Consider the following 57,671-nt stretch of genomic DNA (forward strand, 5'->3'; position numbering starts at 1 on the left):
ATTACTGAGAAAGTACGCATTCGATACCTATTAAGGGTTTCTGTCGGAGCAACATTTGGTAAATATGTAAACTCGGCAGTGGCAATGTCGCCACCTGAAGGTCAAACATCAGGGGCGTTGGAAGAAAAGTCCAACACCGCGACAGCCACCGTTGAAGTACTGCCGGACAAAGTGTTCGATACCGCATCAATCATAGGTAAGGTTTTTGAAGACCATAACCAAGATGGATTCCAAGCTGATGCGACTGCGTTTGATGTGATTGTGACAGCAAATATCTCACATAAAGATTATATCGGTGGTACCACGGTTGTGATTCAAGATGGTAGAGAGGTTCGTCTTACTGACACTGATCACGTGGAAACGAAAGAAGAAGCAGAGCTGTATCAACACAACTATTCCCACGATAGTCGTTCGAATAGAAAACAGAAGCAATATGATTCTGCTTTAGTGAAAGGGTACGAGATAGATAAGCTATTTGGCCTGTCGCAAAACCGCACGCTACCAAAGAGCAACAAGGCCGTGTTCCAGTTTGAAACGCGCAGTGACAAGGGCTTTACCTTTAGCGTAGTAACCGATTCTGGTACGCGAATCATGTTTGATCGAAGTGGTAAAATTACCAGCCATTATGTGGATGACAAGAAAGATGGGCTGTCGGCTGAAAACCTAGATGTTACGCGCAACCTATATAGAGATGGTGACCATTATCTGTGGGAGATCGTGATTGAAAACAAAGGTGTTTATGAAGATGGTATTCCTGGCGTTCGATTATTGACTGTTGAAGGTATTGTTATCGAAACGGATCAATATGGGCGTTACCACGTACCGGATCAGTGGGTACTGGATAAGAAAGGTAAGAACTTCTTAGTGAAAGTCGATACCGACTCTTTGCCGACGGGAATGAAGGTCATCAGTGAAAACCCACGTGTTCAACGAATTTCACCTAACAAACTAACGAAATTCAACTTTAGTGTTGCGACAGAGGAAGAGTAATTCATGCTAAATCAGACAAGTACAATGAGTGAACCAGTATGAAGGCGCTAAAGTTGAGTCGTATTGCTATCTGCGTTGCTGCTGCTATTCCTGTAATAGTTGCTGCAAAAGATACCAGTAAACTAGAAAAGCTTGATACTGACACAACGGGTATCGAAGTCGAGTTACATCAGCAAGAAGACAGTTCGCGAATTTATCTCAAAGAAGGTGCGATTTGGGCGAGTCGTGATATCACACGTTTTGAGCCAGTTCTAGATGTGAGTGTTGGTGATGAGCTAGAAGTAGACCAAGGGAAGCTTGCCGATAGCGTTAACTTTACCATTAGCTCGAACTACAGCTACTACATGGATCGTTACCAGATCGAAATTTACCGTGGACGCGATCGCTCATTGTCACAGCCTTTAAAAGTTCTCACTGGCACAGAAGTCGCCAATGATATCGATATTGAATGGGACGGTACAACGGATGTTGATTACCAGTTTAATGTCGGTGAACAGCTTCAGTTCCGCTTTAAAGCGTGGGATAAAGACGGCAACATGGATGTCACTACGATCGGTGTTATGGATCTGGTGACACAAGATTCCGAAATTGAACTTGATCGTAACGACAGCGAAGACGACCTATCGCGCAGTTTTGGCCGTGCGAAACTGATGCGCCATAACATCCCAACCAACTCTGGTTTGGCTAAGTTTATTGGTACTGGGCTAAAAGGTGTCGACAAAGTTGTTATTGGTGAAGATGAGTTTGATATCGAAGATGGCGAGCTGTATGCAGAACAGTTCTTGCCAGCGGATGCGTATATCTTCCCAACCAAAGTGGTGTTTGATAACGGTGATGAGCGCCGCTATCAACTTTATGTACGTATTCCGGATACCTATTACGCTCAAGCAGGTCTGGCGGATATGTATATTGGCAAGAACCGAGTAACGGGTGACACCGGTGCACTTGGTGTTAACGACCAATATCAAGATGATGTCTACAACCAAGGGCGCATCGCCTATTTCAGCCAAGGCAAGTTTGGTGACAAGCTGCGCCTAACCACACACTTTGATAGTAAAGATGGTCAAATCAAAGACATCTTTAAACATCCTTTTGCGGCTGACGATTCTGATGTATTCGATATTCTAGAGGATGACGACGAACTCTATTACGGTGACTATGGTGATGGGGCGAATATTCATAAAGTGGTCAACACCAAAGGTAAAGTCTACTTCGATCTTGAATACGATAAGTCTCAAGCGCTTTGGGGTAACTACAATACCGGAATTACGGGCACTGATAACAACGATTACAACCGAAGCTTGTATGGCTTTAAGGGTGACTATCGTACCCGTTCAACCACCAAGTTTGGTGATGATAGATTAAACGTTGTCGGTTTTGCAGCCTCTGCTGATTCATCATTTGCTCACGATGAGTTCCTTGGCACAGGCGGTTCACTTTACTTCCTTCGCCACGGTGAAGTGGTTCCAGGCAGTGACAAAGTCTATGTCAAAGTGGTCAACAAAGATTCCGGTATTTCTGAAAAAGAGGTACCGCTTCAATCAGGTCGAGACTATGAGATTGACCCTTACCAAGGTCGAATTATCTTAACTCGTCCGCTAAATAACATTATCTCTGATAGCTTCGGATCGGTGATTGATGATACACCAACTGACGGCTACGAAAATTACTTAGCGGTTGATTATGAATACGTCCCTCAGGGTTCTGATATTAAAGACTCTATGACATACGGTGGTCGTATTAAAGGTTGGGCCAACGATTATATTGGTATTGGCGCCAACTACGTATCGGAAGAAAAAGACGGCCAAGACTATGAAGCCTATGGTACGGATCTAACCTTGAGAGCAACCGAAGGTACCTACATCAAGGCGGAATTTGCGCAAAGTGAAGGTCGTCAGACGGATTCGAACTTCGTTTCCTTCGATGGTGGTTTAACCTTTACTCCGATTGGCACCGACCTAGATGAACGCAAGGGTAACTCGATCCAAGTGAAAGGTGTCGCGAACCTTTATGATATTGCACCGAACATTTTCGGCGTTGTCGGTAACGACATTAAAGCTTGGTATAAAGAGAAAGATGCAGGCTACAGCTATGCGAGTCAAAGTGATGACCTAGAACAGCTATCATATGGCTCAGAGCTTCGTTTGCAAGCAACTGACCGCTTGAGTTTCGCTACACGTTATACCTCGATAGAGGAGACGGAAATTGATGGCACCAAGCAAACCGATACTCAGCAAGCGGAGTTAGAAGCCCAGTTCAAAGTGACTGACCACATCAAAGTATCGGCTGCGGGCAAGCAAGTAGACGAACTTAACCGAGAAAATGAAAAAGGTAAGGGGACACTGGCAGGTCTAAGAGCCGATTATATCTGGGATAGTGACAACAGTGTTTACGTGAAGGGTCAAACGACCGTCGATAAAACAGATCAGTATGACGACAACGACAGTGTATCTGTTGGTGCAGAATTTAGAGTTTTAGAAGATCTTACACTTGGCGCTGAATACACCACAGGTGATCGCGGCGATGCAACCGAAGCGACGGCAAGTTATGACATTACCGATAGTTACACGACTTATGTCACCTACACCGACGACAACTATGAAGGTGAGAACAACGTTATTGTTGGCCAACGTGCTGATTTAACGTCTAACGTCGATTTCTACCAAGAAAACCAGTTTGTTGATGAGAACAACGGTAAAGGTCGTATAGATTCGTTTGGCTTTGGCTACGACATGACTGACGATATTGATTTTGGTATCGGTTATCAGCAGGGTGAGATAGAGAAAAAGAACGAACTCGATCCAACTATCTTGGAAGTAACAGAGCGTAAAGCCGCGACCTTCACCGCCAATATCGATATCGATGATGTGAGCCTAAAACACAAACTGGAGTATCGTGTCGATAAAGGTAACGAAAATGTCGATCCAAGCCGTCGTCGAGTTGACCAGTTTGTCACAACCAACCGCTATACTCAGAACCTGACGGAAGAGTACACCCTGTTTGGTAAGTACAATTATTCGAAGTCTATTAGTAAAGACACCGATGAAACGTTAGCACGTTTTGTTGAGGCTACTGGTGGGTTGGCATATCGCCCAATTTACAACGACCGCTTGAACTTGTTGAGCCGCTATACCTACATTGCAGATAAAGACAATTTAGATCGTGACGTAGACTACTCAGACGAAGAATCGCATATCGTTGAAGTTGAAGGGATCTACTCTGTGAATGCCAAAGTGGATGTGGGCGCGAAATACGGCCATAAAGACAAAAAAGAGACTTTCGAGCGCGCCTCTGGTAACAACGAAATTGTAGAGAGCAACATTAACTTATACGGTTTGAGTGCTTCATATCATGTAATCAAAGAGTGGGATGTGACGGGTGAATACCATTGGAAAACAGACACTCTCAATGATGAGCTTGAACACGGTGCCTTGATATCAGTAAATAAACATCTGTCTGATAACTTCAAAGTGGGGATTGGTTATAACTTCTCTGGCTTTGACAGTAACTTAGCTAATGATGATGACTATGATGCCAATGGCGTCTTCATCAATCTTATCGGTAAGATCTAAAGGAATAACATGAGAAATAGATTCAGCGCGTTGGCGACAATCGCAGTGACCTTAGCAGTATCGGCGTGTTCAACGGATACCTATGTTAGCAAGGAAAACATCGATAAGTTTGGTGATCCGCTGGTGGAGAAGTTCTTAATTCGAGAATGTATCGTCCCTGAAAGGGATATTCGTATCGCGATGGCTTCTCACTTTGATTTTGATAAGGCTGAGCTGAATGAGCAAGATAAGCAGAGTATTGACCACCTTATTAGCGGTATTCGTAAGTTGCATGGTCAGATTTCGATTGTTGGCCACACCGATTATCAAGGCAGTGATGACTACAACATCAAGTTGTCACTACGTCGTGCTGAAGCGGTGAAAGCCTATATGCAATCACAGCTTGATGCGAACCGGTACGACTGGGAAGTGAAGTATTACGGCGAATCTAAGCCGTTAGTTGAAGGTCAGTCCAAACAAGCGAATGCAGAAAACCGCCGAGCGTATGTGGTGTTTGAACAAACTCAAACCCAACAAGAAAACGAGTTTTGTGCGCCGCCAGAACCTAAACGTAAAGTTTTTGTCGCAATGACCTCTCACTTTGATTTCGACAAAGCAGAGCTTAAGCAAGTTGATGAAGCGAGCTTAGATGAGTTTGCTAGCCAGTTGAGTGGTCTTAATGGTCGCGTATTGATTGCAGGTCATACAGACTACCAAGGATCAATCAGTTACAATGAAAAACTTGCTGAGCAAAGAGCTGAATCCGTATTGCAATATTTGCAAACCAAACTAGACCCTAATCAATTTGTGTGGGAAGTTAAGTCATTCGGGGAGCTAAACCCAGTAACGCAAGAGCAAGATTTGGACGCCAACGCGCTTAACCGCCGAGCCTTTATTGTTTTTAAGGAAGGCGATTTGCCAGATCTCAGCAGCGAGAGTAATGAGTAGAACCAATGGGGGCGATTAACGCCCCTTTTTAATAGCAGGAGCCGTACGTGGAGAAAGTACAAGCAGCCATCGATTTTCTTCTATCCCATAAACTTGTCTTTACCGCACTGATTATCGTCCTTATCGCGATAATACGTCGTGTGATCTTATCCATGATTCGTGGTGATGTGGCTTTTGTCTCCGAAGAGCAGCGAAATTGGATGTCTCGGACCAAAAACGGTACCTTCATCATTACGGTGCTAGTGCTGTTTATTCTGTGGCAATCAGAGATTAATGAATTTGCGCTGTCGGTGACCGCGATTGCCGTTGCAATCGTTGTAGCGTCGAAAGAAATCATTTTATGTTTCACTGGCTCTATTCAGCGTGCAAGCTCTCGCTCATTTCGCATTGGTGATTGGATTGAAGTGGGCAAAATCTGTGGCGAGGTGATCGAGCACAATATGATGGCTACCGTCATCCAAGAGATTGATTTGTACCACGGCCAGTATCACTACACAGGTAAGACGGCCACATTGCCTAATAGCATGTTCTTCACTTACCCAGTGAAAAATCTCAATTTCATGAAGCGCTATGTTTACCATGACTTCGCTATCATCGTACCTAAGTTCGTCAACCTGTATCCTCTGGTGCCACTCATGTTAGAAAAGATTGATGAACACACTAATTACTTCAATGAAGTAGCCAAACGCTACAATGCAATGATTGAGAAGCATGCTGGTGTCGATTTACCAGGCGCTGAACCTCATATCCATATCACGAGCGGTGGTACGGGTGAGCAAGTCGTGCACTTTATGCTGTTCTGCCCAACGGATAAGGCAACCCATCTAGAGCAAGAAATTCGTGCCGATTTCATGGCACTTTATGAGGAACGCTTTCCGTGTGAAGAGAAATCAAACTAAGGGATAAGTATGATTAACAAAATCGGTGAAACGGATATCAATCTTAAACACAAAGCGACTTGCCATTGCGGAGCGGTAGAGCTAGAGCTGACGTTACCCAATGGTATCGAAAATCCTCGCCGATGTGACTGTTCTATATGTCGTCGTAAAGGGGCCATCGTTGCTTCGGTAAAGCTTGATGGCATCCGGATTGTAAAAGGAAAAGAGGCGTTAAAGCTCTATCAATTTAATACCAACACAGCTAAGCACTTTTTCTGTTCACATTGCGGAATTTACACTCATCACCAGCGACGCTCGTTCCCAGATGAATATGGTTATAATGTTGGCTGCTTAGAAGGGGTGAATCCTTTCGACCTTGGTGAAGTTGTCACCAATGATGGCGTGAACCACCCCGCAGACCGTTAGAATCACTGCGATCAAGAGGATAAAATCAGACAACTCTTATTGATAGCAATTGCTTGTCGATACGATTAAATACTTGATTCGAAGTGTTTGTTGAAATGGAGTATGTTGCGCGCAATTGCCGATATGAGCTCAATCACTCAAGGTGGAGCACAGCATAAGGAAAGCAACAACTCATTAAGGAACTGCTGTAAGTTCGGCAACAGTAGCGTGCAGGCAGGCACGCTGGTTATCGATATAATAACGGCTTAATAATTCCTTAATGTACAACAAATCGATTTATAACCTATTCACTAAGGTTTCCGAAAACGCATACCTAAATGGGCTATGCAATGTTTTCGTTATGCTCCTTCCCGTATCACTATTGTCAGCTTTTACCATGTTGATTGGTAACGGCCTATCTTGGTTTGGGTACACGTCACTTTCAGAACACTTAGTCTTTATCAGTACGCTTGTTTGGAAGCTATTTCCACTGTTGCTGCTGGTTTACTACGCCTTATTTCTATCTACGTTACACAAAGTTTCGCGCACCATCATTGTGACGCCATCTATACTCGTGTACGTCATTTTAAGTAATGAGTGGGGGCTACTGCATGCTGGCTCAGTATTGCCAGCGAACTATCCACTAGCGATTGTAACCCCGCTGTTGGTGGCGCTATCGGTTCGTTATATGACGAGACGACGAGTGTTTGTAAACAGTGAACTACCTAATGTCGTCGATCAGTCAATCAACCTTATTTGTGCGACGGTACTATTGGTCTTTGTTTATACAGTGATTGGCCACGTGTTGGGTGCATGGTTTCAATCCTGCACCGATGCGAGCGCATTGGTGCCAAAATTAGGCGTCTATTCGCTGTTTGATGCGCTGTGGTATGAACTGATTCGTAACTTGTTGTGGAGCATAGGCATTAATGGTCACATCATATTCTCGCCATATAAAGCGGAATTGTACGAGCTGACCAGTAGCAGTTTTGCACTATACAAAGAGTGGGGAACCGACTTACCGATATTGACCAGTAACTTCTATGATATCTACGCAGGTATTGGCGGAGCGGGCAATACACTGAGCTTAGTGTTATGTATGCTCTTATTTACTCGTAATAAAGGTTACCGTAACTTAGCGATCGCGACCTTGGTATTGAGCATATTCAATATTAATGAGCCGATTTTGTTTGGCTTACCCGTTATATTTAACCCAGTACTGATCATCCCATTTTTGCTGACGCCTCTGGTGGCGATTTGTATCGCTTACGTCGCGACGTTGCTCGGGATGGTTCCACCGATCTCGGAATTTGTTAGCTGGATGACCCCGGCATTCATAAGCGGGTATTTGGCGACAGGTGAGCATCTCGGTGGTGCCTTACTGCAGTTTGTTATTGTTATTGTTGGTATCGTGATTTACTTACCCTTCTTTAAGCAAATGGACAAAGTGATTGGTAGTCATGCGATCTTCTCTAAAGGCTCTTCTGATGAGTTCTTTAACTATGAATCGATAGGTGGTGGACGAAATGTTGCGCTGCTTCCTCATATGAGCAGTAGCCTTGTCGCCCAGCGTCAAATTAGTAAATTACAACAGAGTGGGGAATTCGTTCTGTTCTATCAGCCTCAAGTTGATGTAGAGAGCAATAAAGTGAGTTCTCTGGAGGTTCTTATCAGGCATAAAGCTGAGGATGGAACGATTACCCCACCGAGCTTTTTATCGAGTTTTTCTAAACTTGGTCTGACATCTGAACTCGATTTGTGGGTAATCCAGAAAGCACTGGATGAAGTCTCTCCGTTAGCGAAGGATGCGGAGTTTAAGGTTTCAATCAATGTATCGACAGAGACCTTCTTGATCCCGAGCTTCGCAACGACGGTGATTTCCTTGATTGAACAAAGTGCATTGGAATTCCATCAAGTTGAACTAGAGATTACCGAAGATCTCCTGATCCAAGATGAGCAAGCGACTTGGGGCGTATTCCAACAACTGAAAGAACGCGGTATTGGTATCGCTTTGGATGATTTTGGCGCAGGGTATTCGTCGATTGGTTACTTAGGAAAATACGACTACGATAAAGTCAAAATTGATCGTTCTTTAGTTGTCAATTTGAAGCATCGTAATGGGCGAGAAATGTTCCGTCTAACCAGTGAAATAGTCAGACTGACTGGAGCGCAAATCGTTGTGGAAGGAGTGGAAGAGCAAGAGGAGCTAGAGTTTATTGCTGAGCAGGGCATTAAGCTGATTCAAGGCTACTACTTTTTCAAACCGATGCCATTCAATGAAGTGAGTGATTTGATAAGTTTGACGCATAGCCAAGACGTTATCTTGGCTTAATAACAAACCCCGGTATGAGCTACCGGGGTTTGTTGCTTTTTAACGTTGAGGGTAATATTTGTTCTTCATTTTTAGCGCAACATTGACGAGGGCGATCAATACAGGCACTTCAATTAAAGGACCGATAACACCCGCGAAGGCTTGATCTGAGTTGAGGCCAAATACCGCAATACTCACTGCAATCGCTAGTTCGAAGTTATTACCGGTTGCGGTAAACGCAATAGAAGCGTTCTTGTCGTAATCGATGCCCATTTTTTTGCCGATAAAGAAGCTGACAAAGAACATCACAACAAAGTATATCGCTAGTGGAATTGCGACTCGGATAACATCCATAGGCAACTCAAAGATCATCTCGCCTTTTAAGCTGAACATAAGCACGATAGTCGCAAGTAGGGCGATCAGAGTGATTGGTGAAATTCTTGGGATAAACACCTCGTTGTACCACTGCTCGCCTTTTAGTGCTGTAAGCCATTTACGGCTTAGGAAACCAGCCAAGAAAGGAATACCAAGATAGATTAAGACACTTTCTGCGATATCTAGCATAGAAATATCAACATCGAAGCCTTGGTAGCCGAGTACTGGAGGTAGAACCGTAATAAATAGCCACGCCATAAAGCTGTAAGTAACAATTTGGAAGGCACTATTTAATGCGACCAGTGCGGCACCATACTCTTTGTTACCTCCACCAATATCATTCCATACAAGCACCATAGCAATACAGCGAGCCAAACCAATCAGAATAATACCGACCATGTATCCCGGTTTGTCACCAAGGAATGTCAGCGCAAGGACAAACATCAAAATAGGGCCCACAATCCAGTTCATCACTAGCGAGAGGGTAATAGCTTTCTTATCTTTGCGGACCTTACCTAGCAGGCCGTAATTGACCTTAGCTAAAGGTGGGTACATCATTAGGATTAAGCCAATAGCCAACGGAATATTGGTGCTACCGACTGACATTGACTCATTCCACTCAGCGACTTGAGGAAATAGCACCCCAATGCCAATACCAATGGCCATAGCGACAAAGATCCACACGGTCAGGTAGCGGTCTAGAAAGCTCATGTTGGTTGATGCGGAAGCTGATTTTGCATTGTTGGTTGCGACTTGTTGGTTCATGGCAACACTCCCTTTCGTTTATCGTCGAATGGCGATTAGTTGATTTTAAAATAAGGGAAGTAAGAACTTCCCGTGGTAATTAGCTAAATACTGAGCTTAACAGTTTAGAGAACTGCTCAATCTCAGGCATGTTAACGCGATAACATACTTTTGGTGGCATTGGTTCAGCAGTAATAAATCCGGCTTGTTTCAGTATTCTTAAATGCTCTGAAACTGTGGATTGCGCGAGGCCTAGTTCAGACACTAGATCACTATTCAAACAACCGCCCATTTTTTCCAAGTTGAGCAGGATTTTAATAATTCTGACTCTAGCCGGGTGAGAAATTGCCTTAGCTTGAGCTGCGAGATGAAGCTCTTGAGCACGTTCTTGTTCAGAAGACTCAAACGCTTTGCTGCTGGTGGTATTACACTGAGATTTAGTCATTCCCAATCCAATAAGGTTAATCGTCGAATCACGATAGATAATACGCCGATTGTATCAAATCTGCAACCAGATCGCGGAAATGTAAATAAGGCTATGAAATTTATAAAATAATTTATTCATTTGTCGTATATTCGCTGTGAACCTATAACAATAAAGAATGGCTATGAAAAAAATATTTCTATTAATTTTATTAGTGCTTGTCGGATGCACACAATCAAAGCAGGAAGTGCCAATTGAGGCGGATTCCGGTTGGACCTCTGGCGTTCTCGAGAATGGACTCCGTTATCATATTTACCCGACGGAAGATGAGTCGGTTGCCTTACGTATGTATGTACACATTGGCTCAGCACATGAAAGTGTCAACCAAAAGGGCTATGCTCACTTTTTAGAGCATATGGCCTTTAATGGCTCACGTAACTTTAGTTCAAATGACATTGTCGATTTGTTTGAGCATTCAGGGTTAACCTTCGGTGCGGATATTAATGCCTATACCTCTTACTATGAAACGGTATATCAACTTGATCTACCTGATTCAGATCAGCTAAGCAATGGCGTGAAGTGGATGCGCGACATCGCAGATGGTCTCGATTTATCGCCCCAGGAAATTGAAAAAGAGAAAGGGGTGATTCAAGGAGAGTTTCGTCGGACGCGACTTGAAAACAAATCACTATCTGAAAAGTATTATGACCAACTCATCGAAGGGACGGCTCTAGAACATCTTGACCCACTCGGAACAAAAGAGTCTGTTAATGCTGCGACTTCAGACTCTATCAGAGCATTTTATGAGGCTTGGTATCACCCTCAATTAACTGAAGTCGTGATTACCGGTGATGTAACGCCTGCGCAAGCGCAGAAACTGATCAAGGACCAGTTTTCAAACTGGGAAGGTGGGCAACTGCCTGATGGTACAGATGTTAAGAAAACAGCGCTGAGTCTGAACGATTTAACTGAGGTTATTGGTGAATATGACGCGCCTAGTATCAGTCTGCTTATTGATAGAGCACCAGCAGCAATAGAGACTCATAGTGACCTTACTCAGCTTTGGATGGATGATATTATTCAACAGCTGATTTGGACACGTCTAGATACCAACTTGGCTCAGGCTGCCCAGCCAGTACAGAGCTTATACTCTTCCTCTTACTACATTAACTATCGACGCTATGCGCTTATGTCAGTGAGCTTTTCTGACGCTGAAAGAGCCGCTACGCAGAAACTGTTTATCGATACACTTGCTTCGTTAAGAGACCATGGTGTTTCTGAGCTTGAACTTGAAGCTGCCATGGCATCTTACCTCCAACAAGTGAAAACCGTTGATGAACAGTGGGAGCAGCGAAGTGCAACAGATATAGCCGAGTCGAAAGTCAATGCGATTTCGTTTGGCGAACCGATTCAATCTAAGCAAGATTACCAGCTGAGTTTAGAGCAGTTCATTAAGTACGCGACGTTTAAACGAGTTAATGAGCAGCTTGCGCAGTTCTTGAAGCAAGATTACAGCTTAGTGTTAGGTGCGAGCTCTGCAAGTGAGGTTGAAGCACTTGCTCTGACCATGCCGAGTGTACGTACGCAGTTGAAGCAGCAAGGTGTCAAACCCCTAACATTAGCCGCAACAGAAGATGAGTTAAGTCGTCCTGACGGTAGTGGGGCAATCGTTAGTGAAAAAACATTAGATTCAGGCTTTACCGTCTGGCAATTATCGAATGGTGTCGAAGTTTGGTTTGAACCTGATCCTGACGCTGGGGAATATGCACGTTTAGTGTATGGTAGTCAGGGTGGTAAGGCTGCACTGGATCCAAGCTTATATCCGGCTTCAGAACTGGCGGTAGCGACGATTACAAGAAGTGGTATCGGTGGGTTTGATGGTTCAGGCTTAGATTCATACCTACGACGCAACAGCATCGAAATTTATCCATTTATCGGTTTCACGCACCATGGCCTAGAAATAGGTGCACCTAAAGATAAACTGGCGGAAACGCTTAATGTGATGTTCAACATTGCGACGAATGCCAACGTGTCGAAGAGACAACTTGAGACGGTAGCGCGTGAAAATATTGAAGGCATTAACCGCTACCTAGATACTCCAGTAGGGAAATGGACACGCGAAATCAACCGTAACAGCTATTTGCCACAGAGCTACCACTATATGGTATCGGCGCCTGAAATGTCGATGGTGACGGAAGCCCAAGTAAAAGAAGTTCATAAGCAGCTATTCTCGGTAAATCGCGCGAATAAGCTGGTCATTGTCGCTGATCTATTACCCGCTGAAATTCGCGAGATGCTACGTTTCTATGTTGCATCGATTCCATTGGAAACGGCTTCAGACTATGCGTTCTCTGCGAACTACAATCTGAAACCGAAATCGCGTATCGATATGCCAATTCACAATGAGCCAAATAGTTACTACTTGGTTCGTGTGACAAATCCAAGCGTTGCAAACAATGACGTCGAATCTGTGTTTATCGACGATATGATTCAGCGTCTGCTTTCAAAGCGTTTAACGGAGTATATTCGAGAAGATTTAGGTCTTGATTATGCGCCAGATAACTATGTCACTGCACAAGATAGTGAACCGAGCACGGACTGGTTTATTGAAGCGCAGGTAGCCCCTAGTGATATCAGTAAAGTCGACGCTGCGGTTGATAAAGTAATTGCACAACTGTTGTTAGGCGTTAACCAAGAAGATGTGGATTTGGTGGCAAAACAACTAGTCGTTGCGCTACAACCTTTAGCGGATGATACGGTTGAAAGAACTTGGTTCTACGCGCGTTATTTGATGCATGGTTATGGCGTTGATGCGTTGACTGATGTAGAGAGCATGGCTCAATCAATTACAAAAGAGGCGTTTAATCAGCGTATTCAACAAGTTTTTGGTGAGCAATCGCTGAAAACAAAATACACATTGACACCGAAAGAGTAGATTGGTGAGTTACGTGTAAAAGCAGCGCCTTAGGCGCTGCTTTCTTAGTTTTGGAAGCAATTGTTTTGGATAAAATGATGGATCTGGTTAGGTACCAAAGCACTATAAATTAGGCTGGTGTGGCTACTTTTAATTTCAACGTGATCCGCCATCCCTTCAAGTCTAGTTTCTTCAACCGTAACGGTTCCATCGGACATCATTCGATTGTCCATCAACAATAAAGAGCGTACTCCTAGTGGCAAAGTTCCCGCAATACTGCCGAGTTTTTGCGGTAATGCCCATGCACTCTCGTGCTGTTTCAGGCCAAAGTCGGGGGAGTTGCCGAGTATAGCGCTCATGCCCAACTCTTGAATTCTGGTGACGATTGACGCGCCTTTGAGCGGTGAACCAATAGTAACGACGTGTGAGACTTTTGACGTGGGAAGTTGGCGGTCTTCTAAATAACGTTTGATGATCAAACCACCCAAACTGTGGCCAACGAGAACATTGGGCATAGAGTCTGATAAGGTTTTGTCGAGCAGTGAGAACAGACGTTGTTCATTGATCGCGACACTATTGTACGAAAGGATCTTGGTTCGATAGCCGTATTTACGGAGTTTGTGGCCAAGAGGCTGCATGACCATACCGTGCATATACAAACCATGCAGAATAATCACTTTCATTAATACCTCCTAACTATCGTTTTAATTCAGACGCTTAAGTAAGAAGATGATTATACACTGTGTCACGACTAAGCGAATAGTGCTGTGGAAAGCACTATCCGTTACTTAAGTCTGAATCCTGCAATTAACTGCGAGTAAAGCGGAAGGTTTGTAGCTTCTGCTGCTCACCCTCGATAAACGCATAGCTCTCAAGAAGCTTTAGATTTAGGCTACGTTATGGGAGCAAAAGGATCTATTCACTGATGATTATATCGCTCATAACCACCAGTGATGAATTGGTGCGATTATTGGGTGTTAGACAAATATCTTTCCATGTGAATAAGGGACGACATCGCCAGATACGATAACTTGCTCAGGTTCGACGTGGCAGTAAAGTGTGCCGCCGCGTTTTGACGCCTGATAGGCTAATAAATTAGGTTTATTTAATCTTTTGGCCCAGAAAGGGGCAAGTCCAGCATGAATGGAGCCGGTCACTGGGTCTTCATCACCACCGTTCGCAGGCCAGAAGTAACGTGAAATGAAGTCGTATTTTTCACTTGCCGCTGTCACTACCACATCGTAAGGCGCAAGCTGTTTTAGATATTCACTTTTCGTTTCTAAGTCGATGATGTCTTGTTCGTTGTCATAAATGGCAAAGTAAGCTTGCTCGCTTCTAAGCACTTCTTTTGGTTGAATAGAGAGTCCTTCGAGCAGCATTGATGGCGCTTCTACTGGTACAGGCTCACGCAGTGGGAAGCACATTAATATACGACCTGATAAGTCTTTTTCTACCGTTAATGGACCCAGTGTTCTGGTTTCAAATTGAATCACTTCGCCCGCATCAAAATGCTGAAAAAGGACATAGGCAGAAGCGAGTGTCGCATGGCCACAAAAATCAACTTCACAAAGGGGAGAGAACCAGCGAATCTCAAATCGGTCGATAGCAATTGGTTTGATAAATGCGGTCTCAGACAAGTTATTTTCGGCAGCGATATTGAGCATCACATCGTCACTTAACCAATCGTTTAGTGGGACCACCGCTGCTGAGTTACCGCTAAATCTCTGCTGGGTAAACGCATCGCAGACAAACATTTCAAATTCCATAGTCACTCCTTATGAGGTATTGAATCAGATGGACAAATTATTATCTTTTGTTACATCTAAGGGAGGAAAATACTCCAAGGGTGCGATCAATCTCTAACAGAAGCACCCCTAGATAACATTTGTTTTTATTCAAAGTTTGAAGCGAACTTATAGCGGGCTACTAACCTCATCAACCAAATACAGGATGGATTGATAGGGGATGCCGCTATGATGCGATAGGCCGATTTCACAGGTTCGACTGTTACTAAAACCGCGCTGGCAATATTCTGGTACTTGTTGTTTCAATGGATGAACGGCCGCTGCGTTAAGCTCTGGCGTAGTGAAGCCCTTATCGCCCGCCCAGCCACAACATGTAATATGTTCAGGTACAACCACGTCAGAGACGCAGCGTTTCGCGAGGTTTAGCATGTCATTCGTTAGTCCCATACGTTGAGAGCTACAGGTGACATGTAACATCACGGTTTCTTGCTTGGGTGATATAGACAGGTTGTCGATAAGGTATTTGGAAACAAAACCCGTTGGCTCAAGAATCTCTAATGGGCGGGTAAAGTTCTCAATACTGCGCTTTGCGCATGGACTCGTGTCCATAAGAATCGGGTATTCACCTTCGTAACTGGCTTTCCAGAGAGTGTTTTCAAGTTGTTTAGCCTTGTCATTAGCAATGTCAGTCATACCTTTACTGTCATATGGCATTCCACAGCACTGCTCATCCAGAGACTCTGGGATGATAACTTCAAAGCCGGCTTTTTTAATAAGTGACAATGTCACCTCGGTCAGACTTCTCTGATCATTAGCATCGATTTGTTGACCCATTGTACGTGACGCACATGAAGGAAGATAAACGACTTTCTTGTCCGAGCGAACCAGTCGTTCCATCGCTTTATCCAAGTCGTGAGAGTTTGCTTGAGGAGTCTCAGGTAGCCAAATTGGTGTCTTGCCTTTGCTCACCTTGCGAATGCCATTTGTTACCTTAGCCACGCTGCTTTCTCCAATCACCTTGACCGCAAGCTTATTCGCTTTGAGTGATGCGCGAGTTAGGGCGGTTGTAGTACTGAAGTGATCCGCTGTCCACTTCGCAATCGGGGTAAACTTCTGGTATTTCTCAGTGCGCAGCTGTTTAACAAGATCGCCAGTGTTGATGCCTACAGGGCAGCGATCGGCACACAACCCGGTGGCTGCACAGGTATCTAACCCTTGGTACTCAAATATTTGCGCTAACTCTGTCGCTTCAGTTTGCTCTCCGGACGCGCGTCTTCTTTGTAGCTCGCGATAGAGCACGATACGCTGACGCGGCGAGAGCGTTAATGTGCGAGAAGGGCAGACAGGCTCACAGAAGCCACATTCAATACAGCGGTCAACCAATGAGTCTGCCGCAGGCATCGGCTTTAAATTTTCAAGATGCGAGTGAGGGTTATCGTTAATGATGACGCCAGGATTTAGCAGTCCTTGTGGATCAAATAGAGCTTTGATCTTTTGCATCAACTGGTAGCCATCTTGGCCCCATTCCAATTCAACATAAGGCGCCATGTTTCGCCCGGTACCATGCTCAGCTTTTAGCGAACCTTGATATTTCACCGCAACGAGTTCGGCTACATCATCCATAAAGCCGCCATAGCGGTCGATTTCATTTTGAGACTCGAAGCCTTGGGTGAAGACAAAGTGGAGATTGCCTTCTAATGCATGGCCAAAAATGATCGCTTCAGAGTATTGGTATTTATCAAACAGCGCTTGCAAATCGCGAAGGCCATTGGCTAGGTTCTCCACGGGGAAAGCGACGTCTTCAATAATGACGGTAGTACCGACTTCTCGAACGGCGCCGACAGCAGGGAACATGCCTTTGCGGATCCCCCATAGCGTCGCTACAGTTTTAGGATCTAACGTAAAAGGGACCGATTCAATAATGGAGTAGTCTTCAAGTGCGGCCATTATGGTTTGGCATTGAGTATCAATAGTCGCTTGATCGCTTGCGTGGGTCTCGACCAGTAGTGCAGTCGCTTCCAGATCTAACTGCTGGATAAAGCTAGGCATGCCGAGCTTGTCAGCGACCGAACGTAATGCACGTCCGTCCATCAGTTCTACAGCGGCAACCGGAGTCTTTGAGAGCGTCGTCACGGCTTGGCTCGCTTCTTCAAGATCGGCGAAAACTAATAAGGTAGAGGCTTTGAATTTGTGTTCAATAACCGTGTTGTAGGTGACCTCCGCAATAAAGCCGAGCGTACCTTCAGAGCCGATCATTAAGTGCTCGAGGACTTCTATCGGGTCATTAAAGTCGACCAAAGCGTTAAGGGCGTAACCCGTGGTGTTTTTTAAACGATATTTATGTCGAATTCGCTGGCTTAGGGCGTCGTTGTTTTGTGTTTCTCTGATGAGCGTATTTAAGCCCTCAATGATATCAGGACGAGTGGCTTTAAACGCGGCAATACTTTCCTTGCTTGCAGTATCAAGCAAGGTTCCATCGCTAAATACGACTTTAATACTATCAATAGTTCGGTAAGAGTTTTGAGCGGTGCCACAGCACATGCCACTGGCGTTATTGGCAGCAATACCGCCAATCTTACAAGTATTAATTGAAGCTGGATCCGGACCTATCTTACGTTGAAATGGCGCAAGGTATTTATTAGCATCGGCTCCGATCACTCCAGGTTGAAGAAGAATCTTGTCGCCATCATCGATGATTTCATGACCGCGCCAGTCATCGGTCAAAGTAAACAGAACAGAGTCAGACACCGCTTGCCCTGATAAACTTGTACCCGCAGCTCTAAAAGTAAAATGGATGTTCATCTCACGACAACATTGAATAGCGTAAATGACTTCTTCAAGACTTTTAAGTCGCAGCACTATTTGCGGAACCAGTCGATAAAAGCTGGCGTCGGTTCCGTACGCTAAGCGTTTAGCATGTTCAGTGATGATTCTTTGTTGTTCGATTTCAACGGCGAGCAGAGCTTCAAGCTGTTGATAGCGGTTATCGTTGAGACGATTCGACATGTAAGCTTCCTTGTGTTTGCCACTGGTGTTGTCTTTTTTATTTATCCAGTAGATGAAAAAGTGTCACAGTTTCAATGTGTTTGCTGTGACACCTTCTGAATTTACTTAATTTTGACCAGTGATTCTCTGTTCAAGTCTTTGATACTTTTAGCGCCGGTCAATGTCATTGCGACGCGCATCTCTTTCTCATACAGATCGAGCAGGTTTTCGACGCCAGATTGACCTTGAGCCGCCAGCGCATAAATGAAAGAGCGGCCAAGTAGAGTACAGTCAGCGCCGAGTGCAAGCATACGCACCACATCTAGACCGGTTCTAATCCCTGAATCGACGAATATTTTTAAGTCCCCTTTTACGGCGTCAGCAATAGAAGGGAGCGCTTTCGCGGTAGAAAGTACCCCATCTAGCTGTCGGCCGCCGTGGTTAGACACAACGATGCCATCCGCGCCAAACGAGACCGCATCTTTAGCATCTTGCTCATCTAAGATGCCTTTGATGACCATAGGGCCGTCCCAAAAGTCGCGAATCCATTCAAGATCTTTCCAGCAGATAGAAGGGTCGAAGTTGTCACCTAACCAGCCGATGTAATCTTCAAGCTTGGTCGGCTCACCGCGGTAAGTGGAAATATTGCCAAGGTCATGAGGTTTACCCAATAGCCCGACATCTACTGCCCAGCTTGGGTGGCGCATCGCCTGAAATACACGACGTGCAGCCGCGTTTGGTCCGCTCATGCCTGAATGCATGTCGCGATAGCGCGCCCCCGGTACTGGCATATCGACTGTGAAGACCAGCGTAGTCACTCCGGCGGCTTTTGCTCTCTCTAAGACGTTTTTCATGAAGCCGCGATCTTTCAACACATAGAGTTGGAACCACATCGGTCGCTCAATCGCTGGCGCAACCTCTTCGATTGGACAGACAGAAACCGTCGACATGGTAAAGGGAATCCCTTTGTTCTCTGCGGCTTTGGCAGCTTGGACTTCACCACGACGGGCATACATACCAGTAAGACCAACAGGGGCTAAAGCGATTGGCATTGAGAGCTTTTCGCCAAATACCTCAGTTTCTAGGCTGAGATCTTCCATGTTGTTTAACACTCGTTGTTTGAGAGCAATATCAGCAAGATCTTCGGTATTTTTTCGTAGTGTATGTTCGCCGTATGAGCCGCCATCTATGTAGTGAAAAAGAAACGGAGGTAGCTTTGCTTTTGCGGCTGCTCGGTAATCTGTAGAGGCAGAGATAATCATATGTCAGTCCTATCAATCGTTAACTGTCACCCCTCTATGGAGGCTTATAAGGTATTGCTCGATAAAGAAGAGGGGTTATTACTCATGTGGCGTAACTGCTTTCGTCGTTACTAGTCTATTGTCAGGGGGCAAGTAATAACGCCTCAAATCGAAGTCTTTATTTCATTAATGCATCGGTAATTTGTAGGCCGTAAATGGCGAATAAGCCAATCGCACCTGTTACCAATAAGTAGTACATGGTTGGAATAATGGTTTTTCTTAGCGTCGCGCCTTCACGACCTAAAAGACCTACCGTTGCCGATGCAGCCACGACGTTGTGGATAGCAATCATGTTGCCGGCAGCGGCGCCAACAGCTTGCAGGGCAACGACGACAGCGCTTGAAATCGTTAACGTCTGAGCCACTTCAAATTGGAATTGGCTAAACATCATGTTGGACACGGTGTTTGAACCCGCTATGAAAGCGCCCAGTGCACCGACAGTGGCACTTAGAGCTGGGAAGGCATCGCCAACGAGGCCAGCTGCAAAGTTAGCCGTGGTCACAGGCATACTTGCTAGGTCGGCGCCATTGATGCCTGAGTTGATAAAGATACGTACCATCGGAATGGTGAACACCAATACAAAGCCGGCGCCAATCAGCGTCTTACTTGATTCACCAAATGCTTTTGCTAGAGGCGCGACACTTCGCGATTGAAGCAATACAGCAATAAGTGCGACGAAGACTAAGATGCCACCCGGCAGGTACAGAGGCTGTATAGCGGTACTGATACCTGCTTCACCAAGAATGTTACCAAAAGATAGGCTCACGCTACGTAGAGCCGCTTTAAACTCTGTGCTAACACGGCTGGCAACCAGAACAACAGCGAGTAAGACATATGGGAACCAAGCCAACACCATGCTCATTGGCTTAGCTTTGTTATCATCCAGTTCAATCTTAAGCGAACCTAACCACTCAGCCGGCCATTTGGTTTCGTCTTCGAAGTCCCATGTTGATTTTGGCACTAGGAAACCACGTTTAGCCGCAGATACGACGATCGCAAGGCCAACTAAACCACCAATCAATGATGGGAACTCAGCGCCAAGGAACACGCCAGTCAGTGCGTAAGGGATGGTAAACGCAAGGCCAGAAAAGATGGCGAATGGCAAGATATCTAGCCCTTCAGTCCAGCTCTTATTTTTGCCAAAAAAGCGAGTTAGCATCATCGCCATTAGCACAGGGATTAATGTACCTACACAGGCATGGATCAGGGCGACACTGGATGTGATTTGTTGTAAGTAAGCGTCCCAGTTTGAACCGTTTGCGATGAGCGTCTCGCCAATATTGTGGGTATCGAGACCTTTGTTGACGCCAACAATGATAGGTGTACCTACAGCGCCAAATGATACTGGCGTTGATTGGATCATCATGCCCATTAGAACTGCAGCAAGTGCCGGAAAGCCAATGGCGACAAGTAGCGGCGCGGCGATTGCTGCAGGCGTACCAAAACCAGATGCCCCTTCGATGAATGAACCAAAACACCAGGCAATGATGATCGCTTGAACGCGGCGGTCAGGGGAAATATTGGTGAAGCCGTTTCTAATGGTGGAGATAGCTCCGGTGTGTTTGAGCGTATTAAGTAGGAAAATAGCACCAAACACAATCCAAAGGACCGAAATGGTGATGCCTAAGCCTTGAAAGATAGAGGCGATGACACGAGTCGTCGACATATCCCAAGCGAATAGGGCGATAACAACAGTTAATCCAAAAGCGACAGGCATGGCTTTTTTGGCTGGCCAGTTGAGACCGACAAGGAGTATGGCTGCCACCACGATTGGTGAGAAAGCCACTAGGGCAAGTATTGTTTCACTCATTAGTATGTCCTTTACATTCTGTAGGCTGAACTCTGTAGAGTTTCTTAGAATTTATATTTGTGACGCGTTTGTTAATTGGAGGTGAATTTACCTCTTTATTTTTTGTGGATATAGGGAAATAATGAAAATAATTAGTTCCAAAAGTGACATAATCAATGCGTGCAGATGACCTAATACTATTTTCTCAAGTGGTTGAAATGGGCAGCTTCAGTAAGGTAGCTGAAGCAAATAGCCTTACAAATTCGGTAGTTAGCAAAAGAATTGCCAGACTCGAAGAGGAGATAGGTGTTCAGCTATTATATCGAACAACGCGTAAATTGACGCTGACCGAGGCAGGTAAGGCGCTCACCCAAGGCGCCAAAACTGTGAAGCAAGCCACTCAGGAGGCTATGGATGCAGTTTCAGGTTTTGGTGAAAATGTTAGCGGTCATATCAAAATGTCCGTCCCTTCCATTTCCGGCGATTTGATCCTTGCCGACGCAGTCGCGGAGTTTTGTAACCTTCATCCCGGTTTGTCAGTCGATATGTCGCTCGATAACCGCTTTGTTGATTTAGTTGATGGTGGCTATGACTTAGTCATTCGTACTGGTTACCTAGAAGACTCCAGCTTGATTGCTCGACACATACTCGATTCACAGTGGGTGGTGTGTGCGTCGCCTGCCTATATTGCGCGAAACAGCAAACCAAACGAGCCGCAAGATCTAACCTTACACAATTGTCTTCAATATGCTTATCAAACGACGGGGGCAAGTGAATGGGAGTTCAAAGCAGAGCAGGGCAACTATATCGTTAAAGTGTCTGGCTCATTTTCGACTGATAACGCAACCGCGCTTAGAAAGGCCGCGTTGGGTGGACACGGTGTTGCTTACGTGCCGCGTTGTTTGGTCTATCACGACATTCGCAATGGGCAGTTAGTCGATCTGTTTCCAGAACAAGTTGGCAAGCGATTGGGAATATATGCGGTTTACCCATTTACTCGTCAGCCGCCAAACAAAGTAAAGCTACTGATCGAGCATATTCGAACTCGCTATTTAGCTATCTCTCACTACTTCTGATCGTTCTTATGATGAAAAAATGCCGATGCTTCCGTGCATCGGCATTAAGTCGGCGGCCAAACCGAACTTTTTAAGTTTAGGTCAGGTTTACCTATGCTGCTTCGATTTCTTCATCTAAATCGAAGGAAGCGGCAATCAGTTTCTTGGTATAGTCGCTTTGCGGGTTATGGAATATCTCATCAGCGGTGCCTTGTTCCTTCACTTCGCCTTTCTGCATAACCAATACTCGGTCTGACAGCGCTTTCACCACGCTCAGGTCATGACTGATAAATAAGAAGCCAATGTTGTGTTTCTTTTGGATATCTTTGAGTAGGTCGATAACCGTTAACTGAACCGAACGATCGAGTGCCGATGTTGGTTCATCAAGTAAGATGAAAGAAGGCTCTAGGATCAGCGCTCGGGCGATGGCAATACGCTGTCGCTGTCCTCCAGAAAACTCGTGTGGATAACGGTTAATAGAATGCGAGTCGAGTCTTACTTCTTCCAGCGCTTTGCGTGCACGAGCCATGCGTTGTTGGCGCGTTAACTGTGGCTGGTGAACGGTCAGTGCCTCGGTAATAATGTCACCGACCGTCATGCGTGGAGATAGCGAACCATATGGATCTTGGAACACCATTTGAACATCTTTCTTGAGCTCAAAGCGCTGCTTCTCGCTGAGGTTAGCAAGATCTTGCCCTCTAAATTGGATGCGACCTGTCGATGGAAGTAATCCAATAAGCGCGCGTCCAAGGGTCGATTTACCTGAGCCAGACTCTCCAACAATACCTAAGGTCTCACCTTGTTTTAGCTCTAACGAGATCCCTTTAACCGCCTCAAAATATTGACTCTTGCTTGGTAGGAAGTGAGATTTAATAAGGAACTTCACACGGATATCATCAGCTTGAAGTAGAGCAGGGGCATGCTCTGAAATCGGGTCTTTGCTGCCTTTTGGTATCGAGTTGATCAGCATTTGCGTATATTCATGCTGAGGGTTAGCAAATAGCGCGTCGCACTCTCCTTGCTCAACGACATCCCCTTTACACATCACGATGACTCGATCAGCAAGGTGTTTGACTACCCCTAAGTCGTGAGTGATAAATAAGATAGACATGCCCATTTTGGCCTGAATTTCTTTGATCAGGTTAAGCACTTCCGCTTGTACAGTCACGTCTAGCGCAGTTGTTGGCTCATCGGCAATCAATATGTCAGGTTCATTAATTAGCGCCATGGCGATCATAATGCGCTGTAGCTGACCGCCAGAGAACTCGTGTGGATACTTGGTGTAAGCTTGCTGCGGGTTTGGCAAATGAACCAAATCGAACAGCTCCAGCACTTTCGCTTTTGCTTGCGAGCGGGTCACACTGCGATGGCACATAATCGCTTCAGCCACTTGAATACCAACGCGCATAAACGGGTTTAATGACGTCATCGGTTCTTGAAAAATCATTCCGATACGGTCGCCGCGAATCGACTGCATCTCTTTTTCAGGTAGATCAAGCAACGATTTGCTTTCGAATTCAATATGAGATTGAGAGTGAATCAGAGCATTATTGGGTAATAGCTGCATCAACGCATTAGTTGAAACGGACTTGCCGCTGCCTGATTCACCTACGATTGCGAGGGTTTCGCCCTGAAATAGGTCGAAACTGACATCCTTGACTGCGTCGACAATACCATCATTGGTGGTAAAGCTCACCGATAGGTTTTTAACCGATAAAATGGTCGTCTGTGACATGATATTTCCTTATTAATTTATTATGTTCGACTGTTCCATGACAGCGTTGTATTGCTTTAGCGTTGTAAAATAGTGGTGGGCCTTTTGTACACCTTCAAACTCAAGCATCCATTGTGCGCTGCGTTGAGCACTGCAAAACGCACCCATGTGGGTCAATAGGTCTTCGCACTGTTTGTGGATGATGTGCTGCGTCGCATTGACCAAATCGAACGTTTCGATGGAGATAAACTGAAGTTGAGCATAGGTTTGATTGAGCAGATCGAACGCTTGTTGATGCTGTCCCATCTTATTTAGGATTTCAGATTGAGAGACCGCAGCATCACGCAGTCCAGTGACAAGGCAGCCAAACTGACACGGTTTGGTATTTTCGTCCGTTACCGCGTGTTGTAGGTGAGTAGGAAGATGGTTGAGTACTTGGTCATACAGGTAATGAGCTTCCGGCCAATGACCTTGCTCTAATAGTTGTTCTGCTTTGAGGTAGTGTGTCCAGCACTGTTGCAAATCCATATCCATATACTCCGCTAACGAATCATCGCTATATTTAAATGCAATTCATTAACCAATGCAAATGGTTATCATTTAATTGTTAAAATTTGCACGTGAATGGATAAAAAGTAATCACTTAAACCCGAATTGGCTGTAAGTCACTAAAATATAACCAAATCTGGCCTAAACTAGTTCTTATAGAGTATTCAACACAAGGATAGAGTGATGACAATTCAAAGACTTGAAGCCAGTCAGCTATACCTAACAGCTGAACTAGAAAAACTAGAAAGCAAGTCGACAAAAGAGTTACCGCCTATCGACGAAATTGTCGGACAAGAGCGAGCACAAAAAGCTGTCGAGTTTGCTATGTCGATCAAAGAGAAAGGCTACAACATCTATGCGATTGGCCAAAATGGCCTAGGTAAACGGACGATGATCCTCCGTTACCTTAACCGTCATCAACACGATGCCACTGAACTGTTTGATTGGTGCTATGTGGCGAATTTTGAAGATATTCGTACGCCAAGAGTGCTAAAACTGCCGTGTGGTGTAGGCAGCAAACTCAAGCAAGATATCGAAAAGCTGATGTCAAAATTGGTTAACGCAATGCCACTTGCGTTTGATAATGAGCTCTATTTTAGCCGTGCTGATAAGTTAAAAAATCAACTGGCAGCTAAGCAAGAAGCTGAGCTTGCGGTAATCACCAAAGACGCGAAATCTAAAGGGATCAGCTTAACGATTACTACCCAAGGTGATTATCAATTTGTCGCGATGAATGGCGAAGATCTGCATAGCGAAGAGACGTTTGATGAGCTGAGTAAAAAAGAGCAAGAGTACTTTGGCTCCGCGATTGATAACCTTGAAGTTCAGCTTCGAACCATGGTTAGGCAGCTCACTGAATGGGAAGAGACGTATAGCGAGAAGATCAAAAAACTCAATGACGATGTGACGTTAGACGTTATTACCCACTTCATTAAGCAATTGAAGAAGGACTACTCTGGTTACCCAGCGATCAAGACCTATCTTACAGAGCTGCAAGCGGACATTGTCGAAAACGCCGATATTTTCTTGGAGCAAAGTGCTGAGCAAGGTGAAGCAGCAACAGCATCTCTTGATAAGAAGTTGCCGCGCCGCTACAAGGTTAACGTGTTAGTAAGCCGTAAAGATGAAGATTTTCCAATTGTGGTTGAGGAGAATCCAAATTATCACACCCTGTTTGGCTACATTGAAACCGCGACATTCAAAGGCACGGTGTTTACGGATTTCTCATTGATTCGCCCAGGTAGTTTGCACAAAGCCAATGGCGGTGTGCTGCTCATGGATGCACAGAAGGTTCTTGAACAACCTTACGTATGGGATGGGCTTAAGCGAGCGTTAAGAGCGAGACAACTCAGCTTTACCTCGCTGGAAAAAGAACTCACGTTAACGGGGACAGTTTCGCTTGACCCTGAAGCCATACCATTGGATGTGAAAATTATCCTGTTTGGTGATTATCGTACTTATCAACTTCTGCAGCACTATGATCCAGAGTTCAGTGAACTGTTTCGAGTGACAGCAGATTTTGAAGATGAAATGAAGCGTGATGCGGATTCCGAGCTGCAATACGCCAAGTTCATCTCTAGTGTTGTGAATGACAACAACATGCTTCACTGCGATCGTAAGGCCATTGCGCGCATTATTGAGCACAGCTCTCGATTAGCAGGGGATCAGAATAAGATTTCTTTGCACTCTGCGAACATTGCTAACTTACTGCGTGAATCTAATTACGTGGCGAAGCAAGCGAACTCAAATATGATTCGTTGCAGCCATGTGGAAGAAGCGCTAGCCAATCAAGAGATGCGCGTTAGTCGACTGAAAGATAGCGTGATGGAAAGCTTTATCAATGGCACCACCTTGATTCATACAGAAGGTGAAGCGATTGGCCAAGTGAATGCGCTTTCCGTGCTCAGTACAAACGAATACATGTTTGGTGCGCCTAACCGAATTACGGCCACTACTTGTTACGGTGACGGTGAAGTGATCGATATTGAGCGCAGTGTTGATCTCGGCGGCAGTATTCACTCCAAAGGGGTGATGATCCTAAGTGCTTATCTATCATCAGTATTTGGTAAAACAGCCAAGGTTCCGCTGAGTACGACCATTACCTTTGAGCAATCTTATGGTGGCGTGGATGGTGATAGTGCGAGTATGGCGGAGTTCTGTGCAGTAGTGTCTGCCTTTTCAAAGCAGCCAAACCGCCAAGATATTGCGATTACGGGTTCAATGAACCAGTTTGGTGAATCTCAGCCAATCGGTGGGGTGAATGAGAAGATTGAGGGCTTCTTTGATGTGTGTGCTATCAAAGGCCGCAATGAAAACCAAGGGGTGATCATTCCTCGCTCAAACATGCATAACTTGATGCTACGTCCTGATATTGTCAAAGCCGTAGAGAAAGGAGAATTCAATATTTGGGCGATTGATCATGTGACGGAAGCGATTGAACTCTTCACAGGCAAATCTGCTGGTACCCCGAGTGATGAGGGCAGCTACCCGATAGATACCATTTATGGTATTGCGCAGGCAAAACTCAATGCACTAAGAAAATAGCCAGAAACGAAAAGAGCCCCTTAATAGGGGCTCTTTTTTTAAGTGGATTAAAACTCGATGATCTCGTTACCGGAAGCTTGGTTATTGGCGAACGCCTCAATATTTGTCAGGGTGGTTTCTGCAATGTTGCCTAAGGCTTCATTGGTCAAGAACGCTTGGTGACCAGTGAATAGAACGTTATGACAAGCTGATAAGCGGCGGAATACATCATCAACAATGACGTCGTTAGACTTGTCTTGGAAAAATAGCTCCTTTTCGTGCTCATAAACATCCAGGCCAAGTGCGCCAATGCGGCCTTTTTTAAGTGCTTCGACAGCGGCTGCAGAATCCAGTAAACCACCACGGCTGGTGTTGACGATCATTACGCCATCTTTCATCTGGTCGAAGGCAGCTTCATCCAGTAAGTGGTAGTTTTCCTTAAACATTGGGCAGTGCAAGGTAATAATGTCACTTTGCTGGAATAGCTCTTCTTTTGAGCAATATTTTGCGCCCATTTCAGTCGCAATTGGGCTCTCATAAGGGTCATGACAAAGAATGTTCATCCCTAAACCTTTTAGGATGCGCATGGTCGCAATACCAATTTTACCCGTACCGATAACGCCAACGGTTTTGCCGTAGAAGTTGAAACCAACCAAACCCTCAAGGTTAAAGTTTGCATCTCTAGTACGTTGGTAGGCTTTATGGAATCGACGGTTGAGGCTCATCATTAGGCCAACTGTATGCTCGGCTACAGACTCAGGTGAATAGGCCGGGACGCGCACCACTTGGATACCCAGCTGTTTTGCTGTTTCGAGATCAACGCGATCAAAGCCTGCACAACGCATGGCAATAAGCTTTACACCTTGTTCTGACAGAGCTTCTAATACCTCTTTTGATAGGTCGTCATTAACAAAAGCACAGACAACAGGGCAACCGTGGGCCATCTTTGCGGTTTTTTTGTTTAGTTGAAACTCGTGAAAATGGAGATTGAAACCATGAGTTTGGTTAATTTTTGAAAAAGAAACTTCGTCATAAGATTTAGAACTGAATACCGCGACATCTATCATATAAACCTCTCAAAGATTGCGGGGAGAGTAATCCCTTTATTGAATACCTTATTTCAACAAAAATAAACCATGAATTATTAAGGGCTATTTTAGAGCTTGGAATGAGGTAACTGTCTGATCTATATTGAGCGATAATTTTTATTTGGTTGAATGGTTAGTATGGTCAAATTAGCTCCATTGAAAACAGAATTGCTTGAACAAGTGATTCAATTATCGGTCGCCGAACAACAGTTGCCCTATGTAGGTACAATCGATGAAGTGTTAATTAATGCCGACGAACATACTCACCCGCATATAGTGCTTAAACATGATCAAGTGATTGGTATTTTTCTCATTGATATGGTGTATTCACAGTCGTATGAATTCGCAGAAAGCGGAAGTCTAGGCTTTCGAGCATTTTTGATCGATCAACACCAGCAAGGCCAAGGTTATGGCGGGAAAGTTATGGGTCAACTGCGTGGCTATCTTGCTCAGCACTACCCAAATCATCACTCGATTTATCTAACCGTTAACTGCAAGAATACCAATGCATACCAGTGCTACGTCAAAAATGGATTCCATGACACCAATGAATGTTATTTAGGTGGAGCTGCAGGCCCACAGCATATTATGTTGATGAAGTTGCACGCGTAAGGTAAATATCAAACACTTGAGATGACTAATTTATTAGTACCTCTTAAGTGTTACTAATTTCATATCATTGTTACACAAAGCATAAAAATTACTGCTACGTTGAAATTAATAAAAATCTAAATCGATCCTATTTAACCGTTTATTTAATAAGGTTTAGAAGGTCGGTAATTCATTATAATTTTGGCTAGGGTATATAACTATGTTGGTAACGAAACTTAAAGAAGTCTCCATTGCTGCTAGGGCATGGTCAATTCTTGGACTGTTTGCGATCAGTCTGCTTACAAATACTTTCCTTAATATCGATGCATCTCGCCAACACATGCGAGAGAACTATGAACGTGGCGTTGAAACCATGGTTGAAAGTGCATTGGGGGTCGTTAAATATTATCACCAACAGAGCCTAAATGGTGCACTGTCAGAGGATGTGGCTCAAGCCAGAGCATTAGAGACCATAACGGCTATGCGTTTTGATGGTGACAATTATATTTTCGTTGGTGATAGAGAAGGGTATCAGCTTTCAACAGGCGTACTCTCCCTGCTTGGTACCAACATAATGAACTTACAAGACAGTAATGGTCAGTACTTTGTGCAGAAACTTTATCAGACGGCGCAAAGTGGCGGCGGTTTTGTCGATTACTACTGGCGAAATCCAGACAAAGAAACATTAGATCCTAAAACCAGTTATGCCACGATGTTTGAACCTTGGGGTTGGATGGTCGGCTCTGGTATGAATATGGATGCGTTACAGTCCGTAACTCAGCGCTCAGAACTCAACTCACTCAGCTATGCTGTTGGTATACTATTGGTGCTGTCGATTGTGGTCGGGTATTTTATCAAGACGATTACCTCACCGCTTAAACGCACCCTGAAAGCGATGAAAGTACTGGCTCAAGGTGAAGGGGACTTAACCCAAAGGCTGCCAGAAGAGGGCAGTAAAGAGCTGATTTACCTGTCGCGCTATTTCAATCAGTTTGTCGCATCTATCCAGTCTATTATGCTCAATATTAATGATGCGGGATCTCAAGTATCGTCGTCTGCATTGCAGCTATCTAACTCAGTGCATCACATTGATGACAGTTTGAATCAGCAGCAAGCGGATGTTGATATGCTAGCAACGGCGATGACAGAAATGCTCGCAACCGTTGAAGAGGTGGCAGGACGAACCACTGAAGCGAACGATGCCAGCTGTCTCGCGGCGAAAGAGACGCAAAACAGCCGTAATATCATCCAAAAAAATGTCGACGAGGCGAATCAGCTATCTGAACAAATTGGCGCCGCGAGTGAAGCGGTTCAACAGTTGGCAACCGATGCTCGTAATGTTGATACTGTATTAGAGGTGATTCGCGGAGTGGCTGAGCAAACCAACTTGCTGGCGTTAAATGCGGCAATCGAAGCGGCACGTGCGGGTGAGCAAGGCAGAGGGTTTGCTGTCGTTGCTGATGAGGTGCGTACTTTGTCTCAACGCACCCAAGAGTCGACATTAGAAATCCAAAGCATTGTTGAACGACTTCAAGTCGGCGCTGAAAATGTCGTGGTAGTGATGAATCAAGGAGCCAGTAAAGCTTACCAAGCGGCAGAGTTATCTAACCAAGCGGGAGAAACGCTGACGCAAATTGACCAGGAAGTACGCACCATTCAAGAGATGGCTCAGCATATTGCCACGGCCGCCGAGCAGCAAACGGTGACGGTGAATGACATTAACCGTAACGTGGTTAGCTTGAGTGATATGGCTTCGTCTGTGTCTGGTGAATCATCGCAAATGGCCAGTTCAGGGCGAGAGCTAAGATCGGTGTCTGAAAATCTGGTTAGCATGATACGTAAGTTCAAGTTGGCCTAGGACATTCAAGAAGCAATCTAATTGGAATCCGTTATGCGGCTAGTGTTAGAATCGCACAAATTTTCCAATAGATTGCTTCATGAGACACCTAAAAACCACTGTACACCCAGACCTTCAACACCTAGACGATAAGGTTATTTTTAAGCGTAATGCGGCGCGTGCGATTGTCGTCGATGGCGAAGATATCTTGTTGCTCTATACTGAGCGCTACCATGACTACACCATACCTGGCGGTGGTTTAGACGATGGTGAAGACATGATTGCTGGTATGGTGCGTGAATTGGAAGAAGAAACAGGTGCTAAGAATATTCATGGCATTAAACCATTTGGGATCTTCGAAGAGTTCCGCCCATGGTACAAAGATGATGCGGACGTGATGCACATGATCTCTTACTGCTATACATGCAAAATCGATCGTGAGTTAGGTGAAACTAACTATGAAGATTATGAAATTAAAAACGGCATGAAAGCGGTTTGGATGAATATCCACGAAGCGATAGCGCACAATGAGCAAACCATCGCTAAGAGCGAAAAGAAAGGTATGAGCATTGAGCGCGAAACCTATCTATTGCACTTGATTGCCAAAGAAATGATTTAAAAGAAGCCAGCGAATTCGCTGGCTTTGTTATTTAATCAGGCGCACAACATTGTTGGCATTTGGAAAGTAGACACTGAACTCATGTTGGTCGGTGATCTTAGAGCGGTCTCTGGCAAAATCTAAATGCTCATCAGCTAAGCAAAGCAGTTGTTCTATTGGTGTGTTTTGCTCAGGATCATAGGCGACAGCGCCAAACCTCAACGTTGCAGGGATATCAATGTTGCGCTCAAAGTTTTCAATGATGCGTTCGCAGATTACTCGCGCTTCATCGTTACAGGTGTCAGGCATGATGAGGAAGAAGTTATCATCTTCACCACGAGCCAATAGGTCGGACTTTCGGATGAACTCTTGAGTTGCTGAAGCAAATGTTTGTAATACGTGATTGCCAGTCGAGTAGCCATGTTGCTGATTGATTTTATCCAACTCTTTGACATTAACTTTAACCAACAGCGCTGAAGATTGCGTTCGTTGGCAGTGAGCGACAATTCGATCGACTTCATCAACAAAGGTTGAATAAGTATAAAGATCGGTCAGGCTGTCCTTAACTTCCATCAAGGCTGCGTAACGTTTGACGTCTTCGAGTTCTTTGTGATGTAAACAGTCGATAACCAGCACGATATCTAACTGGAGGCGTCGATTGAGAATGTCGATAGCGGAAGGACACTGAACGTAATCGCGGTATCGGCTGAGGATTAAACGCTTAAACTCAAAGGCAATGATCGAATATAGACTGAGGGTGACGTGTTGGTTGGCAAGCTTAAGCGCGTAGTCTGAAATACTATTTATATAGTTCTGATCCAGCTTCTGATTGAACAGAATATCAAAATACTGCTCCATCGCTTGATGAACGGCAAAGTGACCAATAACTTGGCTAATGGTGTCATTGTTATCAAAATGACGCAGTAAGTCTGGATATATCTCTGAGCGCAACTGCTGCTCGACGTTATAAGGCAGCTTCGACTTCCACTGATGATGCGTATCACTACTCAAAGAGAGCATAATTAGTCGCTCATTTAGCTCAATCTGACCAAATTCAAACAACCCGTTCGATTGAATCATATCAATATCCATTTGAATTATAATGAGCTCAGCATAGCATTCCGTTAATGAGGTGTAAATCTGGCTAAATTGTCGCCGTGTGCATAAGCGTTGGCTAATTTGCTTCACAGAAACTGCTAAGGGCTTCTATACTTTCCCAAGTAATTGAATTATTAATATATTAATTATCATATATTATACGATTGTACGGAAACGACTGAGGGATTAGGGTATGAAAATGTGGCGACAGATTGCTTTTGGTGGGCTAGTTGCTTCAACGGCGACGTTTGGTTCTTATGCCGCTGTGGTTGAGACAACGACGCTAGTGGGGTTTGGGGAAGCCAAATACGCCGAAGGATTCACCCACTTTGATTATGTTAACCCTGATGCACCCAAGTACGGCAAAGTCACCTATGGCCGAGTCGGTACCTACGATAACTTCAACCGATTTGCCTCACGAGGTGTCGCGGCTGCGGCGACTGGCGAACTCTACGACACTCTAATGTTCTCTCCAAGCGATGAAATCGACGCTTACTACCCAATGATCGCAGAGCGTGTCCGCTACTCAGATGACTTTTCTTGGCTGGAGCTTGATATCAACCCTAAAGCTCGTTTCCACGATGGTAAGCCAATTACCGCTCATGACGTCGCCTTTACGTTTGAAAAGTTTATGTCTGAAGGGGTGCCTCAATACCGCGTTTATTATCAAGACATCAAATCAGTCACAGCCAAAGATGACCTAACGGTTCGTATCGATATGGTTACGCCAAATCGCGAAAAAATGTTCAGTTTTGCTCAAGGCACTCGTGTGTTACCTAAGCATTTTTGGCAAGACAAAAGTTTATCTGAGCCTTTATCAACCCCACCAGTTGGCAGCTCAGCGTATAAGATCACCGATTATAAATCTGGTCAGAGCCTTACTTACTCGTTAGTTGAGGATTATTGGGCAGCGGATTTACCCGTCAATGTGGGTCGTAATAACTTCAAACAGGTTCAGTACGATTACTATCGTGATGACACTGTGATGCTCGAAGCCTTCAAAGCGGGTGAGTTTGACTTCCGCTTAGAAAACTCGGCTAAGTTTTGGGCCAACTCTTATACTGGCGTGAATTTCGACAAAGGGTATATTTCCAAATCTGAGATACCTCATCAGAAGCCAGAGAATACTCAAGCCTTTGTATTTAATACCAAGCGAGCCATGTTCAACGACCCTAACGTCCGTGAGGCGCTGACTTATGCGATGGACTTTGAGTGGATGAACAAGAACATGTTCTACGGCCAATACAATCGTACGCGTAGCTACTTCCAAAACACAGATTACGAAGCGAAAGGTACGCCGTCAGCCGCTGAACAAAAGGTGTTGGAACCGTTTAAAGAACAATTACCACCTCGTCTTTACTCTGAGGAATATCAGCCGCCAGTGACCGATGGTTCTGGTCGAATCCGATCTCAAATGCGTTCAGCGTTTAAGCTGCTCAAAGAGGCGGGATGGGAGCTCAAAAACAAAGTCATGACGAATGTGGAGACAGGTGAGCCCCTCGCGTTTGAACTGCTGATATACAGTCCAACGACGGAGCGAATTGCGATTCCAGTACAGAAAAACCTAAGTCGTATGGGTATTGATATGAAAATCCGTACGGTAGATACCACTCAATACATCAAGCGCTTAAGAGACCGAGACTTTGATATGGTGTCGTCGGCTTACAGCGCGAACCCATACCCAAGTCCAAACCTGATGATTGCTTGGAACTCGAACTATTTAGACTCCACTTATAACACCGCTGGAGTCACTGATCCTGTGGTGGATTTTTTAACCATGGAGATTTCCAAGAAGCAACAAGACCCAGAAGCGCTACTGACATTAGGACGTGCCCTAGACCGCGTGCTTCAGTGGAATTTCTACATCATCCCTCAATGGCATGTCGGTGAGTATCGTGTTGCTATGTGGGATAAATTCGAGCGACCAGACATCTTACCTAAGTACGATCTTGGCTTAGATACTTGGTGGGTTTCAAAAGATAAAGCCCAAGCGCTTCCTGAAAAACGTCGTTAAAGAGGGTACATGGCTGCTTATATATTTCGACGTTTGTTACTGGTGATCCCCACGCTGTGGGCGATCATCACTATCAACTTCTTCATTATTCAAATTGCACCAGGTGGGCCAGTAGAGCAGGCGATTGCTCAACTTGAAGGTCATACATCAGGCATCATGGAGCGCTTTGCTGGTGGTGGGAGTGAAGTCAACCTAAGCACAGGTGATGAAGCCGATGCCTCTGGTTATAAAGGTTCACGAGGCTTGGATCCAGAAGTGGTTGAAGCGATCAAAAAGCAGTTTGGTTTTGATAAACCAATGCATGAGCGTTACTTCGACATGCTGAAAAACTACGCCACGTTTAACTTTGGTGAAAGCCTGTTTAAAGGCGGCAATGTCATTGACTTGATTGTCGAGCGTTTGCCGGTGTCCATTTCTTTAGGCTTGTGGAGTACCTTAATCATCTACCTAATTTCGATTCCACTTGGCGTGTTAAAGGCGATTCACCATGGCAGCCGATTTGATATTTGGTCGAGCGCTGTCGTCATTGTTGGCTACGCGATTCCCGGTTTTCTATTCGCTATTATCCTGATCATTCTTTTCGCTAGTGGTAACTACTTTAGCTGGTTCCCTCTACGTGGCTTGGTATCAAGTAACTTCGAACAGCTCACTTGGTACGAACAAATCATTGATTACTTTTGGCACTTAGCGCTGCCTATCTTTGCGATGGTGATTGGTGGCTTTGCAACGCTGAGTATGCTGACGAAAAACTCATTCCTAGATGAAATTAATAAGCAATATGTCGTGACCGCAAGGGCAAAAGGCCTTAATGAACGCGATATCCTCTACAAACACGTATTTCGTAATGCGATGCTAATCATTATTGCCGGGTTTCCTGCGGCGTTTATCAGCATCTTCTTTACTGGTTCGATGCTAATTGAAGTGATGTTCTCTCTGGAGGGCATTGGTTTACTTGGTTTTGAGTCGACGATTCAACGTGACTATCCCGTGGTGTTTAGCTCTTTGTATATCATGACTTTATTGGGACTGATTCTAAGCATTATCTCTGACCTTACCTATACATGGGTCGACCCTAGAATTGATTTTGAGGCGCGTTGATGCTGAAGAAAAAAACACCAAATCCATTAAATGAAGCTAGGTGGCTAAGGTTTAAAGCCAATCGACGTGGGTTCTGGTCATTGTGGATTTTCATGACTCTATTTGTGCTGAGCTTGTTTGCAGAAATCATCGCTAACGATAAGCCGCTATTAGTGGAATACGAGAGCCAATGGTATTACCCAATCATCAATCAATATGCAGAAACCGAGTTTGGTGGCGAGTTCGAAACTGAGGCTGACTATACCGACCCTTATGTCATCGAGCTTATCGAAGAGCAAGGCTACATCATTTGGCCGCTTATTCGTTTTAGCTACGACACGATCAACTTCAATATCAACGGCTCAGTCCCGTCAGCCCCTGACAGTGTGAACTGGCTCGGGACAGACGACAAAGGGCGCGATGTCTTAGCAAGAATCATCTATGGCTTTAGAATTTCAGTGCTGTTCGGCTTTGTCCTGACTATAGTTTCCAGTGTGATTGGGGTTGCGGTGGGCGCGACTCAAGGCTACTACGGAGGTTGGTTAGATCTCTTTGGTCAACGCTTTATTGAAGTATGGTCGGGTATGCCAACGCTGTTCCTACTGATTATCCTGTCGAGTTTTGTTGAGCCTAACTTCTGGTGGCTGCTCGGCATCATGGTGGCATTTAGCTGGATGAGTTTGGTCGGGATTGTCCGCGCCGAGTTCCTACGCTGTCGAAATTTCGATTATGTTCGTGCCGCGCAGGCTATGGGCGTGTCTGACAAACGTATTATGCTGCGTCATATGTTGCCAAATGCGATGGTTGCTTCATTGACCATGATGCCATTTATCCTCTCAGGTTCGGTGACGACACTGACGTCTCTTGATTTCCTTGGCTTCGGTTTGCCAGCAGGCTCTCCTTCATTAGGTGAACTCCTTGCGCAAGGTAAGTCAAACTTACAAGCTCCGTGGCTTGGCTTTTCTGCGTTTTTTGTTTTATCTGTCATGCTGACATTGTTGGTATTTGTCGGTGAAGCGGTACGTGACGCGTTTGATCCCCATCACCAAGGACGATAAGCATGGCTGAAACAGTATTATCAATTAATGGGCTTTCGGTTGGATTTGGCCGAAAAAATGACGTTGAGGCGGTTACTCACGATGTATCACTGTCGATTAAGAAAGGTGAAACGCTCGCTTTAGTGGGAGAGAGTGGCTCTGGCAAGTCAGTCACGGCAAACTCCATTTTAAAACTATTGCCTAAAGGGTCAGCGCACTACTTATCAGGATCGATAGATTTTGATGGTGTCGATATGCTGAGCTGTTCAGAACGCGAGCTAAGAGGCATTCGTGGTGGGCGAATCGGTATGATTTTCCAAGAGCCGATGGTGTCATTAAATCCTCTACATAAGATTGGTAAGCAACTTGTCGAAACGCTCGCAATTCATAGAGGAATGAGACAAAAAGCGGCAGAGCAGCTTGCTGTCGAGTGGTTAGCTAAAGTAGGGATCCGCTATCCAGAACAGAAGGTGAGTGCCTATCCACATGAGTTATCGGGCGGAGAGCGACAGCGTGTCATGATTGCTATGGCGTTGATCAATGAACCTGAACTCCTTATTGCCGATGAACCAACTACAGCATTGGACGTATCGGTTCAGGCGCAGATATTGGATCTGCTCAAAGAGCTGCAGCAAGAGTTAGGCATGGCAATGTTGTTTATCACTCATGACCTTAGTATCGTTAGGCGCATTGCTGATACGGTTGCGGTCATGCAGCATGGCCGATTAGTTGAAACAGGAGCTTGTCATAACGTATTCACTGCGCCGACGCACCATTATACCAAACAGCTAATCAACTCAGACCCGAAAGGCTTACCTGTTCCAGTCAGTCAAGACGCGCATCCACTGTTAGAAGTGAGCCAGCTTAGAGTTTGGTTTCCCATTACTGGGGGGATCTTCAAGCGTGTGGTAGCGCATGTTAAAGCCGTGACCGATATGGCTTTTACATTGAAAGAAGGTCATTCAATAGGGTTGGTTGGAGAGAGTGGCTCTGGTAAGTCGACTACCGGAATGGCGATACTCAAATTACTTAAATCTGAAGGTTCTGTCGCCTACAAGGGTGTTGAGCTACAAGGTTTAGACAGAAAAGCCATGCTGCCTTATCGAAGTAAGATGCAGGTTGTTTTCCAAGACCCGTTCTCAGCATTAAATCCGCGCATGTCAGTAGCCCAAGTGATTGGTGAGGGTCTTAGAGTTCATCAGGAAATTGATGACGACGAAATCGACCAGCGCATTTGTGAAGTGATGACGGAAGTCGATTTGGATCCAGAGACACGTCATCGTTATCCCAACGAGTTTTCTGGTGGTCAACGACAAAGAATTGCTATTGCGCGTGCACTGATCTTAAAGCCTGAGTTTATTCTTCTTGATGAACCAACGTCTTCATTGGATAGAACAGTGCAAGCACAAGTGCTCGATTTACTCAAATCATTACAAGAAAAGTACAAGCTAACGTACCTCTTTATCAGTCATGATTTAAGTGTGGTGAAGTCATTATGTCACTACACGATAGTGATGAAACAAGGTGAGATTGTAGAGCAGGGCGATACGTTGCAGCTCTTCACCCAGCCTCAGCAAGCCTATACACGTCAATTGGTCGACCTATCCATGGTCTAGCCAATATTGTCATTAAGGTATTAAAAAAGCTGCCTGAGATAGGCAGCTTTTTTGTATTACATAATCACGCTTGATGTGCTTGACCAAATGTGTTCGAACTCTTTACTAATATCAAACTCATTGAGGTGAGCGACATGGAAGTTGAGTAGGTCTAAGTCGTATGAAGGTGCAGTATAAACGCTGCCGCTATCAATGGCTGCAACAACACGGTCTGCTTGATTACGAGTGTAGCTATCAGGATCGTTCAAGCGAGTTTGGCGTTCAAGCTGTTTACGAACTTGGCTAACAACCATTTCGTATTCTGTTTGGGTAAAGCCTGAAGCGAGAGCGCGTTTAATCTCTGACTTAACCACTTTTTCCACTTCAGTTTTGTTTGTTTCTTCAAGATTTGCCACGCGTACCTGAGACAGCAGACGATGATCAAATAGAACTTGGTTATCTACGTCTACTTGAGCTTGTAGGTGTTGCTCGCTTAGTGCGTCTTGGATGCGCTGTTCTAGCATTTTGTTAGCAAGTGTTGTCATCAGAAGTTCTTTGCGATGAAGTTTACTGTCTGCTTCATCGTTAAATGTACTCAAAGAACTAATAGTAATTGGGCTTGCTTCTTCTACTTGGCTGATAAGTTCAAGCTGCGGGGTAGAGTGTACAGATTGCTCTTGATTGGTTGGTTTCCAGAATGAGAACTGACGTTCAATCGACTTAATAGCCGATTTTTTCTTAATACCACCAACCACAACAATCGATACTTGCTTTGGTGTAAAGTAAGTCTGCTTAAACTCTTTTATTGACTCTAATGGCGTTTGGCTTAATGACTGCTCGTCTAGAGGAGCTAGCGCCTGAGTTAATGTGTCTAGGTGGCGCTGACTAATTAATTCATCGATGTCATTGAGAGAACCTTGTGCTGACTCCAATAACTGGTCTGCGTTTGGTTGTTTAACTTCTTTGATTAGACCTGCATAAAGCGCCTCAAGTGCATTCTCGATGTCAGTATTTGTCGCTGATGCAAAATCAATATCAAAGACAGTTTGCTGGTAGTCAGTTGATACGTGCCAGTTAGTACCTTGAATGGTATCTAAAGCCACAATACGTGCAGTTGGAAAGTGGTTGTTTTCTTGTGCAACACCTGCATTAACACGCACACGGATTGATACTTCATCGGAGCTACGAGTCGTAGGAAGAACAACGTATCTTAAGCCATTGTCCAAACGGTCAACAGTGGTCGATTTAGGCATGTGAATGTCAGTGCTAGGGTACCAAAGTGACGCATTGCTATAAGCAAATGCCGTCGATGACACAAGAGCAGTGCAGGCGAACAGAGTACTTAGAATTTGGCGGTATTGAATAGACACTTTCTTCTCCGGAGCAAGGTTAATCTCTCCTTGTTCAAAGCCTAAGTTATTGATTTTAGACTTTAGTATCTATCCTTGATACAGCACACGTAATACGTGAAGCATGAACATGCTTTTATAAATTTGTGCGAATTCTCTACAACTTTGGTTTATTAGTCAAATGGAAATATGATCTTGGTGAATGTGTCTTAAATTTGAGATGCGTACAATTAGACTTTGGTGTAGTGACTAGCGCTAGCTAGAGAAAGGGGTTTTGAAAACCAATAGCCTTGTAGGTAAGAAGCGCCCATATCAGTAAAGACGCGCTGCATGGCGGCATCTTCAATACCTTCAATGACGATATCGATGCCGTATGAATTACATAAATTAGTAATAAATGAGAGGTATTCGAATGTCACCGGGTTTTCAAGTGAACGCCAAGCGATCGACTTATCGATTTTAATCTGTGAAAGAGGGAGATCGAAGAAACTGTTCAGTGAGCTATAACCGGCACCAAAGTCATCAAGAGAAAGCTGAAACCCTAAATCTTTGAGGACGTTTAATTGAGTAATAGCGCTCTTGTTATCATCTAGGCTGATTGTTTCGGTAAGCTCAAGAACAATAGAGGAGCTCTTAATGCCGTGTTGGTTAGCAAGACGCATTAATTCTTGGGGGAATTGTTGGCTGAGTAACTGGAGTACAGACACATTAACGTTCACACGTACATCACCGGTATGCGTTAATTGATACTGCTTAATGAACTGGCAAGCTTTATCAAAAACAAAATAGCCCAACTCACTGATCAAGCCATTTTTCTCCGCGACAGAGATAAATTCATCCGGATAAAGTTCTCCGAGCTCGTCACTTTTCCATCGAACGAGACTTTCAAAGCTCGCAATACGTTGAGATTGAGAGCAAATGATAGGTTGGAATTTAACCGAAAGTTTGCCGCTATTAAGCGCATTCGCCAGTTCTTGCTCAATAAAAAAGTATCGATCTACTTTAGCTTTGGTTGAACCAGCATAAACACGAATAGAGCTCTCTTGCTGTGTATTGGCAAATTGGCTGGTCTGCGCGGCAATTTTTACCACTTCACCTGTGCTGCCATGACGAGAAATATCTGGGTAAATGCCGACACTGATGTCAGTTGTAAACATAAGATCAAGGGCTTTGAGCGACTCCTGATAGGCGGAGTGTAAGCGAAGAGCAAGCTCTTTTAAGCCTGCCTCATCGTATTGACCGTAGAGAAGAATCGCGAAGTCATTAGACTGAATTCGATAAAAATCAACAAATTGGTCGGGAAAGCGATTCAAAGTATTAGCAAGATGGGAAAGCATGTTACGCACGATTTGTGAACCGTAGACGACCTGATATGAGCGCGGGTTATCCAGTTGGATATACATTAAGTGATAGCTTTCATCAGCAGATAGATCGCCTAGATCCATCGCTAGCTTTTGTTCGTTTGATAACCCCGAGGCCCCGTCGCGAAGCGAGGATTGCTGCACATAGGTTTCCATCAGCTTACGGTCGGAAATATCTTTATGACAGCCAATCATAAACCGTTTGCCATTAACCGTTTTGGTTATCGCCGTGCCTTCAAGCCAAACGTACTGCCCATTTTTAGAGCGGATACGATATTGAGTAGTGACTCTCGATTCGTTGTCTTGAATATGATCACCGACCTCGTCGCGTAAAGAGTCTCGGTCAAGTGGATGAACTAAATCGAGCCAATCTTGTAAGCAGGTATGGCCTGATTGAATGCCAAACTTAGAATAGAAAGAGGGGTTATATAAACAGACATGTTCGGTATCAGCCATATAGAAAATACCGTCATTCATCACATCAACCATGTGACAAAATTGGTTATCCATTAGGTCATCAAGTTGAGCGCCTGTGAGACCGATAGGCAGCTCGGCGTTTTCATCATTGCGATCGACACTCAATTCAGAGACAAGTGTTATCTTTGGTCGAGGTTGAATGCTTTTGATGGGTTGCGACATTGACGAGCGTTTACCTATTTAAACAAGAAAGTGATGTTACAAATCTATAGTTAGAGTAATACATGAAATATTTATGAATTCCTATCAAATTGATACTAATCTTGGCTATATGATTAAAAAATATTAACTGGAGCTCACTGGTTGAGCGAAACAGTTGAAATTTAATTAAACGATCGTATCGAAAATGAACTCTGCTTGTTTCACTCAAATTGAATAAATGGTAAATTTGCCCACCGATATGAGCCATGCTAAGGCTTTGTTTCCTAGCTAGTTTGTCGCATTTTTATGCACCTAAACTCAACAAAATCTCTATGGAGTGAGAATGAAGTCTCAGCTTGACCTTAATCTGCTTAAGGTATTACCGCTGCTTGATAAGCACCGTCAACTAAAGCCTGTAGCGAAAGAGTTAGGTAAAACGGAAAGTGCAGTGAGTAAGCATCTCGCCAAACTTCGGGAGCAACTTGGTGATCCGCTTTTTGTTCGTGGTGCGTTCGAGTTTGAACCGACCGATTACACCATCAATCTGTTGCCGAAAATTTCGGCGGGTCTCAACCTTATTGGTGAGGCTGTGCAACATGAAGAGTTTGATCCAGCCAGTTACGAAAAGACGATTTCTATCGCTTTGCCTAGCCTTGCTCAATACTTAGTAGGTAAAGACCTACTCCTGGAGTTACTTAGCACCTTTCCAAAAGCGAAAATATCAATTACGACTTGGTCTGATACTTCGATCAATGACATTTTGGATGACAATATCGACTTAGGTATTCAGTACTTCAATGAAGAGCTGACCAAAACCATTTATCAAAACCACCTTGGTAAGTACAAGGCTGCGATTGTTTGCTCTAAGAAATACGCAGAGCGCTCATTAGAAGAAAAGCTCTCTATGCCGTATATCTTGATGGAAATGAAAGGTTGGCGCGATAAAGTGCAAGTTGGCCGAAGAGCCCTACAATCAAATGGCCTAGAAGTGAATAAGATTGCTACAGTAGACAACATTACCTGTCTGTTTGACGTGCTCGAGGAAATTGAATGTGCAACATTGCTCCCTGCAGTTCGTCAGATAACGTCTTGTACTCAGTGTCAAACCACTGTGTTACCTGAAGAGCTGCAGTTAGAGCACCCGCCATCGGTTGTCGCTAACTATAAGCTAGTTAACTACGGTAATCCGATGCACAACATTATTGTTGATATGATTAAGCGGCATCTTTTTTAAGTTCAGACATATCTACATCGACATGCTGCTGAAGTCGAATCAACTCCACAATAGAGTCCACTTTATACTTATCTAAGATACGCGACTTATAAGTACTGATAGTTTTTGAACTTAGAGTCAGGATTTCTGAAATCTGCTTATTGGTATAACCTTTTAACAGGTAATTGAATACGATCGTCTCGCGTTTTGACAGTTTTGTATGTCGACGGGTTGTGTTTGCTTCGTCATTTTTAAATACGCTAAAGCCACGGGTTACGCTAACAATTGCTTCTTTCAACATTGATGTGTTTTCGGCTTTAGTGATGTAGCCGTTCGCGCCAATTTGTTTAGCTGTGTTGGAAAACATTGGATGTTGATTGGCAGAAATAAATAGGATCTTGCCACGGTAGCCGTGTGCTCGTGAGCGTCGAACAAATTCAAAACCGTCAGAGCCTTGAAGGTCAACATCGAGAATGACAAGGTCAATAGGGTGGTTATTAATAATCTGCAAACCAAACGATGAAGATGATGCTTGATAGACTTGGGTACTGACCGATAAATCATGAATGATTTGGCCAATGGCTTCGCGCATGATTGGTTGACTGTCGATAACTAAGGCTTTAGAAATAGGCATATACATTTTCTCCACTGACTAATTTGATTTGAATTATTGATGTATTCGTTGAGCGGGGTGTAATGTAAGGCATAACTGACGGAAAAGGGGGAAAGGCAAATTTTCCAAATCGGAAAATCAGTCAGCAAAAAGTCAACTATGTCAGAGCTTAGTCACTAAGATCATAGTGGTGGAGGATTGATTCTAACGTCCCATCTTGCTTTAGCTTTTCAAGGCTTGTGTTGAAGTCGTCAATGAAATCATCTTTATACGGGTAGCGTTCAGGGGTGACGTTGGTAAAGCCAAGATAGCCTTGTTCACTAGAGACAGACGTGCTCTCTATCACCTTCCAGTCTTTAGGCAAAGACCCTTCTAATATAAGTTGCTTTATTTCCCACAAGATTGAGATACGGTCGTTGATATAGCAATCGACTTTGTCGTTGTGCAAATTAAGAATGTTGTCTCGGTTGCCTTGGGCTTCTTTAATCTGTATTTGGCCTTTTTTTACCGCTTGCCAGAACTCTCTGCCACCTAAAGAAAATGATTCATTGATGCCAATGGTTAAGCCAAAGTAGCTTTTTGGCCATGAAGAGAGTTTTTGGTTAGCAGCCGTTTCGCGAGAACAAAAAACGGATACTTCTTCTTTGATAATGGGGTTTGAGTAAGGAGAGATATAAAGCCGTTGATCTGGATAAAGGTAGGGAGGAAACAACGCAAAGCCTTCGCCAACTTCGAGCAGTTTAAGACCTCGTTTCCACGGCACCAATTGAATCTGAACTTGATAGCGAGGCATGGCCTCAAACACCGCTTGTAATATGTCGACGTAGATTCCTGCAGGCTGGCCGTTGCTCAAATAGCTGTATGGAGGATAGCCACTGTCACCATAGACCACCACCTTTATTGGTGGATGATAAGCAGCACTCATCGTACTGAAAAAAAGACTAATGAAAAGTAACCATCTCAACGCGATTCTACCTTACAAGTATTTTATACTTATTGGTAACTTTAGTTTATTTATCGAAGTATTGAGATTAGACTCTCATCTTTGTGAGTAAATCTACCCAAGGTACGGTATGAGCCAAGACTACGAACAAGGCGAAGAAATAGAGATTGAAGCGATCGGCATCGAGGTGTCTTCACATCCGATCGAGCTCTATAAAGTGTTTAAAATTGCTAACTTAGTCGGTGGCGGCGGTGAAGCTAAACACCTTATTTCTGAGGGTTATGTCGCTGTTAATGGTGAACTAGAAACAAGAAAACGTCGTAAAATGTATGATGGAGATTTCTTCGAGTTTAACCAAGAATATTACGTTGTTGTGTGTGATGCGCCGGTGACAGAGCCGGAAGATAAGCCAGTAAAGCAAGAAAAGAAAGCAGAGAAAAAACCTGCCAAGAAAACTGAAAAGAAGGCGAAATCACCATCAGCTAACCCCTCTAGACAGAAGAAAAATGTTCAACAAGACAAACCTGAGAGCAAGTCAAAGAACAGTAATGGACGTGGCTCGATAGATTTCTTCTAACAGATCATGATTGTTAATAAGGGGCCTTGAGCCCCTTTTTTGTGCCTGTAATTCAAGTAATGGTGCTTTACATTAGAGTGATGAATGTAAAAAACGTAAATGGAAGATGACATAACTACAAATCTAAATGATAATGCATTGCATTTGTAATTATGGAGTCTAACAATGAAAATGTCTGCAGCAGTGCTAGTGACGGGATTACTAGCGTTTGGCGCTCAAGCAAAAATGGTCGAGATTGAACATGCGCAGGGCACAACGAAAGTAGAATCAAACCCTGAACGCGTGGTGGTTATTGGCCTAGGCGCACTTGATACCGTGAAAGCATTTGGTATTGAACCTGTAGCTATTTCTACCGTAAGCATGTTCCCTGATTACCTATCAGAATACCGTGACTACAAGTTTGTTTCGGCAGGCAGCCTACATGAACCAGATTTCGAAACCATCTACACGCAAAAACCGGATCTAATCATTATTGGTACCCGTGCTGCGTCTAAGTTCAAAGAGCTTTCAGAAATTGCACCAACGATTGTTTACGCATCAGACGCCAAGAAGGGTTACTGGGCGAGCACACAAGAACAATGGCGCAACCTAGGTGAAGTGTTCGAAAAGCAAGACTTCGTTGAGAAGAAAATCGAACAACTTGATAGCGAGTTCAAAGCGATCAGTAAGTCGAACCAGCAAAACAACACCGATGCTCTGACTGTAATGAGCGCGGGTGGCAACATTACTACGTTTGGCACACAATCTCGCTTTTCTGCTATTTACAAAGACTTCGGCTTTAAAGAAACCGTCGCAGGTATTAAAGAAAGCCGTCATGGCGATCTAGTATCGTATGAGTTCATTCGCGAGAAAAACCCAGACACGCTACTGATCATCGATAAAGATGTCCTAATCAACAAAGGTAAACCAAGCACAGTAAAACGTGATTTTGAGAACGACCTAGTGAAAGCGACGGATGCTTACCAAAATAAGAAAATGGCTTACTTAGACATTAATGCTTGGTATCTATCAATTTCTGGTATGCGCGCAACAGAACAGATGATTTCAGATGTTAAGTCTGCATCGGCAATAAACTAATACCTATTACAAAAAGAATAAGAAAAGAGCCTCAAGTTAATGCTTGAGGCTTTTGTGCTGAGAGGCAAAGAGTGAAAAAGTTACTTCTGACGCTAGTTTTACTTAGTGTGGCGTCATTGTTTGTTGGTGTCGGGCAGCTTAACCTAACATCCCTTTTAGCAGGTGATTCTGCTAGCTGGCATCTATTATTTACCAGCCGTATTCCACGTCTATTTGCAGTGCTTCTTGCTGGTGCAGGCCTTAGTATTGCAGGTTTGATTATGCAGCAAATCAGTCAGAACAGATTTGCGTCGCCATCCACTTCAGGCACGATCGAATGTGCCATGCTCGGTTACATCATCAGCTTGGTATTGTTTGGTAGTGAGCAGCTATGGCTAGTCTTTGGTGTAGCAATGGCTGGCACATTATTGTTCGTCCAATTCATCAACCGAATTCAATTTAAAAACGCCATTTTTGTACCCTTAGTTGGTATCATTTTCGGTAATGTGGTTGATTCACTCGCCACCTTTATTGCTTACAAATACGACGCGCTGCAAAACCTGTCCAGCTGGACGGTGGCTAATTTCGCCAACCTTCTTCAAGGCGATTATGAATTGCTTTATATCGCGATTCCATTTGCAATATTCAGCTACCTGTATGCTGCTCGTATCTCCGCCGTTGGCCTTGGTAAAGATTTTGCGACCAACTTGGGCTTGAACTACCAACAGGTACTGATCATTGGTGTTCTGCTGGTATCTGTGATGTCCGCGTCTGTGGTGATGATTGTCGGCATGCTGCCGTTTCTTGGTCTAATCGTGCCAAACCTTGTCAGTCACTTCTTCGGTGATAATTTAAGACGCAATATTCCGCTTACGGCGATTCTCGGCGCATTGATTGTACTGTGCTGTGACTTGGCAGGTCGCTTAATCATCTTCCCATATGAGATTCCTATTTCGACCATCATCAGCATCTTGGGCGGCTCTGTGTTTATCTTTTTTATCTTGAAAGGGCAGAAAGATGCAAGATAGAACCAAACTCGTTTTGCTTGCAGTAACGACGATCGTATTTTGCTTTCTGTTCATTGGCATTGACCTTAATGCCGACAACTACCAATACTTTTTGTCACGCCGTGTTCCTAAAGTGCTGGCAATGGTGATTGCAGGCATTGCCATCGGCCAATCTGCACTGGTGTTCCAAACCATCACGCACAACCGCATTTTGACGCCGAGCATTATGGGTTTTGACTCGCTCTATATGTTCACTCAAGTGCTGGTGGTTGTTTTGTTTGGCGGCATGAGCGCCATGGCACTAAACGCATACCTTAACTTTGGTTTGTCTGTGGCGGCAATGTTGGGATTCTCTGTGCTGCTGTTTAGCTTCTATTTCAGAGGAGAGCGACAGAACTTGATGGTGTTGCTGCTTCTAGGGGTTATCCTTGGGCAGTTGTTCTCAAGCATCTCGTCATTCTTCACTATGCTGCTTGATCCTAATGATTTCGCTGCAGTACAAGCGAACATGTTCGCCAGCTTTAATAACGTTAAAGTCGAGCTCGTTTATCTCTGCGCGCCGTTGCTGCTTGGTATCAGCTTTTTGTTATTCCGCTTGCACCGCACGCTCGATGTGTTTTGGTTAGATAAAGACAACGCCACCAGTTTGGGTGTTGACGTAAAGAAAGTGACGCTGCAAGTGCTGATATTGAGCGCGGCTCTTATTGCTGTCTCGACTGCCTTAATTGGTCCAATTATGTTCTTTGGCTTGTTGGTGACCAACCTTGCAAGAGAACTGTTTAAGTCGTTCCAGCATAAGGTATTACTGTTAGGCGTATCTTTATTGTCAGTCGCTTCGTTATTAAGTGGTCAGTGGATCGTCGAAAATCTATTTGGATTCTCAACCACCATCAGTGTCGTGATTAACTTTGTCGGCGGTATTTATTTCTTAACCATGTTGCTGCGCAACAAAATTGTCTAGGTTTCTATGATTTCATTAAAAAGCCTGACCAAAGCGTTTGGTCAATCTAAAGTGGTCGATAGCGCGAGCGCTGAGTTTGAAAAAGGCAAAGTGACCTCAATCATCGGCCCAAATGGTGCAGGGAAAAGTACTCTGCTATCTATGGCGAGTCGCCTAGTCAGTAAAGACAAAGGTGAAGTTTACATCGACTGTAAAGAGCTTAGTGAGTGGGATACCAAAGAGCTCGCTAAACGCCTTGCGGTGCTGCGCCAAGCCAACAACATCACCATGCGATTTACCGTTCGAGAAATGATCGCCTTTGGACGTTTCCCTTATTCACAGGGCAAGCTTAATGATGAAGACAATAAGATCATCAACAAAGCGATTGAATACTTGGACCTAGTAGAGATTCAGCACAAATACCTAGATGAGCTAAGTGGTGGTCAAAGACAGCTTTCGTTTATCGCTATGGTGATGGCGCAAGATACCGACTATGTATTTCTCGATGAGCCGTTAAACAACCTAGATATTAAGCATTCGTTGCAGATTATGCGCAACGTTGGCCGTTTAGCCCATGAGATGAACAAAGCCGTCGTCGTCGTGATTCACGATATTAACTTTGCTGCCTGTTACTCAGATAAGATCATTGCACTTAAGAAAGGGCAGGTAGTGGCGCAAGGTAAAGTGGAAGAAGTGATTCAGTCTGATATTTTAGAAAGTATCTACGAAACGCCGTTTAACATCATCGAAGTCGATGGCAAACGGATGTGTACTTACTACTAATGAAATTAAGGCCTTGAGTTCAATCAAGGCCTTTTTTGATCACTTGGTCAAATCTTCAATGATTGGACACTGGCTACCAGAATCCCCTGGGCAAGCAGAGACCCAGCTTTTGAGCTGAAGCTCTATCTCTTTGAGCTCTTTTATCTTCACTTCCACTTCAGCCAGCTTCTCTTTTGCTTTCGCTTTTACTTCGCTACTTTTACGGTTTGGGTTGGAAGCAAGCTGAACAAACTCTTTACATTCGATCAGTGAAAATCCTGCATTTTTTGCCCGAGAGATAAGGTTAAGCTCTTGGACTTGTTGCTCTGAATATTCACGATAGCCAGCATCACTGCGGCTAGGGGGAGTAATCAAGCCTTTGTCTTCATAAAGGCGAATAGACTTACTCGATAGTCCGGTCAGCTTTGATACAGCGCCGATGTTCATGTGTCGATCCTCAAGCTCAAGTCAAAATAGGGTATAGGGTATAGGGTATAGGGTATAGGGTGCTTAACCACTATTGTAACGAGTTTTGCAGCAATTTAGCTACTAAGAGGTGATTGAAAATAAAAAGCCCACCTCAAAAGAGGTGGGCGGTGCTGAAGTATTCAGCAATTGGGACAGTAATAGCTTATAGGTAGTAACGAGCGCCGATTAACCACTTGTCATCAGTTTGGTTGTTGTTCGCATCGTTTAGGTCAAACTGGTATGCAGTGTAACCAACAAACTTAGGCGTGAAGTTGTACTCAGCTTGGAGTGCTAGCTCTTCACGTGCCGTTTCTTTTTGAGAGAACTTAGTTTCTTTACCTTCAACCATTTCGTAGTTAACGATTAGGTTTAGGCTGTTATCTAGTGCGTATGACGCTAGTGCTTCGTACGCGTTACTTTCAACTAATAGGCCAGAGCTACCGTTGTTCATGTTTTCGTTATCTGCGTAAACACCCGCTAGGTAAAGACCTTTACCGTAAGTACCGTATTTAACAGATACTAGGTGCGACTCAGCAGTGCGCTTTGCAGAACCGAATGTAGTGAAATCACCCGTGTTGTAGGTGTAACCAAGAGTTGCGCCAGCAATTGAGTAGCTAACCGCTGCTTGAATACGGTCATCGTATTTGATGCCTGTTAGGTTATCGTTTTCATCAAGTGTGCGCTCATCGTTCGCACCTTGCCAGCCTAGACCGAAGTTAAATGCGCCAGCGTCACCGAACTCAAAACCGTTACGGTAGCTGATCATCTTATCAGCACGACCCGTGCCTAGAGCACCGTGGTTGTCGTAGATAAAGTCGTTCGCGTAAGCGATAGGCATATCAGCTACACCAGCTACGTCGTAGTATGGTGCCCACTGAGTACCAACAACCGCGCGGCCAAGCTCATCGTGCGTTAGGCCAACGTAGCCTAGACGTGTTGTGAATGCATTGTCGCCACCATCTAGGTAGTTAAGAGCCCATTCACCTTTTGCATCAGCAGTGAAACCATTGCCTAGATCTTGTGTAGCGTTAAAGTTGATACGTGGAGAGTTTGTACCGACATCTGTATCGCCTTGCTCAGAGCCATTTAGGTTTGCTGAAACATGGCCACCGATTGAGAAAGTCGTGCCTTCTTGGTTGTACAGTTCAACAGCGTAAACAGAAGTAGAAAGAGTTGCGATAGCAGCTGCTAAGATCGTTTTTTTCATAATAAAGTCCATATATATGAGCCGACAGGCTTAATTGTCATTCGTGTTTTAACGATGTGGCAGACTCTATATGGATTTTTAACATAAAGGTTACAAAATAACGTAAAACGTTCAAATTGGTGGGAACTTTAAATAAATCAATCAGTTAATTCTGAAATTAATTGTTACATTAGCTTTTTTTATAGTTTTGTCTTTTTACGTATTCTTTTTGTGAATGTGTCGCCTTTATCATAAATAAAATTTTAATAATCAATCATTTAAATTGGAATTGGTAGTGGGTCAATGATAGGGGGAATAAATGCAAACGGTTGCTTTTGGGGAGAATGAAATGTAGTTTTTGTCGCTAGCAATTAAAATGTTAAATAGCTATTGGGCAGCTTTTTTTATTTTGTGTTGAGCAAGTTGCTCATAGTGTTCAGCGTCACGGCTTAGCGTCCAGTTAATGGCCCGCTCTAACGGCAAAGCAGGGCTATAGTAATAACCTTGGACATAATCGCAGCCATAGTCGCGTAAAATGCTGACTACCTCTTCGTGTTCTACACCCTCTGAGATCACGGTGTAACCAAGACCATGAGCAAGAGAAATGGAGTTAGCCACAATTGAGCGGTTTCTCGCGTTTCTCTGCATTTGATATACAAAGGATTGGTCGATCTTGATTTGGTCGACGGGAAGATCTCGCAGTAGTGAAAGTGACGAAAATCCAGTACCAAAATCATCGAGACTTATCCTAAACCCCATTTGTTTCAGTCTTTCTAGTAGGGTTGCGGGGCTTCGTAAGCGGTTAATTGCCGTTGTTTCAGTGATCTCCAATACGACCATATTGACAAAGCTTTTGTTCAAAAACGCCAAGCGACTCAACTGGTTCTCTAGGTTCTTACTCATCAAATCTTTAGCTGACAAATTCACATGTATTGGGCAGTGAATGCCCGCCTTGATTAGCTTCTCTATGTCGCTTGCTACCTTATCTAACATCCACTCAGTGATTGATGTGATCTTGTTGCTTTGCTCAGCAATAGTAATGAAGTCAGAGGGTGTGATTGGCTTTCCGTCTTCATCTAACCAACGCATTAACGCTTCATAGCTACACACAATATCACGCTCTAAACAGATAATTGGCTGATAGAATAATTCAAATTCATTGTTTTCGATCGCTTGATCAATTTGACGAGAAATCTGCAGTTTTCTTAGTGCATCTTGACTCATATGCGATGAGAAGTTCGCCACCTCATTTCCGTTTGTTTTGGCCCAATACATAGCGACATCAGCGGCATTAATGATCTGATCAACGCTGGTCCCATGTTTTGGGTACGAGCCGATGCCGACGATAACGCTACTGGTTAGCTCGAAACCATCAATCGAAAAGGGCCTTTTGAGCGATTGGTTTATTTTATTAGCAACGTCAAATGCATGATCCAATGATTGATTAGGCATAACGACAACGAACTCGTCCCCGCCAATGCGGGCAATAAAGTCACCTTTAATGAGGTGCGCTCTAGCGCGATGCCCTATTTGAATCAGCAACTGATCACCGCAAAAATGGCCCATACCGTCGTTAACTTGCTTAAAGTTGACCACATCGAGCAGCATTAGTTGGAAAGGAACATCGTCTTCGACCAAAAAGTTGACCGTTTCGATACAGTGCTTGCGATTGGGTAGGGCTGTTAATGGGTCATGCAGAGCATTGTGCTTTTCTTCTTGGGCGAGCATATGCAATTGTTGAATGGTGCTCAGGCTAAACTTAGTGACCATGAAGACAAAGATGCTGCCTGAAAACAGAATCGTCGATAGACCAAATAAAATAGCGTCGACAGTTTTATCGATCAGCAGTGAACCTAAAACCAGAGAGTAACCGAGGATGAAACAGGCAATCAGCAGACTCAGCAATCTCCACCCAGTATGTTGGGTTTGAGCGCATATTTTTTTTGCTTGTGCTAACCCAGAAACAAGAAAAATAATGCCGATGATAATGAGCATGACCGCGAGTATAAACAAAGAAATATCCAGTAACAGTATATTGTTTTGTTAAATTGTAGTTAGGCCGACATGAATATCAAGTGCAAAAGGTATTCATAGCTTAAATCTTAGTCACCAAATCTCTGTTTATAAAGATGTCATTAATTTTTGAGGCCGAATTAAATCAACAATTGCGTCAGATCAACAAAAATTATTTATATTGTTGAATCTTTCAAATATAAGTTGAAAGATTCAAAAAATATTGAATAATGGGTCAAACAATACAATAGAAGCACTACGCTTCATCAAATTGCTCTGAAACAGGAACATACCCATGTCGAATTCGTTTGTGCTGGTCATTAACTCTGGTAGCTCATCATTAAAGTTTGCAGTGATTGACTCTGCGTCTGGTGACGCGATTGTCAGTGGCTTAGGTGAGTGCTTTGGTTTACCAGAAGCCGTGATCAGCTGGAAGTATAATGGTGAGAAAACTGAAGAAGCTGTCAATGCTCCAGACAATCATCACCAACATGCTATCAATCGAATCGTAGCATTGATGGAAACGTTAGGTTTCACAAAAGATTTAGTTGCCGTGGGTCATCGTATCGTACACGGTGGTGAGAAGTTCACTTCTACCGTACGAATTAGTGATGAAGTACTAGCAGAAATTGAAAACTTGTCTGATTTGGCACCGCTCCACAACCCAGCAGGCGCTAAAGGTATTCAAGCTGCTATGCAAGCTTTCCCAAGCCTACCTCAATTCGCTGTATTTGATACTGCATTCCACCAAACAATGCCGCAAAAAGCATTCACAGGTGCGATTTCAAATGAGCTTTATAAAGAGTACGGGATCCGTCGATACGGTTTCCACGGCACTAGCCACTATTTCGTAAGCCGTGAAGCTGCGAAGATGCTAAACAAACCAGTTGAAGAAGCGAGCTTCATCTCTGTTCACCTAGGTAATGGCGCATCAGTATGTGCGATTGAAAATGGTGAGTCTGTTGATACCTCTATGGGCTTCACGCCGCTAGCGGGTCTAATGATGGGTACGCGTTCTGGTGACCTTGACCCAGGTGTTATCGAGTTCCTAATCAAAAAAGGTTGGACGACAGAGCAAGTATTCGAAACGCTGAACAAGAAGTCAGGTTTCCTAGGTGTTTCTGGCCTAACGTCAGACGCTCGTGGCATTCTAGAAGCAATGGAAAATGGTCACGAAGGTGCGAAACTCGCATTTGAAGTGTTTACCTACCGCGTAGCGAAGTACATTGGTTCTTACCTAATTCCACTTAGCAACCTAGACGCAATTATCTTTACTGGTGGTATTGGTGAAAACTCACTACCTATTCGCCGTGAAATCTTAAACAACCTAAAACTTCTAGGTTTTGTTGAAGACGAGAAGGGCAACGAAGACGCACGCTTTGGTAACGCAGGTATCATCGCGAAGTCACAAATTCTTGATGCAGTAGCGATGGTTATTCCAACCAACGAAGAGTTCGTTATTGCACAGCAATCAGTCGAGCTACTGTAACAGCTCAAACAGGAACATAAGTCAATTTAAGGCGAACCATCTGGTTCGCCTTTTTTATTAAGTTAAGCGACAATCCGGCGTCCATTCACAAGTTCACTTTCTTCTGGTACCTCAAATTTAGGCTCCATAAAGTTGAACATCATCTCCGTTACTTCGAAAGAGTATACGGTAGGATCTTTTTCAACATTTCGTTTAGCGACTCTCTGTCTTCGTGTCTCTGTAAGCGCATCGAGGTAATGAATTTCAGCGTTGATGCCTAAACTTAATGCCTTATTTACAAAGATGTCCCTCTGCGACTTAGTTGTAAAACCCAGATCAAGCACGACATTTCCGCCGAATGATAGAATTTGTTCACTGACTTCCCAAATCTGCTCATAACAACGATTTACACGTTCCATCATCCATGAGAAATCAAGTGAGACCATATCTTTCGCAAACAGTGTCTGCATCCAAGGGTCTATTGAAAATTTCACTGCTTTGATCTTGTCGCACAAATCCATCGAGTACGTCGTCTTACCAGCCCCTGTAGGCCCACACACTAGAATTAACCTAGCCACTTTAAACTCCTTTTTAATTTACCCATGAGTGTTACGTAAGCTATCAAATACAACTGAACAGGTGATGCTCGTTATCGTTCCCATTGTGATGGAACAACGGCTGCTTGGTTGCCTAACTTAACGACTTTTCCACCGTGTTGGTTAGAGTAGCCAGTTGCTTCGGTTGCATTGGAGAACCAAAGAACAGGGTAACCAGCATCACGTAACTCAATACTGTTGGGCAGAATTGAACCTTCGGGAGCTGTAACGATTTGTTGTTTAAAGTCAGCCCAACAACTTGCGCCATTTTCGGCAGCCAGCATCTGCAACAAATGCTTACGTTGGATAATCGAAGCATTCTTCTTAAGTTCAACCAACGAGATATTGGTTAGCACGTTTGAATTGAGTAAACGTCTAAGAACAGGCAAAGCGTCAGACAGTGACGTTGACTGGGTGAGTTTTTGTAAGACCTTTGCTTCTCGAAGCCAAAGTTGAAGATCGGGGTTATTTTGATGGCACATATCGTCCTCCTTTTACTCAACCTACTCGCTGTCGGTGATGGGATGATATGCAAGTGAAATGCTTGCTATAAATTTTTTAATCGTTGGTACTATCGTTTTTGCGAGGTAGGCATCCAACCGGCCTTGCTAAAGGCTACTACTCTTTGCGCGGTATAGCAACATAGCTGGAAGAATAGCCCCCGGTAGTTCAAACAATCGGAAAGGGTTGTATGGCATGTTTCGCTGCTCTCAACCCCATTTGATATCCAGCATCGAGCTTGTCTTTGTTCGTTGTTAGCCTTCCCACGGCAAAGTTATCTTCTGGGGCTATAATGTGAACAGTACAGTCGTGAGGAGGGTTATTAATAAACTCTAAAGTGTCGTTGTATTGCTTGGCTCGATTGATCATCGCATCAGCAAGATGAGGCGTGTTTTTCATCAGTCGACGTATTAACCAAGTAGCCTTTGGCGGTCGCTTCATATAGCCTGGTTTTTGCGACAGGATAACGGTGATTTCCTTTGCGCCTCGCTTGTAGGCTTCCATCACGGGAATCGAATCTGCGACACCTCCGTCGATCAATGTTTTTCCTTCAACATTGATGGGAGTGCGATAAGCCATAGGCAGTGAGCATGACGCTTTTAGAATCATCTCTAAATTATTTTCATGCCCTAGGGTATAAACGGGTTCACCCGTCGAGATATCGGTTGTAACGATGTGAAAGGGAATAGGCTGCTTGGCAAAGGCTTGCATATCATAAGGGTTGTGCAGTGCTATGTAATCCCATAACCAGTCTAGATCGAGCCAGTGACCACCTTTGGCAAAACGACGGAAGTTAATGAATTCAGGACGGCAGGAATAGTCAGCGATGATGGTATAGGTTCGACCTCGTTGGTTAGAAAGCCAAGAGGCGATATTGGTCGAACCCGCAGAGACGCCAATACAAAAATCAAAAGGATTGTAGTCGTGATCGATAAAGCCATCTAAAACGCCAGCTGCAAATATCCCTCGCATTGCACCACCTTCAACGACTAAGGCATGCTTCGTTTTTTGTGTCATGTGAAGTCCGTTCCCTGCATATTCCTTGGTCAAAGTAACAGAATTGGAATAAGAACTCTATTGCAAGCTGAGCGGCTTATATTGATTTCAACTTACTGAATAATTTTCAGTCCAAGCGGGTAACAAAGGTTTGCTCGTCATCGACAAAAGCAACAAAGCCGCCGTGATAGATAAACACTCGACCACGTCCTTCAATCAAGCAGGCAAGCTGTGGGTTCAAATCTTCTTCGTTATCCGGGCTTTCAAATGTGCCAGTATCGGTGATTACGCCACTAAGTGGAGGCAAATATCCATAAGTGCGCTTGGCTTGGTCAATCAGGCTCAATTCGCTGGTGGTAGAGAAGCAAGAAGGGATCCTACCTGCGTCTTCGATAAATATAGGTTTCAGTTCTTCAAAAGCGGTAATGACCAGCCAGTCGATGCCGTTAACGTGATGGATAAACATAGGGTATCTCGATATTTCTGATGCGGAGATTCTAACACTATCAAGTGCAGAACGTAGTAGAAATTTAGTAGCTAAACGCTAATCGATTGGTGAGCTTTAGTGATGATCCAACAAGTCAAAATCACATACGTGGTGATGGAAATTACCACACTCATTGCAATCATTTTTGTACTGTTTATCTTTGATGGCTAGGAACACTTTGGCATCGATAAACAGTTTGACTAAATCGCCATTGAGCTGTCCTTTCTCTGCCTCATTAAAAAGAATTTTAAACGCAATATCGTCGGGAAGAGCGTTTTTGTACGGCCTGTCAGAGGCTGTGAGCGCATCATAAATGTCACATACCGTCATAATTTGTGAAGCCAAGGGGATCTGTTGACCAGCTAAGCCTTTGGGGTAGCCACTTCCATCAATTTTTTCATGATGAGCGCCCGCAATATGAGGGATATCCTGCAAGTCTTGAGTCCAAGGGATCTGCTTTAGGAAGGTTTCGGTATGAACGACATGAGAGCGTATTTCATCCATCTCGCTTGGCGTCAGGCTTCCTTTAGGGATAGATAGAGCAAGCAACTCATCTTCATTGATCAAAGGAGTAAGCAATCCATTTTCATCGATTGCGTGATAAGCATGGATCTCTTTTAGGGTGTCAGAGGCTGACTCGGGCAGCACGGAAGGTTCATTGGCTTGCAAGATATCGAGCCAGAACTGCTCCAGTTGAGATATTTGCTGCTGGATATTCTCTTGTTGCCTAAGCGCTGATTGCGAATTTGAGCCAGGCGCTTGGCTAAATAACTTGAGTTCTATCTCTGCTCGCTGACGAAGCAAACTTTGCTGGGTAAGGCGAATGCGATATTTGATTACATCGAGCTGATGATCAGTGAGTTTTTTCGCCTTGGTCAATACTGACTCTTTTACACCCACTTTGCCAAAGTCATGCAATAACGCAGCATATTTGAGCTGACGTAGATCTTTATTATTGATGCGCTGATGACGATATTGTTTAAGGTTGGAGTTATTCAAGCAGTTCGCTAAGGCAACAGAGAGGTCAGCGACACGAAACGAGTGACCACTGGTTGTCGGGTCTCGCTGCTCGATTGCCGTAACGGAAGCTTGGACGAACCCCTCAAATAGACGGCGTATGCTCTCAATCAAGCGCCTGTTCTCAATCGCAATCGCAGACTGACTCGCTAACGCACGTAGCAAAGGGCAAATCTCTTTATCGAACGGGATGACATTGTCTTTGGTCACCGAGTGAGAAGAGAGGTGCACACCAGCTTGCTTGGTATGATTAATAAACTGCAATACGCCAATGATTTCTTGATGGTAATTGAATATAGGTATTGCTAGCAGCGACTGACAACGATACCCAGTCGCATGGTCAAAAACTGGGTTAAATCGATAG

At 44.2% G+C, this 57,671-nt stretch carries 46 protein-coding genes (2 of these 46 only partly in view); 23 read left to right on the forward strand and 23 right to left on the reverse strand.

Features of this window, described 5'->3' with window-relative positions; genetic code table 11:
* From ACHUFZ_RS04435 to ACHUFZ_RS04460, 6 genes are all read left to right on the forward strand, one after another.
* Positions 1-990, forward strand: the end of a protein-coding gene (locus tag ACHUFZ_RS04435) for a DUF11 domain-containing protein (RefSeq protein ID WP_394126066.1). The gene continues 10,002 nt to the left of window position 1, outside the view; 990 of the gene's 10,992 nt are visible here — the last part of the coding sequence; its start codon lies off the left edge, out of view; it ends in the stop codon at positions 988-990.
* A 38-nt stretch (positions 991-1,028) separates the two neighbouring features.
* Positions 1,029-4,562 carry a hypothetical protein gene (locus ACHUFZ_RS04440; RefSeq protein WP_394126067.1) on the forward strand — a complete coding sequence of 1,178 codons (3,534 nt, stop codon included), beginning with the start codon at positions 1,029-1,031 and terminating at the stop codon, positions 4,560-4,562.
* A gap of 9 nt (positions 4,563-4,571) precedes the next feature.
* Positions 4,572-5,489: an OmpA family protein gene (locus ACHUFZ_RS04445; protein WP_394126068.1), complete on the forward strand. Its 918-nt coding sequence runs from the start codon at positions 4,572-4,574 to the stop codon at positions 5,487-5,489.
* 47 nt (positions 5,490-5,536) lie between these two features.
* Positions 5,537-6,388, forward strand: coding sequence for a mechanosensitive ion channel family protein (locus ACHUFZ_RS04450; RefSeq protein ID WP_394126069.1), 852 nt, complete (start codon positions 5,537-5,539; stop codon positions 6,386-6,388).
* Positions 6,389-6,397: 9 nt separating this feature from the next.
* Positions 6,398-6,793: a GFA family protein gene (locus ACHUFZ_RS04455; RefSeq protein WP_134834503.1), complete on the forward strand. Its 396-nt coding sequence runs from the start codon at positions 6,398-6,400 to the stop codon at positions 6,791-6,793.
* Between the two features lie 259 nt (positions 6,794-7,052).
* Complete coding sequence (locus ACHUFZ_RS04460; RefSeq protein WP_394126070.1) at positions 7,053-9,104, forward strand: EAL domain-containing protein; 2,052 nt, start codon at positions 7,053-7,055, stop codon at positions 9,102-9,104.
* 39 nt (positions 9,105-9,143) lie between these two features.
* Here ACHUFZ_RS04460 and arsB read toward each other — a convergent pair whose 3' ends face one another.
* Positions 9,144-10,223: an ACR3 family arsenite efflux transporter gene (arsB, locus tag ACHUFZ_RS04465; RefSeq protein WP_394126071.1), complete on the reverse strand. Its 1,080-nt coding sequence runs from the start codon at positions 10,221-10,223 to the stop codon at positions 9,144-9,146.
* A gap of 79 nt (positions 10,224-10,302) precedes the next feature.
* Positions 10,303-10,647 carry an ArsR/SmtB family transcription factor gene (locus ACHUFZ_RS04470; protein WP_134834500.1) on the reverse strand — a complete coding sequence of 115 codons (345 nt, stop codon included), beginning with the start codon at positions 10,645-10,647 and terminating at the stop codon, positions 10,303-10,305.
* A 163-nt stretch (positions 10,648-10,810) separates the two neighbouring features.
* Between ACHUFZ_RS04470 and ACHUFZ_RS04475 the strand changes: the two genes are divergently transcribed.
* A complete protein-coding gene (locus tag ACHUFZ_RS04475) occupies positions 10,811-13,561 on the forward strand; it encodes a M16 family metallopeptidase (protein WP_394126072.1) in 2,751 nt (916 codons plus the stop codon).
* A 44-nt stretch (positions 13,562-13,605) separates the two neighbouring features.
* On the opposite strand, the gene ACHUFZ_RS04480 is transcribed toward ACHUFZ_RS04475, so the two are convergent.
* From ACHUFZ_RS04480 to ACHUFZ_RS04500, 5 genes are all read right to left on the reverse strand, one after another.
* The gene (locus tag ACHUFZ_RS04480; RefSeq protein WP_394126073.1) at positions 13,606-14,223 is read right to left on the reverse strand and encodes a lipase family alpha/beta hydrolase; all 618 of its coding nucleotides are present in this window, start codon (positions 14,221-14,223) and stop codon (positions 13,606-13,608) included.
* A 294-nt stretch (positions 14,224-14,517) separates the two neighbouring features.
* Positions 14,518-15,306: a PhzF family phenazine biosynthesis protein gene (locus ACHUFZ_RS04485; protein WP_394126074.1), complete on the reverse strand. Its 789-nt coding sequence runs from the start codon at positions 15,304-15,306 to the stop codon at positions 14,518-14,520.
* Positions 15,307-15,453: 147 nt separating this feature from the next.
* On the reverse strand, positions 15,454-18,291 hold the full coding sequence (locus tag ACHUFZ_RS04490) for an FAD-binding and (Fe-S)-binding domain-containing protein (RefSeq protein WP_394126075.1): 2,838 nt from the start codon (positions 18,289-18,291) through the stop codon (positions 15,454-15,456).
* 101 nt (positions 18,292-18,392) lie between these two features.
* On the reverse strand, positions 18,393-19,532 hold the full coding sequence (gene lldD, locus ACHUFZ_RS04495; protein WP_394126076.1) for an FMN-dependent L-lactate dehydrogenase LldD: 1,140 nt from the start codon (positions 19,530-19,532) through the stop codon (positions 18,393-18,395).
* A gap of 157 nt (positions 19,533-19,689) precedes the next feature.
* Positions 19,690-21,381, reverse strand: a complete 1,692-nt coding sequence (locus tag ACHUFZ_RS04500; RefSeq protein WP_394126077.1) for an L-lactate permease — start codon at positions 21,379-21,381, stop codon at positions 19,690-19,692.
* A 155-nt stretch (positions 21,382-21,536) separates the two neighbouring features.
* On the opposite strand from ACHUFZ_RS04500, the gene ACHUFZ_RS04505 reads away from it, so the two are divergent.
* The gene (locus ACHUFZ_RS04505) at positions 21,537-22,436 is read left to right on the forward strand and encodes a LysR family transcriptional regulator (RefSeq protein ID WP_394126078.1); all 900 of its coding nucleotides are present in this window, start codon (positions 21,537-21,539) and stop codon (positions 22,434-22,436) included.
* Between the two features lie 91 nt (positions 22,437-22,527).
* On the opposite strand, the gene ACHUFZ_RS04510 is transcribed toward ACHUFZ_RS04505, so the two are convergent.
* Positions 22,528-24,150 carry an ABC transporter ATP-binding protein gene (locus ACHUFZ_RS04510; RefSeq protein WP_134834491.1) on the reverse strand — a complete coding sequence of 541 codons (1,623 nt, stop codon included), beginning with the start codon at positions 24,148-24,150 and terminating at the stop codon, positions 22,528-22,530.
* 12 nt (positions 24,151-24,162) lie between these two features.
* Complete coding sequence (locus ACHUFZ_RS04515) at positions 24,163-24,657, reverse strand: hypothetical protein (protein ID WP_134834490.1); 495 nt, start codon at positions 24,655-24,657, stop codon at positions 24,163-24,165.
* Positions 24,658-24,861: 204 nt separating this feature from the next.
* On the opposite strand from ACHUFZ_RS04515, the gene ACHUFZ_RS04520 reads away from it, so the two are divergent.
* Complete coding sequence (locus ACHUFZ_RS04520; protein ID WP_394126079.1) at positions 24,862-27,222, forward strand: AAA family ATPase; 2,361 nt, start codon at positions 24,862-24,864, stop codon at positions 27,220-27,222.
* Positions 27,223-27,269: 47 nt separating this feature from the next.
* Here ACHUFZ_RS04520 and ACHUFZ_RS04525 read toward each other — a convergent pair whose 3' ends face one another.
* Positions 27,270-28,268: a 2-hydroxyacid dehydrogenase gene (locus ACHUFZ_RS04525; protein WP_394126080.1), complete on the reverse strand. Its 999-nt coding sequence runs from the start codon at positions 28,266-28,268 to the stop codon at positions 27,270-27,272.
* Between the two features lie 159 nt (positions 28,269-28,427).
* Between ACHUFZ_RS04525 and ACHUFZ_RS04530 the strand changes: the two genes are divergently transcribed.
* From ACHUFZ_RS04530 to ACHUFZ_RS04540, 3 genes are all read left to right on the forward strand, one after another.
* Positions 28,428-28,901, forward strand: a complete 474-nt coding sequence (locus tag ACHUFZ_RS04530; protein WP_394126081.1) for a GNAT family N-acetyltransferase — start codon at positions 28,428-28,430, stop codon at positions 28,899-28,901.
* 199 nt (positions 28,902-29,100) lie between these two features.
* Positions 29,101-30,738, forward strand: a complete 1,638-nt coding sequence (locus ACHUFZ_RS04535) for a methyl-accepting chemotaxis protein (RefSeq protein ID WP_394126082.1) — start codon at positions 29,101-29,103, stop codon at positions 30,736-30,738.
* Between the two features lie 79 nt (positions 30,739-30,817).
* Complete coding sequence (locus ACHUFZ_RS04540) at positions 30,818-31,336, forward strand: NUDIX hydrolase (RefSeq protein ID WP_004411569.1); 519 nt, start codon at positions 30,818-30,820, stop codon at positions 31,334-31,336.
* Between the two features lie 27 nt (positions 31,337-31,363).
* Here the strand turns inward: ACHUFZ_RS04540 and ACHUFZ_RS04545 are convergent, their stop codons facing one another.
* Positions 31,364-32,395, reverse strand: a complete 1,032-nt coding sequence (locus tag ACHUFZ_RS04545; RefSeq protein WP_394126083.1) for a GGDEF domain-containing protein — start codon at positions 32,393-32,395, stop codon at positions 31,364-31,366.
* 211 nt (positions 32,396-32,606) lie between these two features.
* Between ACHUFZ_RS04545 and ACHUFZ_RS04550 the strand changes: the two genes are divergently transcribed.
* The 4 genes from ACHUFZ_RS04550 to yejF are packed head-to-tail and all read left to right on the forward strand — an operon-like array spanning position 32,607 to position 38,157.
* A complete protein-coding gene (locus tag ACHUFZ_RS04550) occupies positions 32,607-34,427 on the forward strand; it encodes an extracellular solute-binding protein (RefSeq protein WP_394126084.1) in 1,821 nt (606 codons plus the stop codon).
* A 9-nt stretch (positions 34,428-34,436) separates the two neighbouring features.
* Positions 34,437-35,525 (forward strand): microcin C ABC transporter permease YejB, encoded by a 1,089-nt coding sequence (locus ACHUFZ_RS04555; protein WP_394126085.1) that lies wholly within the window; start codon positions 34,437-34,439, stop codon positions 35,523-35,525.
* A complete protein-coding gene (locus ACHUFZ_RS04560) occupies positions 35,525-36,562 on the forward strand; it encodes an ABC transporter permease (RefSeq protein ID WP_394126086.1) in 1,038 nt (345 codons plus the stop codon). Before ACHUFZ_RS04555 ends, ACHUFZ_RS04560 begins: the two co-directional genes overlap by 1 nt.
* A 2-nt stretch (positions 36,563-36,564) precedes the next feature.
* Entirely contained in the window at positions 36,565-38,157 is a 1,593-nt protein-coding gene (yejF, locus tag ACHUFZ_RS04565; protein WP_394126087.1) for a microcin C ABC transporter ATP-binding protein YejF, read from the forward strand.
* Between the two features lie 56 nt (positions 38,158-38,213).
* Here yejF and ACHUFZ_RS04570 read toward each other — a convergent pair whose 3' ends face one another.
* Together ACHUFZ_RS04570 and ACHUFZ_RS04575 are read right to left on the reverse strand one after the other, a co-directional pair.
* On the reverse strand, positions 38,214-39,506 hold the full coding sequence (locus ACHUFZ_RS04570; RefSeq protein ID WP_394126088.1) for an insulinase family protein: 1,293 nt from the start codon (positions 39,504-39,506) through the stop codon (positions 38,214-38,216).
* A 209-nt stretch (positions 39,507-39,715) separates the two neighbouring features.
* A complete protein-coding gene (locus ACHUFZ_RS04575) occupies positions 39,716-41,485 on the reverse strand; it encodes an EAL domain-containing protein (protein ID WP_394126089.1) in 1,770 nt (589 codons plus the stop codon).
* Positions 41,486-41,807: 322 nt separating this feature from the next.
* Here ACHUFZ_RS04575 and ACHUFZ_RS04580 point away from each other — a divergent pair, with 322 nt between their 5' ends.
* Entirely contained in the window at positions 41,808-42,698 is an 891-nt protein-coding gene (locus ACHUFZ_RS04580; RefSeq protein WP_394126090.1) for a LysR family transcriptional regulator, read from the forward strand.
* On the opposite strand, the gene ACHUFZ_RS04585 is transcribed toward ACHUFZ_RS04580, so the two are convergent.
* Together ACHUFZ_RS04585 and ACHUFZ_RS04590 are read right to left on the reverse strand one after the other, a co-directional pair.
* Positions 42,679-43,311: a response regulator gene (locus ACHUFZ_RS04585; RefSeq protein ID WP_394126091.1), complete on the reverse strand. Its 633-nt coding sequence runs from the start codon at positions 43,309-43,311 to the stop codon at positions 42,679-42,681. The two genes, ACHUFZ_RS04580 and ACHUFZ_RS04585, sit on opposite strands and share 20 nt — an antisense overlap.
* A 148-nt stretch (positions 43,312-43,459) precedes the next feature.
* Positions 43,460-44,215 (reverse strand): substrate-binding periplasmic protein, encoded by a 756-nt coding sequence (locus tag ACHUFZ_RS04590; protein WP_394126092.1) that lies wholly within the window; start codon positions 44,213-44,215, stop codon positions 43,460-43,462.
* A 148-nt stretch (positions 44,216-44,363) separates the two neighbouring features.
* Between ACHUFZ_RS04590 and ACHUFZ_RS04595 the strand changes: the two genes are divergently transcribed.
* From ACHUFZ_RS04595 to vctC, 5 genes are all read left to right on the forward strand, one after another.
* Positions 44,364-44,810 (forward strand): RNA-binding S4 domain-containing protein, encoded by a 447-nt coding sequence (locus ACHUFZ_RS04595; protein WP_394126093.1) that lies wholly within the window; start codon positions 44,364-44,366, stop codon positions 44,808-44,810.
* Between the two features lie 165 nt (positions 44,811-44,975).
* Entirely contained in the window at positions 44,976-45,887 is a 912-nt protein-coding gene (locus ACHUFZ_RS04600; RefSeq protein ID WP_394126094.1) for a siderophore ABC transporter substrate-binding protein, read from the forward strand.
* Between the two features lie 71 nt (positions 45,888-45,958).
* Positions 45,959-46,894 carry an iron chelate uptake ABC transporter permease subunit VctD gene (gene vctD, locus ACHUFZ_RS04605; protein ID WP_394126095.1) on the forward strand — a complete coding sequence of 312 codons (936 nt, stop codon included), beginning with the start codon at positions 45,959-45,961 and terminating at the stop codon, positions 46,892-46,894.
* Positions 46,884-47,834, forward strand: a complete 951-nt coding sequence (gene vctG / locus ACHUFZ_RS04610; RefSeq protein ID WP_394126096.1) for an iron chelate uptake ABC transporter permease subunit VctG — start codon at positions 46,884-46,886, stop codon at positions 47,832-47,834. The genes vctD and vctG overlap by 11 nt, the downstream gene beginning before the upstream one ends.
* Before the next feature lie 6 nt (positions 47,835-47,840).
* Positions 47,841-48,596 (forward strand): iron chelate ABC transporter ATP-binding protein VctC, encoded by a 756-nt coding sequence (gene vctC, locus ACHUFZ_RS04615; protein ID WP_394126097.1) that lies wholly within the window; start codon positions 47,841-47,843, stop codon positions 48,594-48,596.
* 39 nt (positions 48,597-48,635) lie between these two features.
* Here the strand turns inward: vctC and cueR are convergent, their stop codons facing one another.
* The 3 genes from cueR to ACHUFZ_RS04630 form a co-directional block, all read right to left on the reverse strand.
* On the reverse strand, positions 48,636-49,022 hold the full coding sequence (gene cueR / locus ACHUFZ_RS04620; protein ID WP_394126098.1) for a Cu(I)-responsive transcriptional regulator: 387 nt from the start codon (positions 49,020-49,022) through the stop codon (positions 48,636-48,638).
* A 184-nt stretch (positions 49,023-49,206) separates the two neighbouring features.
* Positions 49,207-50,250 (reverse strand): porin, encoded by a 1,044-nt coding sequence (locus ACHUFZ_RS04625; RefSeq protein WP_394126099.1) that lies wholly within the window; start codon positions 50,248-50,250, stop codon positions 49,207-49,209.
* 366 nt (positions 50,251-50,616) lie between these two features.
* Positions 50,617-52,242, reverse strand: coding sequence for a putative bifunctional diguanylate cyclase/phosphodiesterase (locus tag ACHUFZ_RS04630; RefSeq protein ID WP_394126100.1), 1,626 nt, complete (start codon positions 52,240-52,242; stop codon positions 50,617-50,619).
* 295 nt (positions 52,243-52,537) lie between these two features.
* On the opposite strand from ACHUFZ_RS04630, the gene ACHUFZ_RS04635 reads away from it, so the two are divergent.
* Positions 52,538-53,731: an acetate/propionate family kinase gene (locus tag ACHUFZ_RS04635; RefSeq protein ID WP_394126101.1), complete on the forward strand. Its 1,194-nt coding sequence runs from the start codon at positions 52,538-52,540 to the stop codon at positions 53,729-53,731.
* Between the two features lie 62 nt (positions 53,732-53,793).
* Here ACHUFZ_RS04635 and ACHUFZ_RS04640 read toward each other — a convergent pair whose 3' ends face one another.
* From ACHUFZ_RS04640 to ACHUFZ_RS04660, 5 genes are all read right to left on the reverse strand, one after another.
* The gene (locus tag ACHUFZ_RS04640) at positions 53,794-54,288 is read right to left on the reverse strand and encodes a P-loop nucleotide/nucleoside kinase family protein (RefSeq protein ID WP_394126102.1); all 495 of its coding nucleotides are present in this window, start codon (positions 54,286-54,288) and stop codon (positions 53,794-53,796) included.
* A gap of 71 nt (positions 54,289-54,359) precedes the next feature.
* Positions 54,360-54,788, reverse strand: coding sequence for a hypothetical protein (locus tag ACHUFZ_RS04645; protein WP_394126103.1), 429 nt, complete (start codon positions 54,786-54,788; stop codon positions 54,360-54,362).
* A 187-nt stretch (positions 54,789-54,975) separates the two neighbouring features.
* The gene (locus tag ACHUFZ_RS04650) at positions 54,976-55,824 is read right to left on the reverse strand and encodes a patatin-like phospholipase family protein (RefSeq protein WP_394126104.1); all 849 of its coding nucleotides are present in this window, start codon (positions 55,822-55,824) and stop codon (positions 54,976-54,978) included.
* Positions 55,825-55,930: 106 nt separating this feature from the next.
* Positions 55,931-56,269, reverse strand: a complete 339-nt coding sequence (locus tag ACHUFZ_RS04655; RefSeq protein ID WP_394126105.1) for a cytosolic protein — start codon at positions 56,267-56,269, stop codon at positions 55,931-55,933.
* A gap of 96 nt (positions 56,270-56,365) precedes the next feature.
* Positions 56,366-57,671, reverse strand: partial view of an HD domain-containing phosphohydrolase gene (locus ACHUFZ_RS04660; protein ID WP_394126106.1) — the 3' portion only. 701 nt of this gene lie beyond the right edge of the window; only the last 1,306 of its 2,007 coding nucleotides appear in the window; its start codon lies beyond the right edge, outside the window; its stop codon occupies positions 56,366-56,368.

It is taken from the genome of Vibrio hepatarius (genome assembly GCF_043642085.1).
GTDB lineage: Bacteria > Pseudomonadota > Gammaproteobacteria > Enterobacterales > Vibrionaceae > Vibrio > Vibrio hepatarius_C.

Excerpts from the sequence above, each read along its gene's own strand:
- ACHUFZ_RS04440 (WP_394126067.1), top strand. The coding sequence starts at position 1,029 with ATGAAGGCGCTAAAGTTGAGTCGTATTGCTATCTGCGTTGCTGCTGCT.
- ACHUFZ_RS04445 (WP_394126068.1), top strand. The coding sequence starts at position 4,572 with ATGAGAAATAGATTCAGCGCGTTGGCGACAATCGCAGTGACCTTAGCA.
- ACHUFZ_RS04455 (WP_134834503.1), top strand. The coding sequence starts at position 6,398 with ATGATTAACAAAATCGGTGAAACGGATATCAATCTTAAACACAAAGCG.
- ACHUFZ_RS04460 (WP_394126070.1), top strand. The coding sequence starts at position 7,053 with ATGTACAACAAATCGATTTATAACCTATTCACTAAGGTTTCCGAAAAC.
- arsB (WP_394126071.1), bottom strand. The coding sequence starts at position 10,223 with ATGAACCAACAAGTCGCAACCAACAATGCAAAATCAGCTTCCGCATCA.
- ACHUFZ_RS04470 (WP_134834500.1), bottom strand. The coding sequence starts at position 10,647 with ATGACTAAATCTCAGTGTAATACCACCAGCAGCAAAGCGTTTGAGTCT.
- ACHUFZ_RS04475 (WP_394126072.1), top strand. The coding sequence starts at position 10,811 with ATGAAAAAAATATTTCTATTAATTTTATTAGTGCTTGTCGGATGCACA.
- ACHUFZ_RS04480 (WP_394126073.1), bottom strand. The coding sequence starts at position 14,223 with ATGAAAGTGATTATTCTGCATGGTTTGTATATGCACGGTATGGTCATG.
- ACHUFZ_RS04485 (WP_394126074.1), bottom strand. The coding sequence starts at position 15,306 with ATGGAATTTGAAATGTTTGTCTGCGATGCGTTTACCCAGCAGAGATTT.
- ACHUFZ_RS04490 (WP_394126075.1), bottom strand. The coding sequence starts at position 18,291 with ATGTCGAATCGTCTCAACGATAACCGCTATCAACAGCTTGAAGCTCTG.
- lldD (WP_394126076.1), bottom strand. The coding sequence starts at position 19,532 with ATGATTATCTCTGCCTCTACAGATTACCGAGCAGCCGCAAAAGCAAAG.
- ACHUFZ_RS04500 (WP_394126077.1), bottom strand. The coding sequence starts at position 21,381 with ATGAGTGAAACAATACTTGCCCTAGTGGCTTTCTCACCAATCGTGGTG.
- ACHUFZ_RS04505 (WP_394126078.1), top strand. The coding sequence starts at position 21,537 with ATGCGTGCAGATGACCTAATACTATTTTCTCAAGTGGTTGAAATGGGC.
- ACHUFZ_RS04510 (WP_134834491.1), bottom strand. The coding sequence starts at position 24,150 with ATGTCACAGACGACCATTTTATCGGTTAAAAACCTATCGGTGAGCTTT.
- ACHUFZ_RS04515 (WP_134834490.1), bottom strand. The coding sequence starts at position 24,657 with ATGGATTTGCAACAGTGCTGGACACACTACCTCAAAGCAGAACAACTA.
- ACHUFZ_RS04520 (WP_394126079.1), top strand. The coding sequence starts at position 24,862 with ATGACAATTCAAAGACTTGAAGCCAGTCAGCTATACCTAACAGCTGAA.
- ACHUFZ_RS04525 (WP_394126080.1), bottom strand. The coding sequence starts at position 28,268 with ATGATAGATGTCGCGGTATTCAGTTCTAAATCTTATGACGAAGTTTCT.
- ACHUFZ_RS04530 (WP_394126081.1), top strand. The coding sequence starts at position 28,428 with ATGGTCAAATTAGCTCCATTGAAAACAGAATTGCTTGAACAAGTGATT.
- ACHUFZ_RS04535 (WP_394126082.1), top strand. The coding sequence starts at position 29,101 with ATGTTGGTAACGAAACTTAAAGAAGTCTCCATTGCTGCTAGGGCATGG.
- ACHUFZ_RS04540 (WP_004411569.1), top strand. The coding sequence starts at position 30,818 with ATGAGACACCTAAAAACCACTGTACACCCAGACCTTCAACACCTAGAC.
- ACHUFZ_RS04545 (WP_394126083.1), bottom strand. The coding sequence starts at position 32,395 with ATGATTCAATCGAACGGGTTGTTTGAATTTGGTCAGATTGAGCTAAAT.
- ACHUFZ_RS04550 (WP_394126084.1), top strand. The coding sequence starts at position 32,607 with ATGAAAATGTGGCGACAGATTGCTTTTGGTGGGCTAGTTGCTTCAACG.
- ACHUFZ_RS04555 (WP_394126085.1), top strand. The coding sequence starts at position 34,437 with ATGGCTGCTTATATATTTCGACGTTTGTTACTGGTGATCCCCACGCTG.
- ACHUFZ_RS04560 (WP_394126086.1), top strand. The coding sequence starts at position 35,525 with ATGCTGAAGAAAAAAACACCAAATCCATTAAATGAAGCTAGGTGGCTA.
- yejF (WP_394126087.1), top strand. The coding sequence starts at position 36,565 with ATGGCTGAAACAGTATTATCAATTAATGGGCTTTCGGTTGGATTTGGC.
- ACHUFZ_RS04575 (WP_394126089.1), bottom strand. The coding sequence starts at position 41,485 with ATGTCGCAACCCATCAAAAGCATTCAACCTCGACCAAAGATAACACTT.
- ACHUFZ_RS04580 (WP_394126090.1), top strand. The coding sequence starts at position 41,808 with ATGAAGTCTCAGCTTGACCTTAATCTGCTTAAGGTATTACCGCTGCTT.
- ACHUFZ_RS04585 (WP_394126091.1), bottom strand. The coding sequence starts at position 43,311 with ATGCCTATTTCTAAAGCCTTAGTTATCGACAGTCAACCAATCATGCGC.
- ACHUFZ_RS04590 (WP_394126092.1), bottom strand. The coding sequence starts at position 44,215 with ATGAGTGCTGCTTATCATCCACCAATAAAGGTGGTGGTCTATGGTGAC.
- ACHUFZ_RS04595 (WP_394126093.1), top strand. The coding sequence starts at position 44,364 with ATGAGCCAAGACTACGAACAAGGCGAAGAAATAGAGATTGAAGCGATC.
- ACHUFZ_RS04600 (WP_394126094.1), top strand. The coding sequence starts at position 44,976 with ATGAAAATGTCTGCAGCAGTGCTAGTGACGGGATTACTAGCGTTTGGC.
- vctG (WP_394126096.1), top strand. The coding sequence starts at position 46,884 with ATGCAAGATAGAACCAAACTCGTTTTGCTTGCAGTAACGACGATCGTA.
- vctC (WP_394126097.1), top strand. The coding sequence starts at position 47,841 with ATGATTTCATTAAAAAGCCTGACCAAAGCGTTTGGTCAATCTAAAGTG.
- cueR (WP_394126098.1), bottom strand. The coding sequence starts at position 49,022 with ATGAACATCGGCGCTGTATCAAAGCTGACCGGACTATCGAGTAAGTCT.
- ACHUFZ_RS04625 (WP_394126099.1), bottom strand. The coding sequence starts at position 50,250 with ATGAAAAAAACGATCTTAGCAGCTGCTATCGCAACTCTTTCTACTTCT.
- ACHUFZ_RS04635 (WP_394126101.1), top strand. The coding sequence starts at position 52,538 with ATGTCGAATTCGTTTGTGCTGGTCATTAACTCTGGTAGCTCATCATTA.
- ACHUFZ_RS04645 (WP_394126103.1), bottom strand. The coding sequence starts at position 54,788 with ATGTGCCATCAAAATAACCCCGATCTTCAACTTTGGCTTCGAGAAGCA.
- ACHUFZ_RS04650 (WP_394126104.1), bottom strand. The coding sequence starts at position 55,824 with ATGACACAAAAAACGAAGCATGCCTTAGTCGTTGAAGGTGGTGCAATG.
- ACHUFZ_RS04655 (WP_394126105.1), bottom strand. The coding sequence starts at position 56,269 with ATGTTTATCCATCACGTTAACGGCATCGACTGGCTGGTCATTACCGCT.